Here is a 56,271-nt window from a genome sequence, read left to right as displayed (position 1 = left end):
CCTAGGTCGCCACGACCACTTCAACTTCCTTCAGAATTCGGCATAGTAAACTGCTTCCACGCTAGTTCGGAGCTGATCAGCTCCTCGTGCAATACGGCTGACCTGCCGCCGTCGATCGCGACCTCGTAGGTCTCGCGGGCTTCCTCCTTAGGTGCAGCCACGGCAATGAGCTCCCGGCCATCGATCCGGGCTTTGAGTGAGCAGAGTACCGCGTCGACCGGAACCGGAAAGGTCATCGTCGGCTCGATGTCCTGGCTCTCCTGGTTACGGAACGTGCGCACGGACGTCACCGCTGCGATGCCACCCACCGCGGATTTCCACGGCGAACGCGGTCGAGATCAGCGGCACTGGCTGCTCGTCGCCTCGGACCAGCGCCCGCACACCCTCGCGGAAGGGCTGAAGAGAATCAACGATCTTCGGCTTCCGAGCGGGCATTGCGCCTTCCTTTCAATTTGCCTGATCTGGCCGACTTGACCGACTTACCGTGCTTCACCGTTTCGAGGATGCTGCGAACGCGCGCGAGCACCTCGTCGACATCGACATCTCCCCGAATCAGGGAAGCAGTTACCTTGAGCTTGAGACCCGGAGCCAGCTGGCGCACGACCTCATCGATTCCTTTGATTACCTCGTGCGCGGAGCGACCTTCGATGTGCGCGCGGATCTCCCGCTGGGACATTCCGGCGTCCCGCAAGTGCTGGTACACCCGGATCTGGGCCAGGTGCTCCTCTCCGTAATGCGCGTGCGCCTTCCCGCCCTCGTCAGTGCGCGGCGGATCCACGAAATTCTCGGAAATCAGGTAGCGGACATTTCGGATCGGCATTGCCGCCCGTTGCGCCAGCTCCTTGATGTCCACCTCGCCCTCCCTCTTGCATGCACCTCCCTTTGACAGTTACTGTCTACCACCTTTGACAGTTACTGTCAAGGACGGAGCTTTACGGTTGCGGGTTTGGCCGCCTCGGTGCTGCACGAACTTAACGGTCGCGAATGCGAGGAGCATCCGCTGAATGGCCGCACCGCTGCGTCCTTCGTTGAGATGGTCGGAAAGCTCCGCAATTCCGGATGGCCTGCGGACCCGGAGCTGGCGCGCCTTTGGTATCAAACGCATCTTGGACCTATCCATGCGGAAATTCGGCGCGCTCTGATTCACCTGAACAGAGTGCGAGCGGTCATCCCTCGCGCGAGCCCTTCTTGTCCGAACTACTTACGCTCGTAGGCGAGGTCCTGGCCGATATCGCACGGACATTAATGTTAGCCATTCGACGAATTCGCGCCGGCGTCAAAGGCGATGAAAAGGGCTGAATGGCGCATCAACCCAAGTAAGCTACTTTGTCGGGCGTCTGACCTGTCCTGGATCGCTTTTGGATGCGGCTTGCAGGTTCGGGCGCTCGTTCGCTGGCATGACGAGGCCCGAACCAACGCGCACCTGTGATGTCCGCGCAGGGTCGTCATCTTGATTTTTCCCCGATCCTTCATGAATGGTTACAAGCGGTCTAGCCAAACGCTGCACAATTTCGCGCCCTGAACCTACCCCCTTCCTTTCTCGTGCATTCGCAAGCTGACGCGCGATCTGCGGCGCCGCAACACTGGTGCCGTTCATGCGGACAACCGACCCGCTGCGTGTTCCTGCTGCGAGGATGCCTTGATAGACACTCGACTGGTCGCTGAGTGCCAAAGCATCTGGCCCCGTCCGTTCGAGGGTATCCGACTCCTCGCGGTCAATTGCTTCCGCGGCACCTCTGGCGGGTGATGTCGGGCCACCGGAGGAATACTTTACAGCTCGATTTTCGTTGTACAGATAACCACCAGCAACGATTGTGCGAAAACCAGTCGCAATGGCATTTATTGATCCATCACGCTTAATTGTGCTGTCATTATCTACTTCCACTTCTCTGCCAGAAATCTCGTCAAATCGCTGGTAGCGGTCGTCGATGAAATACGATTGCCTACCGTTCTGCGGATAGCCAAGTGGCCGATCATCCCATTGAATCGAAGCTTCCACGTCTCCAATCTCTTTGTCAGTCAGATTCTTGAGCCCAATCGTCCACGTGCCGAAGGGTGCAAGTTGTCGCGCAGAATCGTGCAAAGCCGTGGGCAGTAGGGCAATCATGTACCTCCCTCTGTTCGTGGGAGGGCCGATAAATTCGTAGTATACCTTGCAAAGAACAACATCGTCATTTGGAGCCCACTCGATCGCACGCTTACGTGCTCCAGCGACTAGAGGCAAACTTCTCTGCCCACCGGGGGGCTCTAGTGTGAGCGCCATCCAGCCGGCACGCGGGGGCTCAGGCAGAGCCGGCAACCAAATCTCCAGATAGCTGCATGTTCTGTCATCCGGTAACACACGGAACTGCAACTTTTTCTCGTGTCCGTTTTTGCCATCACTTGGAGGAAGCGAGATCTTAGCGTGCAGGCAGGACAGACGACTGTTCCCTGACGGTAGCACTACATCGGTTGGCGACTCCCGGCCGTTGATTCGAGCGTCGATTGCAAGCTCGATCGGGTGGGTGCCATCGCGGGGGCCAGCCAAAATACCGGAGCTAAAATTAATCACCACCGGCAACGCATCGAACTGGCGCTGTCGCGCGATATCCTGAGCTCTGCGCAGGATGTAGTCGACGCCATCAAGAACATAATATTCGAGGCCGAGGCCGGACGTGTCCGCAACCGTAACCGTCGGCAATTTCACGCAAACAATCGGCCGCTTTCCGTCGCGGGCCAGCGGCGAAGCCTCATCATACCCGCATGCCAAGTCCATCACATGCGTGCCATGCCCGATACGCCTTGCTGCAGCCTTATGCGCAGATTGGCCAAAATCGACAACGCCGGTTGCACTGTAGAACAGGTCTTCATCCACCTGTCCTGCGCTCATACACTCGCGAAGTGATTTGTCGATGTCGGCTTTTGTCAGCTCTAGGCCATAGGGAACTTCGCCTTTGAATCGACCATCTTGAATCCAGGCGTACTCCACTCGAGATTCGTCCGGGCCTCTCCGAAAACGCTGATTCGCAAATGCAATGCCTTCGTCAATAATCCCCATCACGACGGGGATTTCTTTGCCCTGTTCGGGTTTCCCGATACTATGTTGTGTCTCGGGAAGAGGCCGTTTTGCCTCGCCACGCTGGACTTTGTGGGTGGCGTGACGAGGCAATTTGTGCGCAATTGCGATCCGATGAATGTGTTGGGCAATTGAGGAATCGTCTTCAAGAAGCTTAAGAGCTTCATGAGGCATTACTAATGTAAATTGGCTGTATTCGAGATCAGAACGGACGCCGTTACCCTTAAGCTTGCCGGGGTCTCGAAGTTCGCTCAGAAAATCTCTTGCGGTCTTGCTAAGTTCGGTCTCGCTAAGTTTAGCATACAAGAGATTGAGAAAATCTCCTTCTCTATGGCCCGGCTGCAGACTGACGAGAACGGGGACAGAGATTGCTTCATCCTTTGGGTCTAGCAGCCACTTGGCAGCAACTCGTACCCAATCAATGTACGCGTCAACGAGCACCGGCAAGTCATCTTTCCATTGAAGTGCCTCTTTCGCTGCCATCATTCCCTCCCGGGGCGGACATGAATATTGTTAGGCTACTCGGACCACTCGCTCGTTGCTTTTTCCCAGAGCCATTCTAGTGGTTTCGAGGCTGCTGCGGAGAGAGGTCTCGCCTTAACCGTGGCATAGCGCCCGACGACAGCCTCCTTCAATCTAAGCCTTCGCGCCTCGACGTCATAGAAGTTCTGCCAATTGAAATCGGCAGAAATGCCGCCATCGCCGTGAAGCGGATACCTCGGTCCATTGAAATCACAAAAGTGGCACTCTTCTCGTTTTCCTCTGCAGAGACTCACCAGGTATTCGGCCAGTGTCAGGCCCAAGAGGGTGCCGGCGACGCTGTCGACCGGAAAGTGCACGCCGGCCACCGTGCGGTTGATTGCAATGCGGGCTGCCTGCCGCATAAGCTGATTCGCCCAAACGCTTTGCGATCTTTCCGGGTCGTTGGAGAGAACCGCCAACAGATGCGCGAACATAAAGGCCTCAGTCGCATGGCCGCTGGGCAACGTACCGTGCAGCGGACAAGCTATTATGGGCTGTATTTGAGGCGAGTATTCATGTGGCCGGCGGCAGGCCAGCGCATGCTTAATGCGCATCTCCACCGTGTAGGCGAACCGCAGAGCTGCGAGGATCAGCTCCATCGTCCATCGTGTTCGCTCCGGGTGCAAAAATGTGATGGATCCGAAGAAAGCCTGCGGAACACTCAATTGAGACACGATCTCTACTGCACGATCGGGGCGGAGATCAGCGTAGGATGCGACGAGGGCCAGTTGATCCAGAAAGATTTTCGGGTCGGGACGGCGGAAGCTTGCAAGGAGGCCGTCGCCGCTCACGATAGACATTGTACGACCCTCGCCCTCTCCATCCGCAAGAAATGAGATGCGCGAGATGAGTTCGAAATCAAAAATGCTCGCCCGCTCGCCGGCTCCCAGTCGTGCGAGGTTTACTTCGCGGTCATCCTCAAGTGTGAGTGGCCGAGGTACCCGCTCCGGGCGCGACCATGCCCCCACAATTCCATCGCGGTTGGTAATCAGCGCATCGATGTAAAGCGGGTTATAACCCGGACCACTGAACACAAATCCGCCGATGGCGCCGCCCGCGGCTCCGCTGGCGCCGCTCGCGCCACTCGCGCCGCTGGCGCCACTCGCGCCGCTGGCGCCACTTGCTCCGCTTGCGCCACTAAGTCCAACGGTGAAGCTGCTCATACTTGCCTCCTACGCTTGGGGTGGAGGATTGCACTGGATGCCATAGCGCACCGGCGCAATCCGCGGCCAAAGGAGTCATCCTGGAACACCAGCCTGCCGCAGTGCACTGGACCATTCCTGGCCAGTCCTGCATCCAGCGCTAGGGGTGCGCCTGAGATATCCTGTTATCGTCAACCCGGGCTCCAAGCTCATCAATTCGGCCACGGTTTGACGTGCGTCCAGGTCGTGTCCAAGTTGCCACTGTGCGATTGCCATCGCTCTCAGTGTCGAGGTGTGACGGCGATTGGCTTTGAGCGAGCGGCGGGCATATTTGAGCGCAAGCTCATATTTACGAGCGGCAAGATAAGCGGTCGCTGCCAGAGTGTCGTAGTAATATCGATGGGGATCGAGAGGTGACAATCTGATCGCCCTCTGTGTATCAGCGACGGCATGAGCTCCCTCATCCCTGAATGCATGCAGTGTTCCCTTGAGCAACCAGGCAAGCGAGTTATTTGAGTTCGCGCGCACCGCCAGCGCGTAGCGCTCGGCAGCAATGTCAAGCTCCCTGGTCATATGAGTGTGGACCAACCCACTAACTGCTAGAGCAAGAGAGCTGTCCGGATCTGTGTCGAGCGCACGCTTTGTGCAATCGAGGGCACAACTCCGGTCCTTAGTTGAATCCTCGGTCCATCCTTGCTGGATCCGCAAGACATACCATTGAGCCATCCAGGAATGGGGAACTGCATGACGCGGCGCGCGTTCAATAAGGGCCTGTAGCAGGTGCCGGGCTTCCGAAAAGTCGGCAGCCGACATTCGGTGCATCAACGTAATGGCGCTCATCAGGAGCGAGTAACTCTCCAAGGTTGGGAGGGGGCTGGAGCGCGCTCGCTGCAATTCGCAAAATTGAATTGCGTTCGCGACCTTGGAGACGATCTGGCTAATCAGCTCCTGTTGCCCATTCAGAATGCCTGGAATGCTGTGGGCCAGTTGGTCGGCCCATACGACACGTTGGGACCTGACCTCAGCCAATTCTAAGTTTAGCGTCACACGATGGTCGTCGGCACGATAAGATCCTGACAGCACAAAGTTCGCACCGAGGTGCTGACGGACGTCTTCCATGTTAAATTGACGCCATCGAAATGCCGTCGTCGAAAGGCGCGAGAGCACGGCAATGTCCGGGCATCGGGAAAACGCCCTGATGATTTCCTCGGCTAGCACCTCGCCAAGAAGTTCCTGGTCGATTGCTTGGGGGCGAGGTACGAAGGGAATAATCGCAATCGACGGCCGTAACTCACCCAGTAACGCTGTGCATTTGACTACAGGCCTGGGGCCGGCTGGGCCGATCCGGTAGGCCCGAAGGGGTTGCTGGATGTGCTTGACGTAACATTCGCCAAGGTCTTCGATTTCGGCATCCAGGGTTGGGGTTAACAGGTCCCGAGCCTGCGCCGAGATGACCACCTCGTTTGGGCCGGCGAGGGACGCCAATCGAGCTGCTAAGTTGACGTCTCGTCCATAGATATCGTGATGATCGACAATCACGTCGCCGACCTCTATGCCCATTCGCAGAAACATTTGTTCATCAGCAGGCAATCCGGAACTTGCCTGAGCACTTTCCTGCTGGATTGCAAACGCCGCTGAGGCCGCGAGCCGGACGTCGCCGAATTCGAGCAGCATCCCGTCGCCGAGACTCTTAACAAGACGGCCACCACGGGCAGGAAGCACCTGCGTTACCACCCGATCGACAAGCTTCAGCCAGCGACAGACGACACCTTCCTCGTCTTGCCCTATCAAACGTACCGACTCGACCATGTCCACGACTAAAATCGCCGCGGCTTCCCGTGTCATGACAGGGACGCCCTGGAGCGCTGCACAAATCTGAGATCTTGAACGCATGATCCTGCCTCCAGGTTGAAACACCGAGCGGCATGGTCCTCGTTGAGCTTGATCCTTACGTTCGATGGCTCACCGAAGCACTTCTATGGTTCATGACAATTTTCGTACCGTCGCCGAAGGCTGTCAACAAGAGCGTTCGCCATCCATTCCAGGACCGCGCGCCACATCGACTTCAATATGTCTGTCGAGACCGAAACCTAACGATGAATGCAGCCTTTATCGTAGACTGATGCACCGCGAACGCGTTGTCTTTCCTAAGCAGGACGGACATCCTTGCCCAAGTCTACCAAGTTTGATCTTAGACCCCGTTCGCCAGACCGAATGTGAATGGGATCACACTTCGTAAGGGGCCGAATTTTTTGATGGCAGGTATCGAGGTCCGCGGCGCTGCTGCCGGTGCCGGTCGCCCTCATCCGAAGCGCTGCAGCCCTGAGTCAAAGCGGAGCATCAATAGGCAATTTTGAATAGCCGTCGATCTCTAAACCGCCCGCGCTGCATGCTGCAGCGCTCGCGGCAGTTGGCCGAAAGCCGTCGCATCCTCTCGGGATCGCGGACCTGGCGGCTTCGACCGCGAGCCGCATGCGAGGCAGACAAGGCTGCCTCGACAATGCCCTGACGATGCCGCTGCTGTTAGCCGCTCCGGCACCGCCGGCCATCACATGCGACCTGCTGAGTGTCCCAACCGACGCTTGTCATGCGGCGAGAAACGCCGCCATCTACGCGCTAGTCTAGTCAGTAAGGCGATCAGCAAATGCATCCCGGGGCTCAGTTGGTTGTACTTCAAAATTGTCGGCCATGAGGAGCCGAGCCGTGATCGGGCAGCATTCACCGGCGCTGTTTTCGAGTTCTTGTCAAGATGTTAAGCTTCAGCTTCGCCTTGTTTTCGAGGCGCCTTGAACGATTAGAGGCGATGTCGTCTTGAGGCGCGCCTGCTCCGATTGTGGTCCACAGCTGGGCCGGGCCGTGCGCCTTCCTGCTTTCACCCGGGGAGGCGGCGCATGGAGTTCGTTCATGGGTATGGTCTACTTCGAGGACTTGAATGTTGGAGATAGTTGGACGTCGGCGGAGTACACCGTCGATCACGAGGAAATGCTGGCGTATGGTCGCACAAACGACCTGTGGCCATTTCACGTCGACCCAGAGTCAGCCACCAGATCGCCGTTTGGCGGATTGATCGCCAGTGGCGGCTGCACAATCACTCTGTACCGCATGTCCCATGAAATAGTGAACCAGCCGGATCGAGTGTGGGCCTTCTTGGGGGCTTTGATTGGCACGTCAAATTCGTCGAGCTTGTTCGTTCAGGTGACCGGCCGCACGAACGCATCACAAGCCGGAACGGGGCATCGTCAAGCACCTCATCGAAGTGATCAATGATCGATAACGCGTGGTGTTGTCTATTGAGAGCACCACGCTGATGGCCACTAGCTAGAGCGCGCCGAATTTTTTGAGAAGCCAGTTTAGAGCCCTCGCCGTCCCCCCGTCGACGTCACCGTTGCCTCTGCCGGTATTGGTCGAAATCGGCATGTCTCGCACTATTTCTTTAAGCCATTGAGGGGCCCGGGGCAGGTAGTCAGGCCAGTTCTTCAGCTGATACTGGTATATCCCAACAAGTTCCGCGGTCGCTCTCCCATACGTCCGCGTGCGTAGCTCGGGTCCGAGAAGCCGTCGAAGAGATTCACGGTTGTTGTCCGAAATGCCGGGCTCATGGAATAGAAGAAACAATAAGCCATTCTGCAGGTTGGCTACTTTGGGACCACTGTCGCCCATATGAACCGGCTTAATTTCCTTCATCTGTGGCCTCCCTCTGAATGAACTAAAAGCTATGATCAGCGAATATCGCAGGATAACAAAAGTAAAACTACCCAAGGTTGGGTGCGTCGACAAGCGGGCGCGAGTCGCCACGGTGGCTGAACTGCGGGTTAATACGTCGATCAGACGTCTGGTAGAGCGTATCGCCGTCGTTACCTTTCGACGCTCGAACTCGGCAAATACCCCGCACATCTGAAGTTCGGGGCAGCGACGCTGGATGTTGTTCGCTTGCCGCAGCCTGGTAACGGTCCCCCACCCTTTTCTGATGCGCCCACCGCAGCGATGGCCGACTCAACCGAGCATAGATCTAGCCAAGTGTGGGGCACTTCACATTACAGCTTGGTCGCTCGGTGTACCTTTCTAAGTTACTCGGGGCACGTGTGCAGATGCGAGACGCGCCTCCATGATGCCCCCTCATTAGAAATTGCGCCCTGCCTCGGCGAGGGCAGAGCCAATTATGCAAGCGTCGCCTGCTATGTGGGAGCGCATAACATGGACATCATTCGAGAAATCGTTGCGAAGAGCGAATGGATTATTGCGGTCTCGGCACTCTTTGTAGTCGCCTGGGCCCGCTTCAACTCTCCACCTACCAATCGCTCCGGTACTACGTTCGCACTATTCTTCTGGGGCGTGATATTTTACTACGCCTTGATGATACCGCTGTGGATCGTCGTGATGATTGGACTGGTGCAGGGTAGCATCGGGTTCGACTTCATTGTCAGCACGTTGATACACGTTAATCCCGAAGCGCAAGCGCAGCTCGCTCAATATGCTCCGATTGTAGCCGTGCTCATGATCGTTGTCGCTTCGCACTTCCGGGAGGTGGCACGGATCGATAGGGCCGCGCGGGCATTTTGCGTCAAATTGGCCGCTATTCCGCGAGAAGCCGACCGGCTCGCGATTGAACTCGCGCAAACCGCCGGTTTTGCCCCGCAGGGGCACGTTCGAAGTGAAATCATCAATATCATTTCGGAAAATATCAGTCCGCAGGCACTAAGTTTCAATAGGGATGGTACGCTTCCCGAACGGTTCACAAGGGCAGTCGGCCTATACAACCTGTTCATCGGGCCCAGACACAACGCTACAACACTTGAATTCGCCGGAAATGGATATGGTCGATCGGTCTACGCAAGGATCATGCAAATGGGCGATTCGGTGGCCACGCGTGCAGATGCCCGCTACGAAGAATTGATGCACACCGGTCTTGCCTTTTTCACTTCCGCGCTGCCTACCCCCGAATTGAAAGAAGCGCTGAACCGCAACATTGCGGAGGTCACGAACCTCACTTGCAGCCTCGTTTCTCGTTATGTCCTCTTTTGCGAAAGGACTCACAGCGGTCGGTTGCAGCGCCTTGCGAAGATGGGCTTCGCCTACCGTCCCGGCCCGACGTTTGGACTGGATCAATGGGCGACAACGATCTTCCTCGTCATTGCCTGGAGCATTGGCACGATGGTGTTTATGCCGGGGACGCTCCCGCTCGACGTAGGAAAAGTCCTAACGATTGCAATTACATTTGGGATTTCAATCGGTTTCGCAGTCTCAGGTGCGATCGTCGTGGCACAACGTTTCATTGGACGCAAAGAGGGCGACTCGCCAACATACCCGCCTATTGCCGAGTTGGTAGTCGCAGGTCTCATTGTTGTGGGACTATCGATTGCCCTCCGTATCGGTATTCCGCTCGTGTCCGCCTTGATGCAAGGCGAAGGATATCAGTACGTTCTTAAGCAGTTCATTGAACGGTTATATGGGGTCATTACGCCTTTCATCTGCACGGTCTCGCTTGGGCTTATTTGTTCCTATCTGGGATGCTCGCGTTGGAGCTGGTACCGCGTCGCCGCCCTCGGGGCTCTGGGGAACGGTGTTGCACTGACCTGCGCGGGGTGGCTGGTCGCGCATATGGTCGGCCAGCAAGTGCTGGCTCAGTTCTATGCACATCCGGAGGACGCGGTTCATCTAGTGGCGCTAAGCACGGGCTTAACCGGCCTCATCGTCGGTGGCATGGTTCTCGCGGTCTTCAACGAGTCGGAGCGCATACGCAAGGTTACCGCCGAGCGGGCGGGCAACGACCCGCACAAGGATTGTCCCTTGCATGATGCGCCCCCCATTGCTGACGATCTCGAACATCTAATGCCATCCAGATCCGACGCCGCCTACGATCTCGGCTGCTACGCTCGTGCAAGTGTAGAAGCATTTGAGGGGAATTATGTATGCTTTAGGCCGGCCTTCTCGAACCCCGAGATTATCAATGCTTACCTCATGGCCGTTCATTGGGACGAGACCGAGTCCTGCCTCATGTTCGAGGAACGAGAACGTGTCGATGCTGGGCACACGCAGAAGGGCCGAGTCTACATCCCCGACGGGCGGCCATTCGTGAACTTCGTTACACTCGAAAAGGGAGCGATACGTCTGATCATGGTGTCGCGCCCCGAAACGAGTGACGAGCCCGCGCGCGGTCTGATCACGACGCTCTCAAATCCCGGTGGTGCACAGTTTACGCCAGCGAGCGCTCCGATCGTTCTCCGACGCGTGGTCGATCAGACGCCTCAACTTGGTTTCATTCGGCCCGGTGCGCCCGACTACGAAGCCTACCGCCGAGAACTTGAGATGGTGGTGCCCGTCTTCGGCTTCTTTGCGCTGGCTCCGCGGGCAAATACGAGCACCGAACTCCGCCCCGTCGAATCGCCGCACGACTTTCAGCTATCGGTCGTAAGTTGATCGTCCTTTGCGGTCGGCCCTGCGACCATTGTTTCAACGATTGCCGCTCAGCGGAGTGACTACGAACCGCCAAAACCTCTCAGACGCTCGCGCTGCATGGCCCCCTCGGCTGAGCCTTGCCCCAGCAAGGGATCGCTCCCGCATGTGTGCCCAGACTTCCCTTGTGTGCCTATTCTCGGCATTGGCGGCCATGGGGCGCACGTGGCTTCGTGACTGCCCGAGCAGCCGTCCAGGCAGCCACCGTCGGTCTCCTCTTGTCCCTGCCAGCAGCGAGGCCCGCTTCCGCTGGCACGATTTTTCTGGGGATTGCGTTGGGCCGCCTAGGTCCGGCGCCGGGCGACGTGCGACTCTGATCCCGCTCGGAGCCGCAACATGTCTGACATTGAGCGTACCCTGGCCGGATTGCAGATGGTTATCCGCGAATGCGAACGGCGGACATTGCCGCGGTCGACAACCCGCGTTGACGACATCGTCAGGGCCTGCTTGCCTTTTAAAAGCATGGCGGCGTCGCGGTGCATTTCGCCCTCACCTGCGATGCGTCGTCATCCCGCTTTAAGGACCCGCTGCACGACACTGGTGCCGACGCCGACCGTGCGCCCAATCTTAAGAATGCCCATGCCTTCGGCCTTAAGCTCGCGAATTCGGACCTCAATCGCCGACTTCACCGGACGGCGGCCGAGTTTCGTCCCCTTCGCCCTTGCCCTGGCGAGCCCAGCGTTGACCCGCTCACGGATCATGCCGCGTTCGAATTCGGCGAAGACGCCACACATCTGAAACATGGCCCGTCCCGAAGGCGTGCTTGTGTCTAGCGCCTGCTGGTGCAGATATAGATTACAGCCGAGCGCCCGCAGATCTGTCAGGAAACCAACCAAGTGTTGCAGGCTGCGGCCAAGCCGATCTACTGACCAGGCTGCGATCATGTTGATCTTGCGCGCGGTAGCGTCCTTCAGGAGACGATCGAACCCCGGCCGCTCATCTCGGCCCTTGGCGCCCGAGATTCCGGCATCCTCGTAGATCCCAACAATTTCCCATCCAGAACGCGCCGCGACAGCTTCCAATTCGCGACGCTGATTCTCGGTCGTCTGCCCGTTGGTACTGACTCTGAGATAAATGCCGACGCGCTTCATGATCGAGCCCTCTGCCGAGGCCCTAGATATAATCCTATTCATACCGAAATCAAGTGTTTTCCGTATGGCAGCTCGCCGCGTTGGCGGGTCCTGAAAAACCAGGATCTTTCAAGCGATGGTCGGGAGAGGTTTTCAGTATAGGCCAGATTCAGTACAGATGGCGCTCGTCCGTCGCGAAGATCATGCGCCCTTTCGTCCTCGAGCTGCTAAGAGGATCGAATGAAGGCGGGAGTCCATACGTACAGTCCTCAACCATCCGTCCGGAGGATCTCCTCGGAGACCTACTCCTTAGCGACGGCGTGGAGCCGCACAAATGCGAGAAAAGGCGAGCCGCCGCCGTTAAAAAAATCCTGGACGTATGCTCATATAGTGCCTTGTAAAATGATAGACTAAACTATCATCCCATTTCCCCGTGCGCGGCATTGCAATGCCCAGACTATTGAGATGCTTTGCGATCGCGCTGCATTTTCCGTTGTGCAAATCAGGCCGTGCCAGAATAGCGCCCGATGCCTCGCGAACGAAGCTCCACGCGGATTCGCTGCTTTCGCCGATGTACAAAGCGATACGATGTTCCTTCAGGAAGCCAATTGCAGGAATTTGATCATCTTGAATGACCTGTGAGGACGCAGCCACCCTAGGCCGTAGCCGAAAAGATTTTGATATCTGAGTGGACCACCCCGGAGCCCCGTTGGCTGTATCCCTCGTTGGCGGGGTCTTTTGCTTAAACGAAGAGTGGCGGACAAGCTTCGCGAAATCCGCGACGCTTGTCTTGATGCGCGTCAAGAATCGATTGATGCCCTTATACATCCGTCGGAATCGTCAGTTCCTGGTCGCGTAATTCTACAGTCACGAATTCAACCCACTTTGGCGACTGGCCCCAACTGCATGAGCTCCAAATCGCCGTGGCTGCCAGGTTCTTCGAGAATGAACCGGCGCGCGTTGGCTCTCGTCAGTATCTAAGACAAAGACGCTCTCCACGGAAGCAACCGCGCTCCGTCAGTTTGCTCCAATCACCTTCAAGGCTGCTGTCTTCGGATCTCCGTAGAAGATCGGGTCGACATGCTCCATGATATCGGCGCTCACATCGAGGAAGTTTCGCTTGTTCTCTATCGGGATGAGCGCGCGCTTAGCGCCATTGTCCTTGGCTACCTGAAGGGGCTCTGTGAGTGAGCGGAGCGGCTTGATGTTTCCCTGGACGCTCATGTCTCCGAGGAGGAGCAGCGCGGGACTCACGGGCGCTTTCCGCAGTGCGGAGTAGCAGGCCACGAAGAACGCAACGCCGAGCTCGGCTTCGACACGGTTCGCAAGAAGATCAATTACCTCCACATGAAAGTCCGATACGTCAAGATCACGAGCCACGCTGAGATCGGTCTTCTTTGCCTGCAGGAAGCTGAACGCCCGCTGCACCGATTCTTTCATCGCTCCGGCTACCCCGCCCGCGAGTTTCAGTTTTCCAGTTCCGTTTGAAATGGAAACCTCGACGCGATAGAGGCCAACTGTGCCATCCGACGTGACGCCGGCGCTGTAGACAGTGCCGGGCGCTAGTGGATCAGTCGAAATGAGATCGCGTCCGCCTTGCTCGGGTACCCCGACAAACTTTTCTTCACCAGTCTCCTGAAGCGTGTAGCTGAAGGATGTGTGGTAATATTCGAAGGAGCCCATCTTCTTGAGCTGCTCCTTCACGCGCCGGCGTCCGTCGAGCGCCAGCTCGAGAAGCTCAGCGAGCTCTTCCTGCGTGACCTGGCCGTGCGGAAAAAGGATCTTCATGAGACCCGAGACAGTCTTGCGGACCGCCTTTCGGTCTCGGGCATTCAGGTGGGCACCGAGGGAGAAATAGCGGTCGATGATCTCCGTGAAGTTATGTTTCCTCATCTCGCGGAGAGCCTCGGCAAGGTAATCCACGACAAATCCGTAGTGGTTCGTGAAGAGGTCGTTCCGCATTTTAGGGATCTCCCAACCCGGGAGATAGAAGTGCATGCGATCAATGAACGCCATATCGTCGCGAATTATGTCAGGCATTGGTGCGAACAGGTGGCCTGTCTGCACCATCACGTCGACAGGTTGGTTCGTGTTGCCAAACATGGCGATGCTTGCGTCACCCGAAACGGCCTCCTGCCCGCGTTGGAACGTCCCAGACTCGCAGTAAGTCTTCATTGTCGTGATGACTTCCTTGGGCATTTTTTGGAGGTCCGCGACCTCGTCGAAACCGACAACGTCCCAGATCTGCACCATCCCCTTCTGGCGACCGGACATGTGGCCAAAGAGGTTCGCGACCGTGGTGCCTCCTGTAAGCAGGGCCGAGTACGGTGACACCTCCTGGACAACATAGCTCTTGCCCGTACCTCTCGGTCCGAGTTCGACGAGATTATAGTTGCGCTCGGCGAGCGGGATGAGGCGGATAAGGAACAGCAGCTTCAACCGCCGCGACATCTCCCCCGGTTCGTATCCCATGCTTCGCATGATGAGATCGAGCCACTCGTCCGTCGTGAATTCACTCCGAATTCGACGGTACTCCTCGAGATCAAAAGTCGCGATCTGGATCGGGGTCAGCTTATCGATCCAAAACGGATTCTTCCCCCGCGACTCCTCGTCATACTCGAACCGCATATCCACCTGAGCCCAGACGCCGCCCATTACGAGACGCTCGTACTCACGCACGTAGTGCTCGGGTAAGTGCACGTTCTTGTGGCCAAAGTTTGTAACCTCAGCCCAGTAGTCCGAGTCGACAAGGCGGACTTTCACCTTGTCGATGAAGGTGTGACGGCCGCGATCCTTCACGATCGCCTGCGCCCTCATCGACTCGTCTGGGCGAATGTAATTGTTTGCAAGGGTATCGTTGACGACCTGCAGTCCCATCTGAATCGCCACTTCGTCTGATGACGCGCAATATTTTCCAAGAAGAAACTCCAGGACGAAAACCGGGACGTTTGCACCAACCTTTACTTTCCGAACTAGATCCTTTCGAACGACCTTGCCCGCAAACAGCCGATTAACCTTGTCGTCAAGACCGTCTCGCGAAGGAGCACCGTCGGTCGTCATGGCTTACACTCCAAGTCGAACTGGGATGTCGTTGGGCGATCTGTATAGCTCAGCGTCGGTCGCCGGGTCCTGCACCACTACGCGGACCGAGGGCGCACTCTCGTCGGTGAGCAGGAAGGCGACCGTTACTGGTCTGTTCGGTACGAGCTCCACGCAGCCGGTCGCGCGATCAAACTGCGCATCAACCGCCAACCCAACGGTGCCGACTTGCTTTCCTGCAGCCATCAGCAGCGGCCGGACCTGAATCCCTATCGCGCCGAGTATCATCTGTTTCTCGCCGAACGTGAATGTTACGCTGAAGATACGGTTAGTTACCGCCTCAGGAAGCGCAGTCACCGTAATCGGGCCCGCGGACGGCCGGGCAGACTCCCGGGCCTTCGTTCGGACCGTCAGCACCGGGATCACGAGCTCCTGGAGGGATGGTCCGCCGTGGTGAAACGCCAAGTCCCCGCCGGCCAAAAACACTCCCGATGCCGCCGGGAAGACGAACTCGAGGTCGGACGGATACCCAAGTGCAGAAGCCGCGACGCGCACGCATCCCGGCGGTGTGCTCCCTCCGCGACCAATCCAACAGCGGCGATGCAGCTCAACCGTGTCGCCTCCTGGCGCATCGGTGCGCATCGAGTCGTCCCGGTCGCTCGCGAAGAATAGATGCCCGTGGTCCGCCGTAACCACGGCGTGCTCGATACCGGCGACCGCCAGCTTACGGATCGCTCGGGCGAGGTTGTCGATCACCGTGTCCATGACTTGGCGAGCCTGGAACGAGAACCCTGTCTCGCCCGCGTGGTCGATCTCCTGCGACCGAACGACGACGACGTGAGCCCCATCGAGCTTCTTCGTCAGCCTGGATGGCTGCTGGCTGAGCAGCTCATCGAGCGCGAAATCGACAAGCCCCGGCACGCGCGCAGCCGCGAACTTTTTCCTGCTCGCGAGGTCAGGCAGGAAGCTATCCTCAATACGCCCTCCCAGCTTCTCCCCCTGCGCGACAACGGAGAAGCTCGATGATGCTCCCGGCATCAGAGCCGCCATACCAATGGGCGTTATGCTAGGCAGCGCTCCAACTGCAACGCGGATGGCTACCTCTGACGACTTTGGCAAACGCTCCGCGAGATCGACGCCCATCTCGAAACGCATCGCGTCTACGAGGAAATAGGCTACGGGTTTCGGCCGCTCGGACACAACCTCGCTGAAGACGCGCGTCTGGTGGAGCATCCCTGCGATCGTCCACCCGGCCTTCATTAGCGCCTTCGTGAAGCCGTCCGCCATCGCGTAACAGGCGTCCTCGTAGGCCCGCCGAACGACACCTAGCGGGCGTTCCTCTGGTTCATCTTCGAGATTGGCTACCCAAGCTTCGAGGCGACGCTGCGCCTGGTCGAGCCGGTACCAGCCGTCCTTGCTAACGTAGGCGTTGAGCCAGGCCGTTGCGTCGCCCGACATCTTGTCGACCGCACTTTGTATTTCGATCGCCAGATTGCCGAGCTCAGCCATGCGTCGAGTTGCTTCCCACTGGGCCTTTCTTCCAACGTCTCGGTCAATCCAGAAGCTCTGCTCGCACTTCGCAACGAGCTCGAGGGCATCGCCGAATTTCCTAGCCGCGATGAGGTCACCTGCGTAGCGAAGGAGAGCTCTCTCCTCGAAGCGGAAGGTATCGATCGCGCTGAGCGCGCCAGGAAGTAGCTTTGCCGCCTTGAGGCCGAGCTCTTCCTCGACGCGATCCGCCAGCGCCGCATAAGCGTCCGGGTAGCTGCTGCGCAGTCGTCGCGTGAGTTCGCGAACGGCCGCTTTCTCGTCCCTCGTTGCGGGCTCCGGAATCCCCTCGAGGGACGTGGGTGGCTCACAGGAGAGGTCCTGCCTGAGCTCCCCTGCGAGCACGTATCGGAGCGTCACCGCCCGCAGCTTCGGTAGCGCTACTTCCGTTGGCAGCTCGAGGCCAAGACGAACCTTGATGAGCTTTTCAAGCTCCCGCGTCGCGTCCTTGCTCCCGATCTCCGCGTCGCGGCCGTCGCTCACGATCCACGCTGCCAGGAGCGCGTCGTTCCCGCTGGTGTCGTGGAAGATGCTTTTCAGGATTGAGGGGAGCTCCCCATGCGCGCTGCCCGCCGCCGCGCGCGCAAGGTCGTCGTATGAGACCTTGCGGTCATAGGGGATCATCTCGTCGACGATCCCCAAAGTGTACTGCTGCAGGAGAACATGCTTCGCGAGCTGCTTAAGCTGTGGCTCCCAGGTGGTGCCGGCCTTCTCGAGCTCCATAAGCACAGAAGCCCGTCGGTCGCGCGCGCACCCTGGCATGTACACGATGAGCGCCGTCGCGGTATCGCCGTTTATATGCGGCTCGACAGCCGCACGTAACTCGAACATCGAGCCGGCATACTCCGCAAGCCGCGTAGCTATGCCATTCACCGTGATCGCCACCAGCTCGCCCGTCTCTCGCGCACCGCCGCGCATTTCATTGACGAAGGATTGGAACTCGCTGCGCTCGTCATACCAAACGACGACCCAACGCGACTTCAGCTTGTCGGCGAGCTGCTTTGCTACATAATCGTGAAGCGGATGCATCAGGCATCTCCTCCATCAGCAGTGACAGTGGATCGCCGTCGACTACCCCGCCCGCGCGTCCCGTTTCCTGCTGCGGCGGGTGCCTCTAGCACGCTCTTGAGCGCGGACTTAACCGCAGGCGACGAGCGCTCACGTACGAGCTCATCGATGCTGCGAGCAGGCGTTTTGCGTGCTGTCCACTTGCCACTATCGCCTTCGACCCAAAACACATCGTCAAGACCGTGGGCTATGGCTACGCTTCGGTCTTTCGCAGACTGCGGTACCACCCGCTCAGGCCAGAGGCGCATCGCGAGATGCGACCAGTCGTACTTTCCCTCGCAGAGTGCGTCCCACGTCGATTTCAGCTCCTTCTGCCAGGACTTGTTCTGCGGCACCAGTCGCCACAGCGGCGCGAAGTTGATCATAACGCCGTCATCGAGGTTTGGATTCCAGAGCGGAGCGACACGCTTCACCTCTTCGAGGAAGGCGCGGAGCTCTCCGACCAGGGTCTCCTGGGCGGCCAACTCCTTACGCTGTGTGGCGGTAGCTCTTTCGCGAAGCTCGCTGGTTAGCAATTCCAGGCGGCGCTCTTCATGGGCGAGTTTCGGCGCAGCGTAGTCGTTCTGGACACGGAAAAGTGTATCTCTACTGAAGCTATGGACATATAGCCAGATCGAGTAGCTTGCCGAGGGTGTCGCGAGCTGCCAGTAAATCGGCGCCTTGCGCCGGCTCTTACTGTATCTCTTAACGTGAACGTTGAAAAAGGTTCGAGCGAACCACTCGCTAAGACTCTGCACCCCAAGACACTCAGCGACCTCGTTTAGCCGATCATCCGCACGGTCAAAAATACATTCGAATACTGCCTGAATCGCGCGCCTCACATCACGCTGATGACCGAGGTCGTCCACAAGAATGCCGTCTGCTGGGACAGCAATCGGATAACTTAAGGGCGGATCCAGAACAGGGAGGCCGCTATCTCCAACGAGCACACCAGGGGCGCACGCAGGGAGCTGTTGAAACGCATGTTGGGACTCTTGGGCATCGACCTCTGATGACGCATGTCTGATGTCCCACCGGCCGAATGCAACTCCCATCGACCATTGAAGCAGATCGACACACATCTCCGCATTGCGAGCGGGACTTGGAACGCAGTGCACTTCGCCCCACGCACACAGCGCCTCAGGAGATACACTCCAGGCGTGCGCGACTGACTCGATAGAAGCGGACAGATAGTGCGAGAGCTTATTGGCGAAACGCACGCCGCCAAGCTTCTCGATCGCTTCAGGCGGGGCGGCATCGCTCGGAGAATATCGCGATACATACCCTGCGGCTTCGCTGGGCACTTTGTCTGCCGAGGGCCACGGCCACCCGGTGAACTCAAATCCCTGGCGCACGTCCGTGGGCATCAACTGAACGCTAACGGCGATTCTTTCTTCCGATTCGCGTATCATCGCGTATGCTTGACGGTAGGCGCCATATAGTGATCTTTCGAGCCGCTGACTCCAACCCAAAATGGTGTCCCCTGGCGATACTCTTGGACCGAGAAAGGACGCGTCAGTCTCATCGGTGATACAAGGGCTCAACGTAGCAAAGAGCCTATCCACTCGCTTCTTGAACCAGTCGCAATCCTTGCTATCGGGCTTCGGAATGGCGATGCGCTCAAAATAGCTTGGGTAAAAGTGACGCGCGGCAGATCCCCGAACCGAATGATCACCGGATCCAGACAGCGCCTCGACCAGGTACGTCACAAACCACGAGTTAAGAATGAACAGCAGATACGGAAGACTCTCCGAGAATTCTGGGATGATAGCTGGGCCGGCGTAAGAAAAGCTAGATCTTGCGGCGAGCGCGCGAACGGAGAGATTGGATGTCGTGCGTTCCGTATATGTGACGCCTGGACGACCATAGAGCTCAGCGTTGCCTGGCCTCCGAAAGAGCTCGTGGTTACCCCACCGGATAACCAAGTGTAGATCTGACTTGTATCGGCCAAAATCACCGCCTTTGGCAAACCATCGCCAGCGATCCGAAGCTATTTCGCTCGGAGCCACCTCCCAATGTGCGCGGACAAAGCGCTCGTCATCTCCACTGGCCAATCCGGCCTTGCTGGTAAACCATGATGCCAGCGCATTATTCTGAAAATAATCGAGCCATCGGTCGGACAGAAAGTAGACTATCTTCGAAAGAGGCACACGTTTGAATCGGTCGAGCGCGTGTGCATAGACCGATGCCCCCTCCTCACCCCTGACTCCTGCGCGCAACAGCTCTCCCTTGTCTTTGCCTGCGAGACAAGAGATGAATACACATTCGCCGGGAGGTCGGTTCGCCAGGACAGCCGCGTCCACCTCTACGACCGCGTCAAGCACTCCATATCCCAAGTCTCCAAGACACGTAGCGCTCAGGGTTCCACCGAGAAAAACCTGATTTCTCCACGATTCAAGATTGTCGTGGAAAAGAAGCGCTCGGCTCTTAAGAACTCCAAGCACTCCGCCAGCGCGCAACATTCCGGAAAAGCGGTCAATGAAGGCGGCGCCTAAATCAGCGGTCGCCGCCGGTGACGACTCGTACACGGTCGCCCTGCTAGGCAATGAAGGCTCCCCAAAGGGCGGATTCATCACCACGACGTCGTACTTCTTCTCCGCCACCTCCAAAAGACCAATGCCGTGAGCAGCGTCGTTTGCGAATAGCCTACGCCTCGTGCTCATTCGCTCGCCTTCCTCCTGGATGAACAGGGATAGCGTCTCACGAATCCGCTCTTCGGGCGGCGCGAAGATATCGCTGGACTGCCCCCGCTTCGGAGTACTTGCCAATAGCGTCTCGACGCGCAACAGGAGCCCGAGGTCCCCCGCAAGGCTTAGCGCGTCAACCAGTCCGGTGAACACGCGGCCCAGCTCTGCGTCACCAAGCTTCGCGACAAACTCCTTCGCGATCTGGTCATCGGCTACCAGCGGCTCCGCGACAACGATGTTGGAGCGGCGAACCTGCAAGCGCTCCGCGCGACCAACCCCAAAGTCGCGGTACGCCTTTTGCGCACGCATCCAGAGTGCGAGCTGGGCGATCTGCGCGCAGCGAGGGTCGATGTCGACGCCGTGCAGATTGTGCGCGAGGATAAGGCCCGGAACAGCCCTACGGAGTGCGTCTAGGCTGGGGCAATCCTCTGCCAACGTGCGGCCCGTCTCCTCGCTCTTCGGGCTCTCGAGATCGGCATATGCCTCCTCGTAGATCTCGAGCAGAAGATCGAAAGCATAGAGAAGGAAGTGCCCGCTGCCACAAGCTGGATCGAGCAGTCGCAGGTCCCGCGGATCCTTCTTCGCTCGCGGTTCGAATGCCTCACCAGACTTGCGGACCATGTACTCGCATCGCTCAGCGAGGACCGTGTTCATGCCGCGCATCTCGTACCAGATCCGGCCGAGCGTATTGTCTGTGAGGAATTGGACCACGTAACGAGGCGTGAAGAACTGATTACGTACCGCCAGCTCTCGGCTGTTTCGCGGCGCCTGACTCTCCTCGCGCATCTTCCGCCGCTCGTCCTGGCCGTTGAAGAATTGGTAGACCCACCCGATGGTCTCGTCCTCTCCCCATACGCGAGCGAGCTCGCTGGCATTCAGTATCTCGAGGAGCTGCTCAAAGCTCGCGCGCTTCGGCCAAAGCACACTCGACGGATCGCGCCGGTCGAAGAGAACCTTCACCTCGGTCGCCAGCTCGTCGAACAGCGACTCGACGTAAAGCCGGTAGCCCGCATTGTTGGGCAAGAGTGGCAGGCCCTGGGCCATGCCACAGAACTCGCGGTAGCCGGCGGACTGCTCGCCCTTTGTGATGCATTGCTGCACCAGCTCGCGTGCTTCGAGCATCTTGAGCGCAACGAAACGGTTGAGCGTGGTGAAAGCAGCGTCGCGCAGGTAGTCGCACACGGCGTCCGATGCGTTCATGCCGGCGGCGCGCTTGTGGTCGATAGCGGCGACGATGCGCTCACGCTGGAGGACCTGACGAGCCGAGAGGTGTCCACTGGGCTTCGCAGCCACAACCCCGTCGCGGTGCACATCGAAATCGCCCTCGAGCTGCGAGGCGAAGTCCTCCTCGAGGAGATTTCGTGCCCACTGCGTGGCGCGCTCGATTGCGTTGCGAGTCTCCTTGTCCATCAGCGTTCCTCGTCGTGTGCCGTGGCGATGGTTGCTTCCGACCGTCCCTGTGGGAACCGCTCTGCTAACCATCGAACCCGGACGACTCCGTCTGAAGGAGCATCGGCCAGCGGCGAGACAAGATGCCGGGCAATCTTGGGTAGAAGCAGTACAAGAAGCAGATCTGAGGAGTCCGGCTCTAGAGCGAAACGCGTGTTCCCTTGCGCATGAAGGCGGCAGGCGAAATTCTCTAATGCGTTACGCCCCCCTTCTGTCAGTGGCTCAGGTTGATCGAGAAGGCGCCTAATGCCATCTGGGCTGACGAGCCTGATAGGTCGTAACGATTCAAAGAGAGCTCCAGCGTTGCGACCAAAATCAACACCCGGAAAGGATCCGCGCATCCGGGCAACGAAATCGTAAACATCCGTGAATGCACCTTCCTGCTCCCTCTGTCGGCGCTCAGTTTCGGCGAACAGGCTCGAGATGGTACCGTCGCCCATGCGAACCGACTGGCCGAGCATCATAAGGAAATTGCGCTCCTGCTCTGAGAGCTCGCCGGCAGCCGGCTTGTAACCGAGGTCGTGCTCAATCTCGTTCCAGACATGTGCCATCATGCTGCACACTTGCACCTCGCAAGGCACGTCCATCACATTTGTATAAGTCCCAACCCCATCTCCAGGCGTTAGAAATACCTCAAGGTGGCTAGCACGATAGAAGTTCGTGGGATCGCCTTGATTCTTATCCTTCCGCTCGTGAAATGGTCTTTGACCGCCCGCATCGATGAAACGTTTGCAGACAAGTTGCACAACCTGATCCTCGTGCCTTTGCTCGTACGTTGCAATTCTCACGGCAGCGAGATCACGGATCTGATCGAAGACAGCGTCGACATCGGGGATCGACTTCTTACCCGTGGCCGCGAAACGGCGGAGTTTGCCCTCTAGGCTCTTGGGACTTTTCGCGCGTGACGTGACCTGGGCGCGTATCGCATTTCCCTCGACGATCTCCGAGCGGCATATTTCAGCGATGCGTGCCGAAAGTTTGAGGTAGCGATCGTACTCACGATGATATCGCTGCAGGGCTTTTTTGATGGTGTCGTCAGAGATCGTCACGGCGGTCCCTACTGAACGATGACTTTCTTGCCCGCGCCGATAAGACGCGCACATTCCTCACGAACCCCATCGAGCGCCGCATCAAGTTGCTCTTCGGTCTCTATGCCGCCAGCAAAGTAGCCGCTGACACTCACTGCGACGACGCGCTCGCCGTCGATGATGCGCAGAAGCTCCGCGATGGCTACACGGAGTCGCCCCTCGCATGCATCGCGGTCGGCCCGGAGCTGCGGGATGGGCACGTGCTCCGCATCGCGCTTCTGCCCGCGTTCGAATGGCTCAGCGAGGAGGCGCCGTTCATCCTGGTCGACCTCTGACCAACCCGGGGACTTGACAAGCTCGCCAAAGGCTTTGGTGTACGCCGTGACGCGTGCTTCAAGCGCCTCGTCGAAGCGGCGCGCATACTCCGTCTCGATGGCCTTCGTATGCTGCTCGATCGACGGCAGCTCCTTGAAGAAAGTCTCACGGGCGAGGAGGTCCTCGAGAGCCATCGCCCACCCGCGCAGGTCGTCGGCTATATCTGCCTCCTGGTTCAAGAAGTTCCAGAGGCTCGACTGCGCCTTTCGTGCTCGCTCCAGGTCGTGGAGACGGGGCTCGGACAGCACTTGCTCGAGCTCGACGGCGCGCTTTATGGCGTCCTTGATGGAGCGGTGGCTCGTATTGAAGGTCGCGATGGCGTTATCCTCCGAACCTCGCAGGATCGCCTTCATCTGGCCGATGGCGGAGTCGAGCACCGCTCCACCGGGCAGGCGATGCGCGGTGAGCATCGCGAGAGCGGAGGAGACCGTGTCCTCGTGGCGAGTGACCTCCTTGCGGAGCTCGGCCACTATTGCGCTTGCGTTCAGCTCCTTGACCTCGCTGCCGAACGTGTCGCGGAAGGCCTCCGAGGCCTTCACTAACTCCTCAAACTCGATGCCCTTTCTTGGTCGAAAGGACGCCTGCCGAAACAGATTGTTGTTCGAGAAGGTATCGCGCGCTTCGACGCTGGTCACGGTGTCAAGCGTCTGACCCTTGCTCGTAGCCTCGATCTTGCCGGCGCGAAGTAGCGACAGGACGAGAAGGCGCACGACCTCGAACTCCCAGCCGAAGGGCTCCTTGGCGAACTCATCGGTAAGGTATCGACCACTCGCAGTGTCACCGTAGTTTGCCCGCTCCTCTATGCGAGCAAGGACCTCCTTAAGCGGCCCGCTTTCGGCGCGGAAAACGGTCTTGCCCTTCTCGTCACGGAGTAGGCCCAGGCCCCCGAAGACCGTCGGCAGACCCTGAAGGTTCTCCGCAGTGAAGAGCGCATCTGTGCCCTTCTTGACGTCGGCGGCCTTCGCCGCCGCTTCCCCAAAGCGGTCGAACACCTCTGGCAACACCTGTCCAAGCACTTCTGCCGCGGTCTTTCCCACGTCGGTGGCTCGATCGCCTAGACTGCGGTCGTTACCCCGGAAGTAGATGCGTCCCGAGAGACAGGCCGCACGGAGGAGCCTGCGCAGCTCATCGTTATGGCGTCGCTGACGAACGCGCTCCTCAGCGATGAGCGCAGGAGTGTCTTCGGCCTTTGTTTCCCGCTCCTTGCGTGCGAGCATCTCCTTCGAGCGGAAAAGCTCGACCGTCTCGCGGTCGATAGTGTCGGTCAGTGCGATGGCCCAGAAGATGTGCTTGCGCTCCTGCTGGCTGCGCGTGCGAAGTTCGGCGGCAAGCGAATCGAAGTCTTTCCCATCCTCTGCGAGATGGAGCTGGAAGATAATATCACCGCTCACCAACTCGCGGCCGTGAATGGCGAGGCCTGCCTTGAACGTCTTGGTGTCAAAGAGTATGTGGGAGGGCTGCGGCTGCCAGAACGCGGACAGCACCTCTGAGTACAGGCGGTGCGAGTCACCGGGCTTGGGACTGATACCGTTCCTGAGCCGTTCCCAGTCGTCCTCGGCGGGTGTCGGTATGCGATAGCCATCATCGCCGTGACGAACCTTGTGTGCGGCCTCGAGCTCTCGCAGCGCCTCCTTTACCGCCGCTAGCTGGGAATCGGCTCCCACGTCCGGATGGAGCGCAGCCGCAATGTTCTCGGGGCTGCGGTGAACACTCTTCACGTACTGGAGCAGACAGATCGCTTTCGCTACGGGCTGAGCGAGTGGATGGTTCAGCTCCTTCGCGATTGCCGCGATCTTCGCGCGCACTTCGGAGCTGATATTCCCCTCGACGAGATCATAGACCTGGTCGAGGCGCACGAGCGCGCCGAGCGGTGCGTCGGCGAGATTTACCGCCGGATTGATCAAGAGCTGTTGTGCGAGCTTGATAATAGTACGGTTCGCACCGCCAACGTGCTTGCTGGCGCCGCCCTGCGTCCGCAGACCCGACACGACCTGAATGATGAGTTCGATCTGGTAGGGTAGCAGGGGATAGAGATCGACGAAGTTATCGCGCGTGACCTCCGGGAGCTTGATATCAGCCGTGAGCCGCGTGTGCTCGGTGAGGCGACCACGATGCTCTTCGAAGCGCTTACCGAGGGCGGTCTGAGCCGCGGCGTTCTTCGAGAGAACGCGGCGGCTGGTCACCTCGGAAATGTCGGACGGCTCGAGATGCACTTGCAGCGGAAACCGATCCATCAAGCGCGCAAGCTCAATCTTCTTGTCGTCCAACCCGCTGACCAGTTCGCCAAGCTTCTCTTGCGAGGTCACGACCACCCAGAGCTTGCCACGGCCCTTGACGCCAAGGCTTTGGACGATCGCTTGCAGGTCGAGCATCTTCTGGACGTCACGCGCAACGAACTGACCAACTTCATCGACTACAAACATAAGTGAGCGGCCAGGCTGGCGGCGCTGCATGAGCTCGCCGGCGCGTTCTGCGAGCTTGCCGGGCGTGATGTCCGCCTTATTCTTGACGGCTTTTACCCAGGAGTCCGCCATCGGATATGTCTCGGGATCCAAGCTGTTCAAGACGCGACTCGCCTCCGAGAGGGCGAATGCAACCTTTCCCTTCTCGGCGGCCCAATCTTTCTTGAAGAGCCGTTTGTACTCTTCCTCAAAACGATCGAGTTGACCCTTCTCCTCAAGTCCGATCTCGAGCTCGGATAAGTCCAGATCCTTCGCGTAGCCAAGACTCTGCAAAAAGAGCCCATACATGATTTCCGTGAGAGTCTGGTTACCGCTGCGAATCCCGCGATCCGTCGAGACGTCGAAGATAACAGCGTGGGTAGGGATCTTCTCGTTGATCGCCTTGAGCAGAACGGAAAGCTTGTTGTCACCTGCACGCTCGGCAAAACGCTCGGCGGCGGGTTGGCCTGCGAAGACGCGATTGGCGATCGAGAGCCCGAGCATCTTGGCAAAGCTCGACTTGCCAGAGCCGAAAAAACCGGAAACCCAAATCGCGATGCCCTCGTGAGGCTTGTTTGGCGTTGCTTGATAAGCGTCGAAAATGTTGGTGTAGTGCGAACGGATCGCCTGGGTGACGACGTACTCGTCGATTTCGTCCCGGATGATCTCCTCATCCGTCTGGTCGACCTTGATAACTTCCTCAATACGACGATGGATGTCGTTCGCGAAGAGCGTCTTGATGGGCATCTGAGCAGTCATCGCATTATCCTCGTCAGAAGATCTTTGGCCGGTAATTGTGCTCGGCATCGAGCACCCCCATAAAACGCAGGCCGGCCGCGCCATCGAGATCGCCGGGGTAGAAGAGAACGGTCGGGACACTCACGCGCCCCTTAAGCTGCTCCAGTAGCGAGAAAGTGCGGTAGACCGGAAACAGGGCACCCGTCCGTAGAATGAAGACGACGTCACTCAGGGGGTCTGGTGTCTCCGGCATCCGCGCCGCAACGAGATCGACCAGCGGCGAATACTCAGAGAGCACAGAGTGGACCGTCTCGACGATGGTCTCGACGCCTTGCTCTCGCTCCGCAAGAAACCATTCTTCGAGCGGACGCTGTGATCGCATCGCCTCATCCAGACACTCGGCCAGCGATATGCGTTTGATGCGCTTGCCCTTCTGAGAAAGGCGAGTTTCGAGCAGCGTCACTTCCTTCCGCAGTTCAAATTCTTCCTCGGGATTGTAGCGGAAAAGGGCATAAGGCATATCGTGATACGCGCTGATCCGTTGTCGCGGATCCGGGAGCTCCAGAACGGGCTCGAGGCTCTGTCTGATGCGCTGTTCGAGGTCGCTCATGCAACCATCCTCTCTGCGTATTCGCGGGTGCTTGTGCACGGCAGGGACAGCTGCACGAGACTGCCAGCGACCTGATAATCAAGCTTTCTAAACTGGTGTAGCCTGAGGAGCTCATGCTCGACGTCGAGAGAATTCATGAGGAACAGGTGCCATTCCTTGGAAGCGAGAACCTTGCTAGGGTTGAGCTTCTCGTCGCGCATCGCGTGCAGCAGATACAAGAAGCTTTGCTCCGGCAAGTGATAGGAGGCGAACTCCTTCGCGGTCGATCCGCGCAAAAGCCCGAAGTCGACGGCGATCTTGAGCAGGCCCGCCGCGACCCGCTTTGTCGTCTCCTCGGACCAGGTGTGCTCGACGGTTCCTCCGCGATTGCCGATGCTACCGACGTACGCTTCGACTTCTTCAGATCGCACGCGCAAGGTGCCTGCCTCATAAGCACTAAACAGCCACGTCTCAAGGAAGTCGCGGACCAGGAACTCGTCGCGCGTCATGTGCCAGAGGAGAAGCGGCTTCCACTCATCAAGCGAGACGCCACGCTTGGCCAGCATGACGAGGGGTTGATCGCGTCCGCCTGGATCAAACCTGCGGTTCAGCACTTTGGCGACGTCCCTGAGCCATGTCGCGCTACCAGCACCGATGAAGTTCTCTGCCCTAAGGCGATCAAGGTTCTCGCGCTTAGAGCGATCGAAATCCCAGGCAGAGAAGACAGCGTAGGTTTCCTCAATCATCGCTCCCTTGATTATGGTGAACGACGACACAATGTTCGCCTTGGAGCGCGCAGTCATGCGTCTGGTCTCTTGGCGTACGGAACAGCCACAGCTGCCGGCTCGCTGCGCGCGAAGCCAAGAGCAAGCAATGCAATGTCCGAATCTGTTCCACCAAAGACTGCAGGCAACGGCACCGCGCGCCCTTCCGCAGACCGACGGAGACGCGCATAAGCATCAAGCTCGGCATCAGAAACCAGTTCGAACGTTCGCAGAAGTTCGACTAGATCGGTGCTGCCGAGAGTTTCAACTCGATCGAAGAATGAATTCCACTCGCTTGCCCGATCAAGCCATTGCTCCCATCGCGCGTCGAACTCTTCTTCGATGGCATCAGGCAACTTCCACAGCGTCACGCAGCCTGGCGGGTTAAAGACTTCGTCACATCTCTGCGCAGCAATGGCAAACACCGAACGAGCCTGCGCGAAACGGTAAGTGCGTGGGAAGCCGCGGCGTAACACCACCGCGCCCAGTCGACCCAATTGACCATTGCTGTTCCACCATCGAGCAACGTCAAGCTCACCAAATCGGGCGACTAACGTGCGAAGCTTGAGCATTTTCTCGAAACTAATCTTTGGGCGCTCCATCACCTACGCTCAACTCGTCAACTGCCATCACAATGACGATCGGATGGTAAGGATGGCTCCGACGCGCGGCAAGAGTATTCAGAAGTGCGCTCTTTCCGATGCCCGAATGGCCCAGGAAACAAGCCATAGTCCGATCTGGAGCTAAGCTCCTGATTCGATCGATCTCATTGTCGGGCAGCTGACGATCGGGAATGTGAACTGCAAGGCACGGGCGCCCCTCGTTAACGTACCAGTCGACCAATTCGTGCTCGTCCCGCGGCGCATCTTGCAATGCAAACTGGCCGTCGCCCACGGCCGGAATCTGTTCATTCATTGTCGCCCCTACCAGCGCGAGCTAGGCCTCTTTTCAAACATCTTTCGTCGCGGAATGCAATTCTTGCGTGCAGACTGAGCGGATAGGACCTTAGTCCGATTTGAGCTGCGAGCCCTGCGATGTCATGATGGGCGGCTTCTTATTCTTGGCCACGTTTCTCGCGATTCGTATCGTTGTCTAGACAGTGCTGACTGACATGCTGCTAGATGGAGGTCAACGCGCAAAAAGGCAAAGTCGATCAGCCGAAACCGTATAGTAGTGGTTCAGAGGTTATTATGGAGGAATGGATTGCGGTGTTGAGGGCTGCTGACGCGGCGGCGCGATGGCACGTTCACCAGCGACGAAAGGGCGCAGCGCAGGAGCCCTACATTAACCACTTGCTCGAAGTCGCAAGCCTTGCGGCTGACGCTACACATGGCCGAGATCCTGAGCTGGTCATTGCAGCCCTCTTGCATGATGCCATCGAAGACCAGGAGGTTCCCTCCGAACTCATCGCGCGGGAGTTCGGGACCAGGGTTGCTGCACTCGTTGCGGAAGTGACGGACGACAAATCACTCGACAAGGTGGAGCGGAAACGGCTGCAAGTCGAGCACGCGCCCAATAAGAGTGACGCAGCAAAGATCATCAAGCTCGCAGACAAGACCAGTAACGTGCGCGCGATTGGGTTTGCCCCCTCTCCCGACTGGTCGGTCAAACGCCGGCTCGAATATATCGACTGGGCCAAGAGGTCGTTCAAAGTCTTCGGGGCGTCTGCCCGTGGCTCGAGGAACAGTTCGATCGCGCCGTCGAGGAAGCCGAGCGGTCCTTGGCCGTCCCGAAATCGCGGGCCTGAGGACGCCAGGGGCGGCATGTCACCACATCTCATTCTCCACATCCCCCACAGTTCTCGGCTCATTCCGCCCGAAGAGAGGGTCCAACTTGCTCCGGACGATCGGACGCTGGCGCTGGAGTTGCTCCGCATGACGGATGCGTTCACAGACGACCTGTTCGCGCCCACAGAGTTCGAAGCTGCAAGGGTGGTCTTTCCAGTCAGCCGTCTGGTCTGCGACGTCGAGCGATTTCCCGAGGACGCGGACGAACCGATGGCGTTGCGGGGCATGGGCGCTATTTATGTGAGAACAACCGATGGACGGCCTTTGCGCGAGCACCTGACGCCTGCCGAGCGGGCTCGCCTCATCGAAACCTGGTACCGCCCCCATCATCAGAGGCTCACACAATCGGTGGAGCAGGCGATCGCCGACGGGAAGACCTGTGTCATCGTCGATTGCCACAGCTTTTCGTCGCGACCTCTGCCGCATGAACCCGACCAGGACCCGGTCCGACCTGACATCTGCATCGGGACTGACGACTGGCATACGCCCGTACAACTGCGCGACGCTTTGGTTGCCGCGGCATCCGCTGGCGGGTTCTCGGTCCTCGTCGACCCGACCATTCGCCGGCGCTCTGGTCCCTGCAACACACTACCGGCGGGAGCCGAAGGTCCGGGCCATCATGATCGAGATCAATCGACGGCTTTATATGGATGAACAGACCTGCGAGCGACTGCCGAGTTTCGGCGACGTGAGGCAAGCCGTTTCGGAGATGTTGGCCGTGGCAGGTCCGCTATTCGGCATGATGTGAAGCCGATGCTCATCCATCATGCTTCGAGCCCACGAGCTCATGCGACGGACGCAACCCCCGCTGCGGAGCAAGCGTTGTCAACGCAATCGCGTATTGGAGAAAAGTTGGAGAAGCGCCAAGTGACCAGCGCGAAAACCCGACCAACTAATTGAAATCACTGGCGCTCCCTAGGGGAATCGAACCCCTGTTTCAGCCTTGAGAGAGCACATTCGCTCGCCCGCGGCACTCGCGGAGTGAAGGTGGGCCGCCGGACTGATCGGCTGGTTACCCCCTTTGTTACCCCTGCAGAATGGCCAGCGCCGCGCAATCACTGAAACAAGAAATTGTGAAGTAGAATCAATGGTGGGGGAGGCAGGACTCGAACCTGCGAAGCCATGAGGCGGCTGATTTACAGTCAGCTCCCTTTGCCACTCGGGACACTCCCCCGCTCGACGGCAACACAATCGGACCGGACCTTGCCGGTGGACCGAAAACGGCCATGGAGACGTGAAGACCGCGACGGCCCGAAGGGACACGGGGCGCGGCCGGGCGCGTTTATGGGCGAAGCGGCGGGGCAAAGTCAACCGAGCTAAGCAGCTAAAATCGCCTCTTTGGACACCCAAATTGCCAACTTTCGGAACCCGTGAGACAAGCGAGCCCATGAACGATCGCAAATTTGCTCAAAGACCCCGGCGCGGCGGGGCTAAGCCCTTCAACAAGGGCCCAAAATCGGTGTCCCGCACCTCCTGGCGCGACCGCGACTCGCACCCCGACGGACCGGTCATCCTCTATGGCTGGCACACCGTCACGATGGCGCTCCAAAACCCCGAACGGCGGATCCGCAAGCTCACGCTGACAGAGAATGCGGCCCGCCGTCTCGCCGAGGAGAACATCGAGACCCGCATCGCCCCCGAGATCGTCCGTCCCCAGGAGATCGACCGGCTGCTGTCGCCCGATGCCGTCCACCAGGGCCTGCTGGCGGAGGCCGATGCCCTGCCCTCGCCTGACATCGAGACCCTGGAGCAGCAAGGCATGGTGCTGGTGCTCGACCAGATCACCGACCCTCACAATGTCGGCGCGATCCTGCGCTCGGCCGCGGCCTTTGCCGTGAAGGCGATCGTCACCACCGCGCGCCACAGTCCCGAGGCGACCGGCGTGCTCGCGAAAGCCGCTTCCGGCGCGCTCGAGCTCGTGCCGATCGTGACCGTGCAAAATCTCGCCCGCGCGCTGACCGCGCTCAACGAGCGCGGCTTCCAGACCGTCGGCCTCGACAGCCAAGGCAGCGAGGATCTCTCCGAGGTCGCTTTGCGCGAGCCGCTTGCGCTGGTGCTCGGCGCCGAGGGCAAAGGTCTGCGGCAATTGACGCGCGAGACATGCAGCGTGGTGGCGAGGCTCGACATGCCCGGCGAGATCAAGAGTCTCAACGTCTCCAACGCCGCCGTGCTGTCGCTGTATGTCGGCGCGAGCCGGCTCGGGCTGATGAAGCGCTGAGTTCAAGGCAAGGCAAAACGCCCGTCCGCGTGATGCGAACGGGCGCCTCGAAACTCAACTCAACCGATCGTGCGATCAGTAATAGCGGCGCAGCACGCGGTGGCCGTAGTAGTACGGCGCGGGACGATGTGCGTAGCCGTAGCGCGGGCCATAGCCATAATGCACGCGCGGCAGATAGCCGTAGCGCGGACCGTAGCCGTAGCGATACGGACGGTAATACGGCCGGTGGTGGTAGTAGGAATAGGCGGGCGCTGCGACGGCCGCGCCATAGCCGTAAGACCGTGGGCCGTAATTCACGACAGCGTCTTCCCGATAGGTCGGATACGGCGCGAAAGCGCCGGGGCCGGTGTAGGTCGGGCCTTGGTTGACGTAGTAGTACTGCGCGGTCGGCTCAGCGAGGCGCTCAAAGCCCCAGCCACCGCCGCAGCCGACGTCGCAGCCCGAATAGACCGGTGCGATCGGCGCCGCGCAGGGGCTCCAGCCGCAGGCCATTGCGGGCGCTGCCCCCACCACCATCACGGCTGCCGCCGCGACCAGTCCTGAAATCATCTGACGCATTACTTTCTCCTGTCGATTTTCGGTTTGTTGGATTTTGCTTGGTATTGATCTGCCCGGACTACTTGTGCAGCTCAGGATTGCCGGGTGCCTCCGCGTGAGGCGACGGGCGGACATGACGATGCGGATCGACGTCGATCTGCGGAGCAAGGATCACCGGCGGCGGATTGGCCGGCACATCCACCTGCGGCGGCAGCGGCGCCGATTGCACGCCCCAGCTCCGGTAGTAGCTCTCGGCCGGCTGTGGCGACTTGCGATTCGTGGGCGGCTCGACCTCGAGACGGCCATAGCCGGGCCGCAAGCCCATGCTCGGATAATAATGGCCGACATCGCTCGGCTGCCGCTCGCCGATGTAGCGCCCGCCATAGATCGTGGGCTGCACCTGCACGTTTTTCGCCAGCCCCCATTCGCCTTCGACGACGGTATAGGACGCATCGATGCCATTGATGATGACGGGCACGCCGGGACGGCCAGGAATCACGATGTCGAAGCCGTCACCGGCAAGCGCCGTCGCGGGCAGTCCGGCCAAAAACGCAAGGAGCGCGACAGCGCGCATGAAAGGGGTCCCGGATTAATCGGCCGAGAACCTATCCGATCACCACAGTCAGAGTGTTAAGGCAGGCCGCTGAAATTCTGGTAAGCCTAACGCGTAAGGATTGGCGGGCGCTCAAATGCGCGCACCGGCGCTATCGAAGCGTTAACGGCAACCGCGCGCTCGGCCCGTCGCATGACGCCGCCCGGATGTGGTTGCGCAGCAACAAACTCACACCCTGCACGGGCTCACGTCGATGTGACCCCACCGGCGACAAACGGCGGAACCACGGCCGCACGCCGCACTTACCAAACGTCTCAATCACATGGAGCAAACGCCATGACGAGCCTGAAGCTTCTTGCCGCGGCTGCGATCCTCGCGTCCGCGCTGGCGACACCTGCTTTCGCGCAAATGGCGCCCGACCCGAACCGCTGCGCGGGCCTCTTCAAGGATCCTGCTTGCCAGAACGTCGCCCCCGGCACGGCCACGGGCAGGCACTATCGTCACCAACGCACCGCCTATCGGCAAGCGCGTCCGAATGATCAGACGGGCTTCTGGCCGGCAGACGCGGCAGCTGCGACTGCCGGTGCCGCCGTCGGCACCGCGGCCGCCGTCACCGGCGCTGCCGTTGGCACCGCAGGCGCAATCGCAACCGCCCCGTTCCGCGGCTGGAATAATTCCTACGCCTATTATGACCAGGGCGGTCCCGCCTGGCACGGCGACTGGAACAGCTACGCCGCCCGCAACGGCATCGTTTGCAGGCCTGGCACCTTGTTCAAGGGCGACGACGGCCGCCAGCACCTCTGCCAGTAGACGTTCGCTGTCAGGCTGAATTGTTCAGGCGGCCCTCGGGCCGCCTTTTTTTTGACCGCTTGCGCTTGAACCGGCTCCCGGGAGACAGCGCCCTCGGTTCTGGCACTTTTCAGACAAGTCTGGTATTGCGACCGCACCCAAGCGGACCCGCCGGCCTTGCCGGCTTGTTGTTCCCTGAAAGTGGCCGGCTTAGCTCAGCGGTAGAGCAGCGGTTTTGTAAACCGAAGGTCGGGGGTTCAATCCCCTCAGCCGGCACCAATTGACTATTCACCCGCTTTCGCTAGTCTTCGTTTGAGCGGCATAAGCCGCTGAAACGTCGCTATTTTCCCTTCGTTTGCGTTCGTACCCCTCCGCCAGCCACCGCGCTTTTTGTTGGTATCTCTGTTGGTACGTGTGGTCGCGGGCGGAGGAGATACCAACAGACGTTCGGGAAACGCGAAAAATCGAAGGTGAGCGATGGCACTGACGGACGCAGCCTGTCGAGCCGCCAAGAAATCCGAAAAGCCGTACAAGCTGAGCGATAGCGGCGGGCTCTACTTGCTGGTGGAGACGGGAGGATCACGCCTCTGGCGTCAGGCATACCGGTTCCGCGGCAAGCAGAAGACGATCTCGTTGGGTGTTTATCCCCACGTCGGCCTCGCGGCCGCGCGCGACGCGCGCGACGCCAACAAGAAAATGTTGGCAGCGGGGATCGATCCATCCGAGAAACGGAGGGCCGATAAGCAGGCCGCGGCCGTAGCGCATCTGACAACGTTCGACCGCATCGCTGACGATTGGCTCGAGGATCAGCGCAGCCTCACAGGTGGACTAGACGCGCCTAAAGACCAGCGCAAAAAGTCGCCGGAGACGATCGAAAAATTGGATTGGTTGCTGTCGCTGGTTCGGCCCCAGCTCGGCAAGCTCGATGCGCGCACATTGACCACTGCGCAGATCGTGGACGCGCTAGATCGCATCGGTGCGCGCGGTCAACGTGATACAGCCCACCGATGCCGCGCGACGGTCAGCCGCGTGCTTGCCCGTGCAGCCAGACGTGGCGCTATCCCGGTCAACCCGCTAGGCGATACCAGGAACAGCGACATCACGATTAGGGGCGCCAAGGCCGTGCAGCACCACGCCAGCGTCACGGATGCGCGCGACGGTGACCGCGACGGGGACGCGGCGCGGCGGTTCGGCAAGCTCCTCCGCGACGTGCGCGGCTATCACGGCGCGCCGCAAACCCGCCTAGCGCTCGAATTGCTCGCGCTGACTGGGCTGCGGCCGGGCGAACTGAGGCGACTACGCTGGTCTTGGATCGCCGCTGACAGCGCCGAGCCGGTCGTCACGTTGCCGCCCTCGCTCATGAAGATGCGCAAGAGCCACACGGTTTACCTCAGCCGGCAGGCAGTGGCGTTGCTGCAAGAGCTTCGGCAACTCACCGGGTGGACGGCGGAAAGCGCCGAGCGCGTGGCTGCCGGCGCTGATTTCCTCTTCCCATGCCAGCAACCGCGCCGCACCGTTGGAAAGGACGGGCAGCCGGTGAAGCGATCCCGGTATCGCCCGTTATCGGAAAGCGCGATGAATTCGGCGCTGCGGCGGCTCGGCTACGCAAACAGTGACCACGTGGGTCACGGCTTCCGCAGCGCGTTCTCGACGTTGGCGAACGAAGCTCACGCTGCGCGAGCCGACGTCATCGAGACCGCGTTGAACCATATGGACGAGGATGCTGTGCGCGGCACGTACAACGACGCGGCGTACCACGAGCAGCGGCGCAGACTGTCGCAATGGTGGGCCGACTATCTCGACGAGCTCCGCGGGTTTGGCCGCGTGGTGCAGTTGAGAGCTTGAACATGGTGGTGCTTCATTGGAACGATGCCCCTGCCGTTTTCGGCGATCGCAAAATGCGGTGGTCGCTCGCCAGGATCGAGCGGCGACTTTGGGGAGACGGCGACCTCGACTTCACAGACAGCAGTTTCTCCGCACCACCGGGCTGGGTGCCCTGGAAAGAACCGAAGAGAGCACTTCCAATCGATGAATTTGTAACGGGCCTGATAAAGGGCAACGTGCGCGGCCGGAACAGGGTTATTCAGCTCCGCGACGCCGCGACCTTCGGCGCTCATTGCCCGTATGAGATTGCGCGCCGCGGTGCGAGCTACGCTCTTTCGCGCGCGTGCAGCGAGCAACGAAAAGCCGAAGCTATAGCCAAGACGATCCGGTCACCCCTCACCAGCGCTGCCGCGCGCAGCAGCAAAATCGGGAACATCGCCGACGTGGTCACCAAGCACGCGTCGGACCTTTCGCAGGTCGCCAACTTGGCGTCATTGCGTGTTGCCCACAACCAACTGCTCGAGCCGGACTTCTCCGGCCTAGAAGCAACGAAGCGCGCGTCCGAATTGCTCGCAGAATTGGGCGAGCTTCTCCCATCGGTGCGGGCCGAAGTTAGCGCACATCACCTCGCGCTCTCCCAAGTCGTAAAAAGCGAGGAGGACGCAAAGAACGTCTGGCGCGTCGAGTTTGTGTCCCAGCTAGGGGATACGTGGATTTGGCTCGTTGGGGAGCGACCAACCGCTCAGGGAGCCTTCGTCGGCTTCATCGAAGCGATCTGGAACAGTCTCGAGGAGCCCGCGCCCAAGGAATGGAAATGGGAGCGGCCGATCAAGACCGCCATCAAGCGCAAGGGTGAGGCCTGGCTCCAGACACACCTTAGCCCCTGATAGGCTTGGGTGCGTCCTTATCGAATGTTCCGATCTTCTGTAGGAGCGATCTCGTACACACAACGAACGTGGACGGGGCAATGCGGAAGAACACGAAAAGCGGGGATCGGGCGCAAGACGCGACGAACATCGAACAGCAAACCGAGCCAGCTCACGATCTGGATCTGAGCTACGAGGACTTTGTCAAAGCGCATAGTCTCTCTCCGCTCAACGACATCAAGACAGCCTGCCGCGTGGCGAACGTCGGGATGACGCGCTTCTACGAACTCGTGGCCGAGGGCGTTTTCGTGCTGGTCCCAAATGGCAGCCGGCGAAACGTCGCGGCAAAAAACCTTCACGAATACTACAGGTCGTTGATCGCTGCCGCGCGCTCCCGCGCCGCATGAGATCGACTTGCAGCCGCGCCGAGGCAGTCTCCGGCGCCGGCGCAGCCGCCGCCGGCCGGAAGTACGCCGGCGGCAAACGCCCCCAGGTCCGCTCCGGTGCCTGGGGGCGCCCTTCCCTTCCCCACCATCGAGGATCTGAGGATGCGTGAACGCCATCCGAGCCCCGTTCGCCGCGCAAGCAAACTGATCGGCCTTGCACGCGACCTGTCGTCGTTCTGCCGAGAGCATCAGCATCGCGATCTGGCTGGCGGCATGACGTACGCTGAGCTCTTCGAGATCAAGCGTCAACTCGCGGACGCGCTGCGCTGGCTTCAGCAGCTCGGCGTCCGCACGCCGAAAGCGCGCGCCGCCGAGCCCACGACGGTGGACGACGAAGTTTTCTGAGGAGACGGACGATGATGCTTGCATTCCCCAACTCTCGGAACGCCGGCATGGTGAACCGAGTGGCGGCGCAAATGTCGACGAAGGGCTCGGTTGATGATGCCGAGGATGAACTGGCGTTCGTGCTTGAAGTCATCGCCGGCAGGCTTGAGGACCTAGGCGTCGCTGAAGGCGACATCGACCGAGAATGTCACGATTTGGCGCGGGCAGCCTGGCAGCGCTGGCAGCAACTGCAACTTGAGGCAGGTGCAGCATGACCGAACGGTTCGCCGCCATTGCCGCAAGTCACCGACCTGTAGCAACACCTCCTCCACCTCGGCTCCATGTCGAGATCGCCCAGCGCAAGGCGAAGATCCTCCTACTCCCGGGACGCTTCCGCGGCGCAGATCACGTCAAACGTCACGTCGACTTTGTCCTCACGCTCGACGCCGAACGAGGCGAGCAACATGTTCAAAGAAACCTGAGGGCTCTCCGCCGAACCCTAGATGAGCTGGGTGTCACGCCGGCGACAGCCGAACGCGAGGTGCGCCGCTTCGAGGGCGCGGTGAGAGCCGAGCTCTGGCGGCGGGTCTTGCTCCGGGATGGTGATCAATGAGGAGCACCAACCTCGCCCACGACGTCAACGCGACAGAGAACGCCGATCGACCTGAGAGTGCTGGCCGACCAGGCCGAACAGACGACCATGTTGCGCGGTTTCGCCCACCAGAGCTGCTTCGCCTGATGGCAATCCGTTACGGCCGCAAGATACCCAACGACGAAGCTGGCCCTCGCTTCCGGGACAGAGTGCTCGACACCTATGCGCTCTGCGGGAGCGAAGGGCGACGGCGAGCCGACAACTTCCTGGCCCTGCGCTGCAGCTGGATGACGCCTGACGAGCGGGCGGCAGCGGTCGGAGAGGCTTTCCACAGTCAGCGCTACTGGTCTGCCGAGGCCTTGGGAAACGATCTCGATGTCACCGAGGCTGAGCGCAAGCGGGCTCGCATCCGAACCTTCCGAGCTGCTGGTATGTCTGATGAGGCGATGGAGGTCTTGTCGAGAGCCAACGATCGAGACCGCAAGCGAAGGGAGCGAGCTGAGGCTCGACTGCATCCGGAGCCTAAGGTTAGCGTGGTCGCCCGCCGGCTGGAGGCAATCTTGAGGATCCTTCCGTCCAACTGGGTGAGCATCAAGACCGCCGGCGCAGAGGCTAAGCGCAAGAGCCCCACTCACTTCGCCGGCAAGACCGGGAAGCATCTAGCGGCCGCAGTTCATGATGCCGTGAAACTCGGCCTCGCCCAAGGTCAGCTCGAAAAGAGGGTCATCCCTGGACCGAGATTTCAGGTTGCTAAGATCCGGCGGAGCAACCCGTGAGTGTGGCTCCAACCGCTCCCCTGCTCAGACTGCGGACACAAAATCCTATCGGTAGGATCACGATAGAAAAAGGCTGTCCGCAGTCTGGATTTCAGACTGCGGACGCGGAAATCCTATCGATAGGGAAAGTGCGTCCGCAGTATTCTTATATAACTGATAGCGGACTGCCGGGCTGCACAGCGGTCGAGATTGAGCGCAAGGGTCGGTCGGCTGATCGCCGCCGGCCCTCCAACCAGATCAGCGAGGCCGGCGCGCCCCAGCGCGTCCGGCCGCCGAGCACCGGCGATGGGTTCAATGCTCACCGCGAAACCGCCCGTCTTCACCACCAGCACGCCAAGACGATAGAAAGAACGCGCGTGCGCGAGCGAGCGCAGGGTGCTGGCGAGCTGGCTCGGCGTGGAGTTGTGGAGACGCGGACCGGACGGAGAGCCACCAGTGCCTCTCTCATCAGCGGCATTGCCTCTCCTGCGCCGCTCACTGGCGGCGGTGCGCCGCGTGCTCAGTGTTTCGACGCCAGGACCGGTGAACCCGCACCAGCGCCGCTGCCAGCCGCGCTGCGCCCGCGAATGCCGCGGAATTTCGGTAAGTATCTTTCACCGCGCCGCCGCCATGCGAGCGCGATGGGCCCGGTAAATCACCGTATCTGGGATTTTAAAAACCGAGGTTTTGTTTCCTTCCCGGTGGTCCATGCCTGAGGGCCCGAACCGCTCCCGGCGATGTTTTTCGGGTCGTCCGCTCGCCTTGCGACGGGAGCTAATCCGCGTTCTCGAACGGGTCGACCGCCTCTCGGTCCGAGAGATCGCCGGCTTCGCATTCGCTGGCCGCATCTGCCGATCGCGACCGCCGTCCTGCACGCGGTCGCAGCTGAATTCGGCCCGCCGCGCGCTCAGTCACCTGGTCGCCAGAGGACGGGTGGTCGTCGTCGGTCGTCACCGGCGACGCTTGCTATTCGCGCTCGCGGATCGCCCTTTCCCGCCGCTCGATCTCGGACCCATTGATGGCTGATCGAGGCGACACTGGCGACCTCCAACGCATCCTTGGAGCGGTCGAAGCCGGCGAGGAGCTGACCGCGTCGAAGCGCCGCGTCGCGGCGGCGCTGCGCAAGGCGATGCTGTCAGCAGCGATGTACGTAAAGCGGGATGCGCTGATCGTGGAGTGCCGGGGGCGATTTTATGCGGATCGCTCGGATCATGATGCGGCACACGAAATCGCCTCTCAGTGGGGCCGCTATGTTGACACAGCATGGCGACGCGATCGCTCGTCGACAACCTGTCCCGTACGACACATTGGGACGATCCGCGGCGCGCTCTGGGAGATCACACGGATATTCCCACGCGCTCTAAGCGCCGGACAAATCAGGCGAATACTTGCGCATTCGCGATGAGCAATGCAACTCGTCAGGATGACCTCCAACGTCATGTTGGAGAACCACGTTGTGACAGACCTGCTCGATACACTGACCATCCCGCACGCTGTGCGGGAGCGGCTCCAGACCTTTCGAGATATCGCCGCGCAGCGCCATGCGGCGGTGCTCGAGACTTCCGCCCAGATGCGCGAGGCAATAACCAAGCTACAAACTGACCGGGAGCGGCTTCGTGAATTGGAGCGTGGAAAACGCGACAAGGCTCAGCTGGCGCGCCAACAGGCGGACATTGACCGCAGCGAAAAGGTCCGCCATGAGCTCGTCGCCCGGGTCGAGAAGCTGGGTCCGATTTGGAATGCAGCGCACAGGCTGAGCGAGCAACTCGAACGCTACGTTCGCGCCAATGCCCCCATCGGGATCAGGATGTACGAGGGCGGCGCTCCGCAGTTGAGGAACGGTGAAACTGCCCTTGCCGGCATCGAGCGCGCCGCCCGCCGCACGCGCTCGCTCCGGGCGGACCGTCAAGAAGTTTTGGCAGCGCCTTTTCCGAGCGCGATGGCAAAGGACTTTGCTTGGCGGCAGATGCAGGCCCGGGTCGAAGCAGCGAAGCCGGACGTTACCAATCTGGTCGACAGGCTTGAGCCGATTTACTTTCCGAAAAACCGCGCGTGCCTTGAGCAACAGGGCAGCTCCGACGTGTTCGCCGTCGACGTCGTGGGACTATTGGCCTGGATCTTTCCGACAGAACTGCGCGCCGCGATCGAGCGAGAGATTGACGCGACGGCAGACGACGCGATCGCCCTTTCGCCTGCCCAGCGGCTCGAAAAGCTCAAGGAGATCGACGGAGATATTCTCGCCAGCGAGCGCGAGGAAGCCGCCTTCGCCGATCTGGCCGGTCTCTTGCCGCCGTCGGACATCGACCCGCGAGCCTCGCTCGGGCTTGCGGACGTGATGCAGGCGCCAGAAAGGAACTGACGATGGAGATCCTCGCCCGCGTCGCGGCGGAATTGTTCGGGGTGCCGCTGTTTCTCGAACCACGAAAGGCCGCGACTATCGCGGCTGTCCTGGCCAACCGGGTCGGGCTGGATGGCGACCTCGCGGCCTTCGTGCGGTCCGCTGGTCCGCCGTTGGCCACCCGCGCGCCGGTTCGCAGTAGACCAGCGAACGGCTACGCCAAGATTGGCGGCGGCATCGCGATGGTCCCGGTGATTGGATCACTCGTGACCCGCGCCGGTGGTCTCGACGCCGAGAGTGGGCTCGTCTCCTACGACGCCGTTTCTGGCGCGGTTCGAGCTGCGGACGCCGATCCGGATGTAACGTCTATCCTGCTTGACATCCACTCGCCCGGCGGCGCGGCGACGGGCGCAATCGAATGCGCCGACGTCATCCATGCGGTCGCACGAAAGCGACCTGTCGTCGCAGTATCGAACTCGCTTTGCGCCTCTGCCGCCTACATGATTGCGGCAGCGGCCAGCCAGATCGTAGTGACCAAGACGGCTGTTACCGGAAGCATCGGCGTCGTGATGCTTCACCTCGATCGGTCACAGCAGCTCGCCGACCACGGCTTGGTGCCGACCTTCATCTTCGCTGGCAAGCACAAGGTTGACGGCAACGAACTCCAACCGTTGTCGACGGAGGTTAAGTCTGACCTCCAAAGGGAAGTCGACACGCACTACAAGATGTTCGTCGATAGCGTCGCATCGCACCGTCCAAGGCTCTCAGTCGAGGCACTCCGCTCCACCGAAGCGCGCACCTATCTCGGCGCAGAAGCCGTTGAGGTCGGGCTCGCCGACGAAGTCGGTACCGTGGAAACGGTGATGCAAGATCTGGCAGGTTTTCATAAACAGGCCGGGAGCACTTGGACGAAGTACGACCTGATAGAGCGCACGCGCGGAAAGATTGACGCCTCGATCGAGCGTCTTAAGGATGCGCACGCTGCCGGCGTACGCGCCGGCGCAGCGGCAGCTCTCGCGGAACGCAAATCATGAGCGCTGATGAGACAACCATCGCCAATGTGCGCTGCGCCGTGATGAATGCCGTCTTTGACGACCGCGAGAGATCGCTCGAAAGCGCCGTTGAACGCGCGATCCTGGCGGGCATCGAGTTCGAGCGCGCTAGGGTCGCCTCCATCCTCGAGAAAGTCACGCCTCGTCCTGGTCTCGAAAAGGCTTTGATCATCTTGGCGTTTCAACCCTCGACAACCGTCGAGAGCGCTGCGCAGTTCATGGAGACCTATTCGCCCGAAGAGGCCGACTGCCAGGCCTTGCGCAGGTCGCTTCGAGTGGTGGTCGATAACAGCGAGCAAGTGAAGGCAAACACGCAATGTGCAAGGTCTTCGAGGCAAGCGGATGGCCTTCCAACCAAATGATAATTGTACGTGTGTCGGCAGTTTTATACACCTCGTTTGGTGACTTTTGTGGGGGGGACACGATGGATTGGGAGTGGTGGGCGTCGCACGCGCCGATAGCAACGGCGAGTATCGCGTTGATAGCTAGTTTCGTGGCAATGCGAGCGATCCGAGTGCAGCGCAGTATTGCGAAGAACAGAGCGGCCGTCGACTTTTTCATCAAGACCGAGATGGATCAGCCGATGCTTACCGCGCATGCGAGGTATGAAGCGGCTGCGCTGATTTTGGCCAAGCATACCGATAACTCAACGCTGATGGCGAGGTTTGAGGCTAGCGACGACTACGCTCACGTAAGATCGTATTTAAATATCCACGAGCTTCTCGCCGTCGGCATCAGGAAGGGCGTCATCGACGAGGACGTTGCCTACCACTTCTGGGCCGATACTCTGATCCGCCATTGCAACGAGTGCGAGCCTCTGATCAAGCGTCTAAGGCAACGGCCTAGTCACGGGGCGGCATATCTTGAGCTGACGAGCTTGTACGAGAGGTGGAGCGCAAGAGTAAACGAATGGCACAGTAAAAATCGGGTAGTTGCGATGCACTAGGTGAGGCCGGGCAATGCCGCGCGCAGGGGTCGCGACGATGTCGAGCGGCTAGGCGGCGTTCGCGGTGCCCTCAAAAGCAGACATCAACGGTGTCCGCGTGAACGTCCAACTAAGGGCCAGATCCCGACGTCCATTCCGAACTTCACTCCAGCGCGTGAGCCCAGACATCTGCGTCAGGCTGGGTCGGTCGGAGCAGGTGTTGGCCCGGCCAGTCTGTGGCGCCGACGCTGTCTTGGGCAGCAAGCCGGACGTATCTTCGCACTAAGATAATTCGGAACGAAGTGTCTCGGCGCGACTTGGCACGGTGAGACCGTCGCTCGCCGTCAACTAAACGGCGCATGTCGCGGATAGCCAAAGGTTCTACGCAAGACCCGCTGCAACTACAAAGCGCTCGCGCAGATAGCCAAAAGCGGCGGTCTCCAGTTTCACGGAATGCTCGGAGGCGGAAAAGCTGCGGTAGGCAGGCGCTGATTTCTAAATCTCCGCGCCCTTTTGTCGAAGGAGACGTCGCTATGCCATATCGCGACGACATAGACCACAAACACAGCCAAGCAATTATGAAAGTGATTGGCCAGAACCTGCGCGTGTCGCTGAAGCCTACGCCGGAGCAACCGGACAGCCTTAGAGACCAAATCGAACGGCTTCGGGAATTGGAGGAACGCTCACCATCAATAGTCCCCGCTGACGAGCGTGAGGGAAGAGACGGCTAAATCCTCTCCAAACACATCGCATCGGCTCGCCTCCGTGTGCACTTACTTTTGCGAGGCGACATCTTCCGCGAGCATCTCCAATTGGTGCGCTAAACTGCTAAGGCTATGCGCGATGTTTCTAAGCAGAGTGGCCCGCCTCGGGGAGATCCCATCTATTCTCGACTGGGTATTATAGCTGCTGGCTAGCTCGCGGCATTCGGAGACGCTGGGCATGCTCCGCTCCTCTGTTGGCCAAGAAAGAGGCCACCAATTGAGGGGGTCTCTTTTTTATGCTTCGGCGCTTCGTTTTTACTTATTGCGCGGATCGTCGCCTGGATCGATGAACTCGATGCCACCCGGCCCGGTGAACACAATTTGGACCATCGTTTCTTCGTTTGTCGTCCAAACATAATGGGGGTGCTTTGCCGGCAGCGCGAAGACGGAGCCCGGCTTCAATATCTCGCCTTTCGCGGGATCAAACTTTTCCCCCATGGCGTTCCCAAAGCTGCCACTCATCACGGTGACGACCTCGGCATAAGGATGGGTGTGTGGCGGCACTTTATAATTCGGCGGGAATTTCACCCGCTGAACGATCGTCTCGGCCTTTGTTGGGTTACCGATCAGGATGGCGGTATGCGCGCCCCTAAAGACCGGATGTTCTATCCACGTCAGCCCATCGGGCTTGACCACCTGCATCGCATCTTGAGCCATCGCAGAACTTGCCAACACGATCAAAGTGGCGGCGACAAAGGACTTTTTCATCCTAGCCTCCTCCCTAATGTTGTTGCGGAGCTGGAACGCCCATAGCATACAGCGAAAACTAAGACTGAGGGCGGTTAATTTTCGGATCGGCTTGTGTCGTTTATCGCGAACCAAGTCCGAATTGGGTCACAAGCGGCGATTTCCTCTAAGCTTTGGGTGCGTCCGGTATTCCCCGACAGACCGACGTGAAAAACGAAACCCGAGAACGAGCGGCGGTCGCGCACGTGAATGCTCGGCTGACGGCGATGAAGTCCAAGGGCGAGCTGCGGGAGTTGAACCAGTCATTCAAAGAGGCGCGTGCGGTCGACCCGTCGCTGCGTTACTCGGAGTTCATGGAGGCGAAGAAGGCGGCGCTATTGGAGGCGCTGGCGAGCAGAAGCAGCTAGGTACCAGCCCTGTTGGCAGATCCGGCATCGTGCGGTAGCAAGCCGCTGCAGGACTTGCATGGTCAATCGGAGGGCATCCAGTGGACGACTATCCCGAGCATCTCGCCCCTGAGTTCGAGAACAGCGGTGCCGTCAAGACCCCCTTTGACGAATGGTGGCCAAAAGTTAGATTACACTTCCCGAACGTGCCGGAGAACGTCGCGAGGTATTGGCTACATGAGCATTGGAGCCATTCACCCTACGCCTTTCTGAAATCGGCCGACTACAAGTTCACCTTGGTACGCTGGTCAGGGCAGAAGCTATTTGAGGTTCTCTCGACTTGGAGCAACTTCGACCCGAACAACCTGACATGCGTAAGGAAGGGCAAGGAATTAGTAGAAGATTGGCCCTTCAATGAGCCCTACCGCACGGTAGCTTACATGCTGGAGCATCGCGACTTCCCGGCGCCGCTCATCATTCTCGACAATCGGGATGGGCATGTGAATGCGGAGACCGCGAGATTTGCGTCAGACGCTCTGCCGAAAGGCTACGTTCTTATTGAAGGCCACCGCCGGTTCAACATCGGTCTCTATCTGCAGTCGACGGGCAGGATGAAGCCTGAATTCGAGGTCTGGCTGATGGAGCGCCGTTGATTGCGACCATCCTCAGCATTGCGCGTGTCGAGTGGAGGCTGCACTCCAACGTTGCGTATTTTGCTGTTGAACAGCGGCTTTTCCGTTGGCTTTGCGAGGTCAGCCGATAGTCTGATCGGGGCATGAAGATCATCTCCATACGCCAGCCCTGGGCGGCTTTAATCATCACCGGCGGCAAAGACGTCGAGACCGGAGCAGTCGAGCTCAAGGACGTCGAGAACCGCTCCTGGGCGACCAACTATCGCGGTCCGGTCCTGATCCACGCAAGCCAGCGTCCGGACGCGATCCGGCCGGACAAGATCGAGAGGCGCTTCGGAGTGCGTCTCACAGACGAGCAGCAGCTGGGTGGCGTGATCGGCATCACCGAGATCGTCGATTGCGTCCGGCCACACCCAAGCCGCTGGTACGCACCCGAGCACTTCGCGTTCGTGCTCGCCAACTCGCGGCCGCTGCCGTTCGTCCGCTGGAAGGGGGCGCTCTCGCTGCGCGACGCGCCGCCCGAGCTACTGGACCGGTGCGGGTGCGAAATATAAAGCGATCACATCAGTCTAGTTTGCATTCCGCCGCGATCCGTGCGAGCGCCTTCGCATTTCCTTTGGTCTGAAAGATGATGGTTCGCGACACGCCATCGCTGTTCTCCAAGCGTATCGCTGTCTCTCGCCCTTTTCGTATCGTGCGAACCATGTCGGCTTGAGTTTCAACCTGAATTAGGCGCTCGTTGATCGCTTTGCCGACCGTAGTCATGACTGGTTCGGTATCGGTACGTAGCTTCACGACGTATGCCGTGCCAATTTTCAAAGGTTTCGGATCAATCTGCGCGCTATCGAGCAGGGCAATAGAAAGATCCTTTTCGATGCAGCGAACTACGAGAGCTGTGCCAGAATTGGCGCTAGCACTCACATCTGGCACCGCAGCGATGAACGTCCCACCATTCCCAAATCGATCTTCTTTGTTGTCAATCAGCCACGATCCGACGACTTGGCGTTCATCCTTCGCGTGAGCGCAGACGGTTGCAGCGAGCAGCATCGTCGCTAGAACCGAAACTTCAATCGCCCTCATGTAGCCACCCCCAAGCATCTTTAGCGCCCATCATCGTCTTAGACGAAAACGGGTTGGCTTCGCTATACTACGAAATGTGTGCTCGGCTACAGATTGTAGTATTCCACACCTACAGTTTGTAGCAGGCTTTTCCCTTGGCATTGTGAGGCACGCCGTTACGCTTCTTCTCGTGAACAACAGCGCGCTCAGCGCGAGAGGAGAAACGACTTGCAACAGCAGACCTGCCCTGTCCTGACCCTGGCTTTGAAGTACGACGCGCTTGCCAAGCACTGGCTCGAACATGAAGACGACCGCACCTACGAGAGGCTCCACTACCTCGTTCTGACGGCCGACCATCTCTCGCCGCAAAGCATCACGGGTGCGGCGTTTCAGATCGCGTGTGCGTTGTCCGAGATGAACGCGACCATGGGTGAAAAAGCATCGCCGGTGCGGTTAGCGTCCGAAAGGCGTGTGATGAGGTTGTTGCGCAGTGCGCTCATCTTGCTGGAGCAACGCAGTGCTGATCTTCCTTCGCTGTGGAAGTTCGTCGTGCCTTCGGGCGAAACGGCGCTTCTTCGCAAGTACGGCACGAACTGACAACGTTACGCGAAAAGGAGATCGGACAATGGAGCGGCGGCGCGAGCCGCCGCTCCTCGCGCTAGGGAGCCGCCCATGAGAGCGAGCGACCGCCAAGCGAGATTGACGCGAGCGAAACAGCTCGGGCGGCTGGCGTATGACGTGCTTCGCTTTGAGGATCTCGTCGGCATCATCGAGATCGAAGGCGAGGACAAGTACCTGCGCGAGTTCGCGCACCAAGGGTTGTCCGGATCGCTCCTGACGCCGCGAAGCCCGATGCGACCGGATGAGTTTTCACGGATACAGATCCGGCACCTGGGTCGGAAAGTGCTGGAGCTGCGCTGGTCCAAGGCTGGCGACTTTCGCCTCGTGACGTACGAGCCCGGCGAGTGGGAAGAGCTCCTCGACCAGCTCGCGAACGTGTTCTGAGGCGCCCCAACTTTACCGACCTTCCGACGAAACCAAATATTCACCAACTCCCGCGAGATCGAAAGTATCGAACCCAAGCAGGAAAAGCCCGGCGTTCCTGGTCGACGGCGGCGTTGGAGTGATCGGCTCCATATTCGAGACAATTTGAAAACCACCCGCCGTAGCCCACGCCTGCTGGATAGTCCCACCCACTTTCTCGTCTTCGTTATCCGCGATCAATCGGCGGAGCACCCGCTTTGGAGCATCATAGGCAACGATCGGATGCGTTTCGCCACGCTCCCTGCATGATGCAAGTTCGTCCTCGATCGCCTGCTCGAACAGTCCCGGCGAACTGCCAATGACAATCACGGACTGCGATGCAGGACGTTCTAGGCTTATTTCCAGTAACTCCTTCTCATGAAAATCGACCGACAAGGGCGTTGTTGTGCGGGGGGCCAACTTGAACACACGCAAGCGGTTCTCGCGGTGACACCATCCGAAAACGACTGCGGCGAAGAATGCGCCTTGTTGGGCGATGCTTCCGACTTCGCGCATGTACTCTGCCCCGGCTCCAGCAACAAATCGGGCTATGTCCGCCATCGAGGGCGGAGGTGCGCCGGGAGATCCAATCAGCTTTCCCAAAAAAGTGTTCGAGAGAGCGTGGGTCGCAAGTGCGCTAAGCGTCGCGCCGCTATATGCGAAGCCCACGTCGGCTCTGAAAACCTCCCGGTCAAAAGAACCGCTCTCACTTGGCTGCTTGCAGCTTATTGTGATCGGCAGGAGCTTTGGACCGTGCTCAGTAAGGACGCCATGATTACCAACGATGCGGCTATCCGAGATCGCCATCAGGCGATCGCCCTGGACCTTCCAAACGGCAACCAGCGTCAAGATTGTCTCTCCCGCTCGTGGGTAGAACGCAGCGCCTCCATGGCGATATTGCCCCGCTCCCCAGGTTTAGAGGGCTGGCGGCTTGTCGACCGTGCCGACGCCTTCGCAATTTTGGCAAACGCCGCGCAAGCGTTCGTGCTTGTTCGGATCGCCGCAGCAGACCGGACAGGGCACGCCTTCGTCTGTGCCAATCTTGGTGATTTCCATCTGGCCGTTGCAGACTATGCACACGCATTTGCCGTTGCAGACGGGGCACAGGGTATTTCCGCCGGGCATTCTCAGTCCTAACGGTTGTGATCAACCTGGCCCGTATTACACCGATCGGACGGCCGGCAGGCGGGCTCTGCTGGCGTTGTCCCCGGCAAAACTTCGCCCAAGTTCGCGATCTGTTGGTATCTGCGTTGGTATCGGCCCAAGCTGTACACAAAATTCGTTTTTTAAATCAGTATGTTACACTGAGATCGCAATCCCCTCAGCCGGCACCAGCTACTTGGCGCTGACATGCACGCCTCATCCATCCGCCTTACCTGGACGGGCCGCGCGATCGCGCACTAGGTCGGCTTCGAGATCGATGACGATGTGGTGCAACAGACGCGCGGCGAGCGGGTCCGTCACCTCCTGCGCCAAGATCCTGTAGCGGGCGATCTCGCTTTCACGCTCGTCGAAACCTGCATCTGTGACCATCGCTGCACCTCCAGCAAACTTGACGCGAAGGGCCCGCACTTCGTTTCGCTAAAATTTGCCGATCATTTTTCATGGTTCACAGCTTGTAAATAATGTCGATTGGCGTTCGTCCCGCAGCAGGACAGTCTGGAGACGAGCATAAAAGACGGCCTCAGCATCTGGGGGCCCTGGTGGAGGCTTAATGCTGAGGCCGCAAGCCCACGCCGGTGTTGAGACGGCACGTCGGCAAGCTGCTGTGCTCTGCTTCGCGGGTTCCCGCACTTGCTTATGTGAATCCGGCTGCGCCCCGCTCATATGTCGCAGGCCTTCCGCGCATCATTTCCCCACCTCGAACGCCAGCAGCACGCAAAGGCGCGCGTCGCGCCGGGAAACGCATATGCCCGTTTCAATGTCAGGCGCGGCACCTGCTCCGCCGTCAGCCCGGCCATCCCGGCCGGCTGGAAACGGCTGTTGTTGAGATCGGCGCCCCGGCCATTCCAGCGCGGCCCGTCGATGCTTTGCGGAAAGGCGGCGACACCCGGCTCTGTGGATCGCCGCTATCGTGGCACTGCGCGCAATGCGTGGCATAGAGTGTCGCGCCATCCTGCCGCGCAATCGCAGGAGCGCCGCAAGAGATCAGCAACAAGAATACGATCGCGTTCAGCTTCATAGTTCCCATTCCGGCAAGAACAGCGAAGCGAAATCCCGGCCGGAGGACGATCGGGGATCATCGGGCAAGACCTCGAGAAAAATGTACGGTCAAATTTCTGTCGCAGGCACACTATACCAGGCGACGCTCCCCGATCGGTATCCTGCTTGAAGAAGGCTGCTTGATGATCACGCGACGAACCACGCTTGCAGGTCTCGCCCTGCTCTCGCTGTCGCCTGCCGCGCGCTCCGAGCCCGGTCATGATGTCGTGACGCGTCACGCTGCGGACGCATCCGGAAAACGGCCCGCCGTGATTCTGCTGCACGGCTCGCGCGGCATCGAGCTCAGGCGACGCGCCTATGAACGATACGCCGACGCGCTTTTGGCCAAGGGCATCGATGCCTATCTCCTCCGCTACATGACCGAGACCGATATGGCGATGCTGCATTCGAAGACGAGCACGAAGGAAAGTCGCGAGGCCTATGACGCGACGCGGTTCGACGGCTGGTCAGACACGGTCTCCGCGACCGTCACGAGCATCCTCGGCCGGCCGGACAGTTCGGGGCGCGTCGGCCTGCTGGGCTTCTCGCTCGGCGGCTTCATCGCCGCCAACACGGCCGCCCGCGACGAGCGCATCGCCGCGCTCGCCGTGCTCTATGGCGGCATGCCCGATGCAATGGCCGGCAAGCTCAAACATCTGCCGCCGATGATCGAGCTGCACGGCGAAGCCGATCAGAACGTCTCCATCGCGAGCGGCAAGAAACTGATCGAGCTCGCCAAATCCGTCGGCGCCGAAGCCGAGTTCGTGCCCTATCCCGGCAAGCCGCACGGCTTTGATTTTTCCGATACCGATCCGATGACTGCGGATGCGATCGACCGCGTCAGCCAGTTCTTTCAGGCGCGGCTCGCCAGCTGACCACACATTGGATCAAAGCTCAACATGAGGTAGAGTGCGCAATCCATATTCCAGCCAGGAGGGAGCCAAGATCACCGCTGGTGCGATCGCGGCCGTCGTCGCGACGGGCATGCTGTTCGCGGTCGCGTTCGCCCTTCTGATCGCGCCATGAGGTCTGCAGCGCCGGCGGCGCAAGGCCGCCGGGTCTGCCGTCCCAGCCTAACCGGCGCGCACCGTTGACAGGAATTTGCCGACTTCGAGCTTCAGCCGATTGCTGTCGGTCGCCAGCATCTTCGCGGTCGACAGCACCTGCGAGGAGGCCGAGCCGGTCTCGGCGGCGCCGCGCTGCACGTCGCCGATGTTCGAGGAGACCTGCTGGGTGCCGCGGGCGGCCTGCTGAACATTGCGGGCGATCTCCTGCGTCGCCGCACCCTGCTCCTCGACGGCGGCTGCGATCGTGGAGGCGACTTCCGACAGCCGCTCGATCGTCGCCGAGATCTCGCGGATCGCCGTCACCGAATCCTGGGTGGCGCTCTGGATGCCGGTAATCTGCTGGCTTATCTCGCCGGTTGCCTTCGCGGTCTGCTCGGCCAGCGATTTGACCTCGGAGGCGACGACGGCAAAGCCGCGGCCGGCCTCGCCTGCGCGCGCCGCCTCGATGGTGGCGTTCAGTGCGAGCAGATTGGTCTGGCCCGCAATCGTGTTGATCAGCTCGACGACGTCGCCGATACGGCTCGCTGCGGCCGACAACTCGCTCACCCGCTCGGTCGTCGAGCGCGCCTGACCCACCGCATCGATCGCCATCCGCGCGGATTCCTGCACCTGGCGACTGATCTCGTTGACCGACGACGACAGTTCCTCGGTCGCGCTTGCGACCGACTGGACGTTGCCGGTGGCTTCGCCCGAGGCCACCGCGACGACCGACGTCAGTTGCTGGGCGCGCTGCGCGGTGGTGGCAAGCGTCGAGGACGATGCCTCGAGCTCGGTGGAGGCGGAGCCGACGGTGTCGATGATTTCGCCGACCGCGCGCTCGAACCCATCGGCGAGATCGACCATGTCGCGCCGGCGCTGCGCGGCGGCCTGCCGCTCGGCGTCCTCCTGCGCCTTCTTGAGCCGCTCCACCTCGAGCGCGTTGGTCTTGAAGATTTCGACTGTCTTCGCCATCTCGCCGATCTCGTCGCGGCGATCCTTCTCGGGCACTTCGGTGGCGAGATCGTTCCGCGCCAGCCCCTCCATCGCGAGCTTGAGCCGGGCAATCGGCTGCGACATCGCCTTGAGGCCGAGGAAGAGCGCAATCGCGACGCCGATCAACAGGCCGACCGCGCTGACGCCAATCATCGTGCGGATCGAGGCGCTGGCCTGCGCGCCGAGCGATTGCCTGCGCTTGGTCGCCTGTTCGACCGTGACTGTCACAAAGCTGGCGATATCGGCGAGCGTTGCATCCATCGCCGGATCGCACTCCTTGTGGGCGCGGTCGGCAGCCTTGGCGTTTTCCTCCGCCGTGCTCGCCTTGGCGCCGGCCTCGAGCACCGGGTCGCAGGCGGCAAACACGCCCTTCAACTTGTCGCCGATGGCGCGGATTTCGCCGGCGCGGGCTGCATCCCCCTTGATCGCGGCATCGAGGAGGCCGGCGATCTCATCGCGGTTGTCGCTCGCGATCTTGAGGCGCCTGGCGTTGCCCTGCTCGGTGGTCTCCGTCAGCGTGGCATAGAGCGCGGCGTGATAGGATTCCGCCCGCCGCAGCGCACGCGTCAGGCCCAGCGCCGCAGCTTGGGCGCCTGTCAAATCCGAAAAGCTATCAACCGTCGAAGAGAGCTGGACGGCACTGAACGCCGCCACGCCCAGGAGCGCGCAGCCCAGCACGGCCACGATCAGGCCGACTTTCAAGACTATCTTCAGGTTATTCAAAAAGCGCATGGCAACTCGTCCGGTTGGGGCCAACTCGAGGACCCGGCAGCGACCCGGCCAATGGAACCCACAGACGTTAAGATTTGATACAATTTGCTGCGCGTAAGATTACGGAAGAATGGCTTTTCATGCCCGTTCTGTAAGCTTCGCGTAAGGTTTCTATGACCGCTGCGACATTGACTGGATCGTGCGCGACATGAAGGCGGTTTTGCCAAACCCCTTCCAGTCGGTGTGCTCGACGAGGTCCCAGCCGAGTCGCTGATAGAACGGGGCGGCGCTGATCGTGTAGAGGAAAATCCGCGCAAAGCCGCGCCGGCGGGCATGCTCCTCGATCGCACGCACCAGCACGGCGCCGGCCCCAAGCCGCCGAGCCGAGGTCGCACCAGCGTGCAAGCTGTGCACGGAAACGCTACAGCTAGCCTGAGTGCGGGCGCCGTCGCTGTTCAGGTCGGCGACGCTTCCGTCTTCTCCTCGTGGCGGTCCTGCGCACGTACCAGCTCATCGGCGAATTTGAGCACGAGACGCCGCTTGTCGGGCGGCAGCGACAGGAAGGCGCGCACCAGGAGCAAGCCCTCGGCCTCGTCGGGCCATTCGTTGTTCGGTTTCATTGCCGTAGTTTCGGGCGATCGGGAAGAATATGCAATCCCCTGCAAGCGCCTTGATTCGGCGCGGCCGGTTTGCTGGAATGGGACGCGCTCAGAGGTGGACCATGAAGTGGATCAGGGAACGCGATGCGCTGATTGCGCAGACACTGGCCTTTGTTCAATCCGTGACGGGGCGGAAGGAGGAGTCACTCCTGACGGGGCCGCCTTCCATGCCCCCTCCGGCAGCCGTGGAGGTCGCCTCCGGGGTGGTGATCGAAGAGGTCCGTGAGCTCGACCAGCCGCCGCTGGCGGCGCCTTCGCCACAGCCCTTCCGGGTCTCTCCGCCCCGGAGATCGGGCGATTTCCGCAGCGAAGTACAAGCCAGGGTTGCCAACTTCCGCAAGCATCAGGAGCGATTCGAGCGCGAGCGCGAGGAGTTTTGCCAGTCGACCCTCGCCAAGGTCAGGGACGCCATCCACAATCCCCCGCCCCGGCCTCCGGCCGCGACATAAGCTCAGGCCATCAGAGCCACGACCAGACCAGCAGCAGATTAGCCGCACAGGCGCCGAACAGCGCCAGCGTGAGCGGCAGGAGCATGTGCTCGCAGGAGGTTTTCAGGTCGGTCGTCATGGCCAGAAACATCCGCTGATTCCAGCCTGGGAGTCCCAGGGATTCTTTTTCTCGGGATTCAGGACTCGTTTACGACTCAAGCCTCGATCGTCCGGATCACGGATCCGTGATGACGCGCTCTCCGGCGGCTGAAACCCTCAATCCGCTTAAGCGTTGAGGGCGTTCGGGAGGCAGGACCCATGCCCTACGCGCTATTTTGCAACGACGCCCAACTCAGCAAGGCCTACCCAAGCGAGGCCGATGTTTGGAAAATTGCGCAGCAGAGCGGGTTGGTCGTGGACGTCGCGACCGACGAGGACAGGCCGGGGCCGCGCCGCATCCTGGACAATGACTATGAGATCAAGCCGTGCCGCGTTGGTCCCGGCGAGGATCCAGCCAAAAACAAGGCGGACGCGGAGCGGCAATCCAGGATGGAGCCGCAGTTCAATTCGTGAAGACGCGCTTCAGGGCGTTGCGATCGCCAGCGATGCCTGCTCGCCCGACAGCACCACGCAGGCCTTGCGCCGATGCAGCCCGCGGATCGCACCGGTGACCTTCAGCACCCGGCCCGGTCCGCAGGAAAAATCCTGTACCAAGGCCACTTCATAGGGTGCCAACACCAACGGTTCGGATTTGAGGATCGTCTGTGCCGAGCACGGCAGCGTGACGAATAACGAGATCACCACCGACGCCAAGATACGCATGTTCGCCATCTCACCCAGCCCGGCAATTCCATAATAACGCGTCCCGGCATGCGCGTTCCGTAAGCAGCAAAAATTATTTTTGCTTTACCGCAGGCCCGTGACGCTGACCGGCCATGCAAAACAAAGGCCGGCGAAGCCGGCCCTTGCAGTCTGTCGTTGCTGTCGAGGATCAGTAGCGCGAGCCGGCCGGGCCGCCCCAGCCGAAGCGGTAGTTCACGCCGACCTTGACGGTATGGTCGTCCTCCCGGCCGCGGACGCCGACGACGTCGGCCGGGCCGGCGGTGACGGTGGTGTTGCCGAAATTATAGTACTGGTACTCGGCCTTGGCCGACCAGTTCGGCGCGAACATGTATTCGAGGCCGGCACCGACGGTGTAGCCGTCCTTGTTGTTGCCGGTGGTGGCGACCGCGGTGGGCACACCGCCGACGCTGGCGCCGAAATTGTTGTTGCGCCAGGCGTAGCCGCCCTTGGCGTAGACCAGCGCCGGGCCCCAGGTGTAGCCGAGGCGGCCCGTCACCGAGCCGAGCTGGTTGCTATTGGAGGTCACCAGCGTGCCGGCCGGAAACAGGACGCCATTGTTGTTGGATGGCAGCCAGGAATACTGGGCCTCAATGCCCGCTACCCAGTTGGGTGCGAACTGATAGTCGAAGCCGCCCTGCACGCCGCCAAGGAAGCGGGCGCTGCTCGACTGGAAGGTGTTGTCGCCGGCAAACGCACCGCCGACATGGCCGCCGACGTAGAAGCCCGTCCAGTTATAGACGACCTGCGGAGCCGTGTAGGCCGGGGCCTTGGTATAGGGACGCGCCGGTATGTCGGCCGCGGCGGCTGGCGCTGCCAGCGCGAGCACAGCGGCTGCGCCGAGCAAAAACGTCTTCATGGATGATCCCCGTTATCTCGAATTCACCCTCAGCAAACAACGTGGCCTGAATTTGGTTGCTTCGCGGCGATGCCGGAGCCTTGATCGTTCGGTGCAGTGACGAGGCCGCAATAACGACTTTTCGTTCCCCGGCGTTCCCTCGTCACGACAGATTTTTTCGCTCGCGCGCACACTGCCGTTATCATTTGTCGCCAGGCCCACGGCCTTGTTCAGAGCTCCCCGAAATGTGATCAGCGGCTTCCAGGCGCTCCTCTGCTAGCACCTGCCGGTGAAGATGCGCTTTGCGCTACCGCGTCATCTTTTCCAGTTCTGGAAACGGTGCGTAAACCGCACCCGCGCACAGTTCGCCAGCCCGATCGGTGACCCGGTCGGCGCGTCCACTGACGTAGACGATCGCCCGCTCGCGCATGCCCCGGTAGCTGCCGTCGCTCTCGCGCGGGGTGAAGTGCAGGCAGCTCACATAGAACGGCCGACCGCCGACGGTGCGCAGCACCGGATCCGCCATCGCGGCATCGCGTACGCCGACCGGATCGCTCAGATAGATGTGCATGATGGCAAGCGCCTCGCTGCGGAAATTATCCGGAAACGGCTGCAGCGCTGGACTTTGCGCATCGTCCACCAGGGACGGCCGGCCGCCGTCGCTGCCGAAGCATGCCGCCAGCATCAGCGGCAGCATCAGGACGCTCGCACGTTTTGCCAATCTCCCCACGATTCCCCTCTCACCGACCGGACGCAAAGCCGTTCTAGACGCAAGGTCGGGCCGAGGGAATTCGCTTCTCGCTACTGAAACGGCTTAACCGGCCCGCCGCCATCGCTCACGCTTTCGCGAGGGCAATGGCAGTCGGGCCGGGCCTGAATCCTGCGCGATGGCAGGGCAATGTGGGTCGCCACCGCGCGGGATCAGTTGCTAGCTGCGCTTTTCGGTCGTCACCGGCGCGCCCGGCTTGGTGACGTCGGGCTGGGCCTTCGGCTGCTTCTTGGCCGAAAGCATCTTGTGGTGATGACGATGCTTGTGGACCGACTTGTGCT

At 60.2% G+C, this 56,271-nt stretch carries 56 protein-coding genes and 2 tRNA genes (1 of these 58 only partly in view); 26 read left to right on the top strand and 32 right to left on the bottom strand.

The window, feature by feature from the left end:
* Positions 1-20: 20 nt before the first annotated feature.
* From QA640_RS17840 to QA640_RS17820, 5 genes are all read right to left on the bottom strand, one after another.
* Positions 21-308 carry a VIT domain-containing protein gene (locus QA640_RS17840; RefSeq protein ID WP_283041888.1) on the bottom strand — a complete coding sequence of 96 codons (288 nt, stop codon included), beginning with the start codon at positions 306-308 and terminating at the stop codon, positions 21-23.
* Between the two features lie 98 nt (positions 309-406).
* Positions 407-853 (bottom strand): MerR family transcriptional regulator, encoded by a 447-nt coding sequence (locus tag QA640_RS17835; protein ID WP_283041887.1) that lies wholly within the window; start codon positions 851-853, stop codon positions 407-409.
* 468 nt (positions 854-1,321) lie between these two features.
* The gene (locus tag QA640_RS17830) at positions 1,322-3,538 is read right to left on the bottom strand and encodes a hypothetical protein (protein WP_283041886.1); all 2,217 of its coding nucleotides are present in this window, start codon (positions 3,536-3,538) and stop codon (positions 1,322-1,324) included.
* 35 nt (positions 3,539-3,573) lie between these two features.
* Positions 3,574-4,740, bottom strand: coding sequence for a phosphatase PAP2 family protein (locus tag QA640_RS17825; protein WP_283041885.1), 1,167 nt, complete (start codon positions 4,738-4,740; stop codon positions 3,574-3,576).
* A 75-nt stretch (positions 4,741-4,815) separates the two neighbouring features.
* Positions 4,816-6,564, bottom strand: a complete 1,749-nt coding sequence (locus tag QA640_RS17820) for an adenylate/guanylate cyclase domain-containing protein (protein ID WP_283041884.1) — start codon at positions 6,562-6,564, stop codon at positions 4,816-4,818.
* A 1,059-nt stretch (positions 6,565-7,623) separates the two neighbouring features.
* Between QA640_RS17820 and QA640_RS17815 the strand changes: the two genes are divergently transcribed.
* Complete coding sequence (locus QA640_RS17815; protein ID WP_283041883.1) at positions 7,624-7,986, top strand: MaoC/PaaZ C-terminal domain-containing protein; 363 nt, start codon at positions 7,624-7,626, stop codon at positions 7,984-7,986.
* A 51-nt stretch (positions 7,987-8,037) separates the two neighbouring features.
* Here the strand turns inward: QA640_RS17815 and QA640_RS17810 are convergent, their stop codons facing one another.
* Positions 8,038-8,403, bottom strand: a complete 366-nt coding sequence (locus QA640_RS17810; protein WP_283041882.1) for a hypothetical protein — start codon at positions 8,401-8,403, stop codon at positions 8,038-8,040.
* Positions 8,404-8,913: 510 nt separating this feature from the next.
* Here QA640_RS17810 and QA640_RS17805 point away from each other — a divergent pair.
* Positions 8,914-11,136 carry a hypothetical protein gene (locus QA640_RS17805; RefSeq protein ID WP_283041881.1) on the top strand — a complete coding sequence of 741 codons (2,223 nt, stop codon included), beginning with the start codon at positions 8,914-8,916 and terminating at the stop codon, positions 11,134-11,136.
* Between the two features lie 542 nt (positions 11,137-11,678).
* On the opposite strand, the gene QA640_RS17800 is transcribed toward QA640_RS17805, so the two are convergent.
* From QA640_RS17800 to QA640_RS17750, 11 genes are all read right to left on the bottom strand, one after another.
* Positions 11,679-12,263 (bottom strand): recombinase family protein, encoded by a 585-nt coding sequence (locus QA640_RS17800; protein ID WP_283041880.1) that lies wholly within the window; start codon positions 12,261-12,263, stop codon positions 11,679-11,681.
* Between the two features lie 339 nt (positions 12,264-12,602).
* Positions 12,603-13,070, bottom strand: coding sequence for a hypothetical protein (locus QA640_RS17795; RefSeq protein ID WP_283041879.1), 468 nt, complete (start codon positions 13,068-13,070; stop codon positions 12,603-12,605).
* Positions 13,071-13,259: 189 nt separating this feature from the next.
* Positions 13,260-15,302 carry a protease Lon-related BREX system protein BrxL gene (brxL, locus tag QA640_RS17790; protein WP_283041878.1) on the bottom strand — a complete coding sequence of 681 codons (2,043 nt, stop codon included), beginning with the start codon at positions 15,300-15,302 and terminating at the stop codon, positions 13,260-13,262.
* A gap of 3 nt (positions 15,303-15,305) precedes the next feature.
* Positions 15,306-17,858 (bottom strand): PglZ domain-containing protein, encoded by a 2,553-nt coding sequence (locus QA640_RS17785; protein WP_283041877.1) that lies wholly within the window; start codon positions 17,856-17,858, stop codon positions 15,306-15,308.
* Positions 17,858-21,973, bottom strand: coding sequence for a DNA methyltransferase (locus tag QA640_RS17780; protein ID WP_283041876.1), 4,116 nt, complete (start codon positions 21,971-21,973; stop codon positions 17,858-17,860). The genes QA640_RS17785 and QA640_RS17780 overlap by 1 nt, the downstream gene beginning before the upstream one ends.
* Entirely contained in the window at positions 21,973-23,061 is a 1,089-nt protein-coding gene (locus QA640_RS17775; RefSeq protein WP_283041875.1) for a hypothetical protein, read from the bottom strand. The genes QA640_RS17780 and QA640_RS17775 overlap by 1 nt, the downstream gene beginning before the upstream one ends.
* 8 nt (positions 23,062-23,069) lie before the next feature.
* Complete coding sequence (brxC, locus tag QA640_RS17770; protein WP_283041874.1) at positions 23,070-26,615, bottom strand: BREX system P-loop protein BrxC; 3,546 nt, start codon at positions 26,613-26,615, stop codon at positions 23,070-23,072.
* 13 nt (positions 26,616-26,628) lie between these two features.
* A complete protein-coding gene (locus QA640_RS17765; RefSeq protein WP_283041873.1) occupies positions 26,629-27,204 on the bottom strand; it encodes a BREX protein BrxB domain-containing protein in 576 nt (191 codons plus the stop codon).
* Positions 27,201-27,986 carry a BrxA family protein gene (locus QA640_RS17760; RefSeq protein WP_283041872.1) on the bottom strand — a complete coding sequence of 262 codons (786 nt, stop codon included), beginning with the start codon at positions 27,984-27,986 and terminating at the stop codon, positions 27,201-27,203. The genes QA640_RS17765 and QA640_RS17760 overlap by 4 nt, the downstream gene beginning before the upstream one ends.
* On the bottom strand, positions 27,983-28,549 hold the full coding sequence (locus tag QA640_RS17755; protein ID WP_283041871.1) for a BrxE family protein: 567 nt from the start codon (positions 28,547-28,549) through the stop codon (positions 27,983-27,985). The genes QA640_RS17760 and QA640_RS17755 overlap by 4 nt, the downstream gene beginning before the upstream one ends.
* The gene (locus QA640_RS17750) at positions 28,530-28,862 is read right to left on the bottom strand and encodes a hypothetical protein (protein ID WP_283041870.1); all 333 of its coding nucleotides are present in this window, start codon (positions 28,860-28,862) and stop codon (positions 28,530-28,532) included. Before QA640_RS17750 ends, QA640_RS17755 begins: the two co-directional genes overlap by 20 nt.
* A gap of 206 nt (positions 28,863-29,068) precedes the next feature.
* Here QA640_RS17750 and QA640_RS17745 point away from each other — a divergent pair, with 206 nt between their 5' ends.
* On the top strand, positions 29,069-30,388 hold the full coding sequence (locus QA640_RS17745) for an N-formylglutamate amidohydrolase (RefSeq protein WP_283041869.1): 1,320 nt from the start codon (positions 29,069-29,071) through the stop codon (positions 30,386-30,388).
* A 434-nt stretch (positions 30,389-30,822) separates the two neighbouring features.
* On the opposite strand, the gene QA640_RS17740 is transcribed toward QA640_RS17745, so the two are convergent.
* Positions 30,823-30,908: transfer RNA gene (locus QA640_RS17740), tRNA-Tyr, on the bottom strand.
* A gap of 213 nt (positions 30,909-31,121) precedes the next feature.
* Here QA640_RS17740 and rlmB point away from each other — a divergent pair.
* A complete protein-coding gene (gene rlmB, locus QA640_RS17735; protein WP_283041868.1) occupies positions 31,122-31,952 on the top strand; it encodes a 23S rRNA (guanosine(2251)-2'-O)-methyltransferase RlmB in 831 nt (276 codons plus the stop codon).
* A gap of 75 nt (positions 31,953-32,027) precedes the next feature.
* Here the strand turns inward: rlmB and QA640_RS17730 are convergent, their stop codons facing one another.
* Together QA640_RS17730 and QA640_RS17725 are read right to left on the bottom strand one after the other, a co-directional pair.
* Positions 32,028-32,510: a hypothetical protein gene (locus tag QA640_RS17730; protein ID WP_283041867.1), complete on the bottom strand. Its 483-nt coding sequence runs from the start codon at positions 32,508-32,510 to the stop codon at positions 32,028-32,030.
* Between the two features lie 58 nt (positions 32,511-32,568).
* The gene (locus tag QA640_RS17725; protein ID WP_283041866.1) at positions 32,569-33,063 is read right to left on the bottom strand and encodes a hypothetical protein; all 495 of its coding nucleotides are present in this window, start codon (positions 33,061-33,063) and stop codon (positions 32,569-32,571) included.
* Positions 33,064-33,378: 315 nt separating this feature from the next.
* Here QA640_RS17725 and QA640_RS17720 point away from each other — a divergent pair, with 315 nt between their 5' ends.
* The 13 genes from QA640_RS17720 to QA640_RS17660 all read left to right on the top strand — a co-directional run bounded on the left by QA640_RS17720 (position 33,379) and on the right by QA640_RS17660 (position 42,974).
* Positions 33,379-33,852: a hypothetical protein gene (locus tag QA640_RS17720; RefSeq protein WP_283041865.1), complete on the top strand. Its 474-nt coding sequence runs from the start codon at positions 33,379-33,381 to the stop codon at positions 33,850-33,852.
* Positions 33,853-34,035: 183 nt separating this feature from the next.
* A tRNA-Thr gene (locus QA640_RS17715) sits at positions 34,036-34,110 on the top strand.
* Positions 34,111-34,308: 198 nt separating this feature from the next.
* Positions 34,309-35,676, top strand: a complete 1,368-nt coding sequence (locus tag QA640_RS17710; protein ID WP_283041864.1) for an integrase arm-type DNA-binding domain-containing protein — start codon at positions 34,309-34,311, stop codon at positions 35,674-35,676.
* Positions 35,677-35,678: 2 nt separating this feature from the next.
* Positions 35,679-36,542 carry a hypothetical protein gene (locus QA640_RS17705; RefSeq protein WP_283041863.1) on the top strand — a complete coding sequence of 288 codons (864 nt, stop codon included), beginning with the start codon at positions 35,679-35,681 and terminating at the stop codon, positions 36,540-36,542.
* Positions 36,543-36,622: 80 nt separating this feature from the next.
* The gene (locus QA640_RS17700) at positions 36,623-36,928 is read left to right on the top strand and encodes a hypothetical protein (RefSeq protein ID WP_283041862.1); all 306 of its coding nucleotides are present in this window, start codon (positions 36,623-36,625) and stop codon (positions 36,926-36,928) included.
* Positions 36,929-37,069: 141 nt separating this feature from the next.
* Entirely contained in the window at positions 37,070-37,312 is a 243-nt protein-coding gene (locus tag QA640_RS17695; protein ID WP_283041861.1) for a hypothetical protein, read from the top strand.
* Positions 37,313-37,323: 11 nt separating this feature from the next.
* Positions 37,324-37,566, top strand: coding sequence for a DUF6074 family protein (locus QA640_RS17690; protein WP_283041860.1), 243 nt, complete (start codon positions 37,324-37,326; stop codon positions 37,564-37,566).
* The gene (locus tag QA640_RS17685; RefSeq protein ID WP_283041859.1) at positions 37,563-37,904 is read left to right on the top strand and encodes a DUF6074 family protein; all 342 of its coding nucleotides are present in this window, start codon (positions 37,563-37,565) and stop codon (positions 37,902-37,904) included. The genes QA640_RS17690 and QA640_RS17685 overlap by 4 nt, the downstream gene beginning before the upstream one ends.
* Before the next feature lie 125 nt (positions 37,905-38,029).
* Positions 38,030-38,659: a hypothetical protein gene (locus tag QA640_RS17680; protein ID WP_283041858.1), complete on the top strand. Its 630-nt coding sequence runs from the start codon at positions 38,030-38,032 to the stop codon at positions 38,657-38,659.
* A 1,435-nt stretch (positions 38,660-40,094) separates the two neighbouring features.
* Positions 40,095-40,997, top strand: coding sequence for a hypothetical protein (locus tag QA640_RS17675; protein WP_283041857.1), 903 nt, complete (start codon positions 40,095-40,097; stop codon positions 40,995-40,997).
* A gap of 2 nt (positions 40,998-40,999) precedes the next feature.
* Positions 41,000-42,010, top strand: coding sequence for a S49 family peptidase (locus tag QA640_RS17670; protein WP_283041856.1), 1,011 nt, complete (start codon positions 41,000-41,002; stop codon positions 42,008-42,010).
* Positions 42,007-42,390, top strand: a complete 384-nt coding sequence (locus QA640_RS17665) for a hypothetical protein (RefSeq protein ID WP_283041855.1) — start codon at positions 42,007-42,009, stop codon at positions 42,388-42,390. The genes QA640_RS17670 and QA640_RS17665 overlap by 4 nt, the downstream gene beginning before the upstream one ends.
* Positions 42,391-42,542: 152 nt before the next feature.
* The gene (locus QA640_RS17660; RefSeq protein ID WP_283041854.1) at positions 42,543-42,974 is read left to right on the top strand and encodes a DUF4760 domain-containing protein; all 432 of its coding nucleotides are present in this window, start codon (positions 42,543-42,545) and stop codon (positions 42,972-42,974) included.
* A 998-nt stretch (positions 42,975-43,972) separates the two neighbouring features.
* Here QA640_RS17660 and QA640_RS17655 read toward each other — a convergent pair.
* A complete protein-coding gene (locus QA640_RS17655) occupies positions 43,973-44,425 on the bottom strand; it encodes a cupin domain-containing protein (RefSeq protein ID WP_283041853.1) in 453 nt (150 codons plus the stop codon).
* A 185-nt stretch (positions 44,426-44,610) separates the two neighbouring features.
* Between QA640_RS17655 and QA640_RS17650 the strand changes: the two genes are divergently transcribed.
* The 3 genes from QA640_RS17650 to QA640_RS17640 all read left to right on the top strand — a co-directional run bounded on the left by QA640_RS17650 (position 44,611) and on the right by QA640_RS17640 (position 45,976).
* On the top strand, positions 44,611-44,811 hold the full coding sequence (locus QA640_RS17650) for a hypothetical protein (protein ID WP_283041852.1): 201 nt from the start codon (positions 44,611-44,613) through the stop codon (positions 44,809-44,811).
* Positions 44,812-44,891: 80 nt separating this feature from the next.
* Complete coding sequence (locus QA640_RS17645; protein ID WP_283041851.1) at positions 44,892-45,443, top strand: hypothetical protein; 552 nt, start codon at positions 44,892-44,894, stop codon at positions 45,441-45,443.
* Between the two features lie 122 nt (positions 45,444-45,565).
* A complete protein-coding gene (locus QA640_RS17640) occupies positions 45,566-45,976 on the top strand; it encodes an ASCH domain-containing protein (protein WP_283041850.1) in 411 nt (136 codons plus the stop codon).
* A 10-nt stretch (positions 45,977-45,986) separates the two neighbouring features.
* Here QA640_RS17640 and QA640_RS17635 read toward each other — a convergent pair whose 3' ends face one another.
* Complete coding sequence (locus QA640_RS17635) at positions 45,987-46,502, bottom strand: hypothetical protein (protein ID WP_283041849.1); 516 nt, start codon at positions 46,500-46,502, stop codon at positions 45,987-45,989.
* 207 nt (positions 46,503-46,709) lie between these two features.
* On the opposite strand from QA640_RS17635, the gene QA640_RS17630 reads away from it, so the two are divergent.
* Together QA640_RS17630 and QA640_RS17625 are read left to right on the top strand one after the other, a co-directional pair.
* Positions 46,710-47,078 carry a hypothetical protein gene (locus tag QA640_RS17630; RefSeq protein WP_283041848.1) on the top strand — a complete coding sequence of 123 codons (369 nt, stop codon included), beginning with the start codon at positions 46,710-46,712 and terminating at the stop codon, positions 47,076-47,078.
* 75 nt (positions 47,079-47,153) lie between these two features.
* Positions 47,154-47,486: a hypothetical protein gene (locus tag QA640_RS17625; RefSeq protein WP_283041847.1), complete on the top strand. Its 333-nt coding sequence runs from the start codon at positions 47,154-47,156 to the stop codon at positions 47,484-47,486.
* Positions 47,487-47,498: 12 nt separating this feature from the next.
* On the opposite strand, the gene QA640_RS17620 is transcribed toward QA640_RS17625, so the two are convergent.
* Positions 47,499-48,353, bottom strand: coding sequence for a hypothetical protein (locus tag QA640_RS17620; RefSeq protein ID WP_283041846.1), 855 nt, complete (start codon positions 48,351-48,353; stop codon positions 47,499-47,501).
* A 39-nt stretch (positions 48,354-48,392) separates the two neighbouring features.
* Here QA640_RS17620 and QA640_RS17615 point away from each other — a divergent pair, with 39 nt between their 5' ends.
* Positions 48,393-48,641 carry a hypothetical protein gene (locus tag QA640_RS17615; protein ID WP_283041845.1) on the top strand — a complete coding sequence of 83 codons (249 nt, stop codon included), beginning with the start codon at positions 48,393-48,395 and terminating at the stop codon, positions 48,639-48,641.
* 222 nt (positions 48,642-48,863) lie between these two features.
* Here QA640_RS17615 and QA640_RS17610 read toward each other — a convergent pair whose 3' ends face one another.
* Positions 48,864-49,037: a hypothetical protein gene (locus tag QA640_RS17610; protein ID WP_283041844.1), complete on the bottom strand. Its 174-nt coding sequence runs from the start codon at positions 49,035-49,037 to the stop codon at positions 48,864-48,866.
* Positions 49,038-49,452: 415 nt separating this feature from the next.
* Entirely contained in the window at positions 49,453-49,686 is a 234-nt protein-coding gene (locus QA640_RS48325) for a c-type cytochrome (protein WP_349253727.1), read from the bottom strand.
* Between the two features lie 163 nt (positions 49,687-49,849).
* On the opposite strand from QA640_RS48325, the gene QA640_RS17605 reads away from it, so the two are divergent.
* Complete coding sequence (locus QA640_RS17605; RefSeq protein ID WP_283041843.1) at positions 49,850-50,581, top strand: dienelactone hydrolase family protein; 732 nt, start codon at positions 49,850-49,852, stop codon at positions 50,579-50,581.
* A 198-nt stretch (positions 50,582-50,779) separates the two neighbouring features.
* On the opposite strand, the gene QA640_RS17600 is transcribed toward QA640_RS17605, so the two are convergent.
* From QA640_RS17600 to QA640_RS17590, 3 genes are all read right to left on the bottom strand, one after another.
* A complete protein-coding gene (locus QA640_RS17600) occupies positions 50,780-52,477 on the bottom strand; it encodes a HAMP domain-containing methyl-accepting chemotaxis protein (RefSeq protein WP_283041842.1) in 1,698 nt (565 codons plus the stop codon).
* Between the two features lie 150 nt (positions 52,478-52,627).
* The gene (locus QA640_RS17595) at positions 52,628-52,870 is read right to left on the bottom strand and encodes a GNAT family N-acetyltransferase (protein ID WP_283041841.1); all 243 of its coding nucleotides are present in this window, start codon (positions 52,868-52,870) and stop codon (positions 52,628-52,630) included.
* 41 nt (positions 52,871-52,911) lie between these two features.
* Entirely contained in the window at positions 52,912-53,076 is a 165-nt protein-coding gene (locus QA640_RS17590; RefSeq protein WP_283041840.1) for a hypothetical protein, read from the bottom strand.
* Positions 53,077-53,177: 101 nt separating this feature from the next.
* Between QA640_RS17590 and QA640_RS17585 the strand changes: the two genes are divergently transcribed.
* A complete protein-coding gene (locus QA640_RS17585) occupies positions 53,178-53,564 on the top strand; it encodes a hypothetical protein (protein WP_283041839.1) in 387 nt (128 codons plus the stop codon).
* A gap of 297 nt (positions 53,565-53,861) precedes the next feature.
* On the top strand, positions 53,862-54,116 hold the full coding sequence (locus QA640_RS17580) for a hypothetical protein (RefSeq protein WP_283041838.1): 255 nt from the start codon (positions 53,862-53,864) through the stop codon (positions 54,114-54,116).
* Positions 54,117-54,125: 9 nt separating this feature from the next.
* On the opposite strand, the gene QA640_RS17575 is transcribed toward QA640_RS17580, so the two are convergent.
* The 4 genes from QA640_RS17575 to QA640_RS17560 form a co-directional block, all read right to left on the bottom strand.
* Entirely contained in the window at positions 54,126-54,374 is a 249-nt protein-coding gene (locus QA640_RS17575) for a hypothetical protein (RefSeq protein ID WP_283041837.1), read from the bottom strand.
* Positions 54,375-54,534: 160 nt separating this feature from the next.
* Complete coding sequence (locus tag QA640_RS17570; RefSeq protein WP_283041836.1) at positions 54,535-55,242, bottom strand: outer membrane protein; 708 nt, start codon at positions 55,240-55,242, stop codon at positions 54,535-54,537.
* Between the two features lie 286 nt (positions 55,243-55,528).
* Positions 55,529-55,918: a hypothetical protein gene (locus QA640_RS17565; protein ID WP_283041835.1), complete on the bottom strand. Its 390-nt coding sequence runs from the start codon at positions 55,916-55,918 to the stop codon at positions 55,529-55,531.
* A 231-nt stretch (positions 55,919-56,149) separates the two neighbouring features.
* Positions 56,150-56,271: the final stretch of a hypothetical protein gene (locus tag QA640_RS17560; protein WP_283041834.1), read on the bottom strand. The gene runs 235 nt beyond the window's last position; only the last 122 of its 357 coding nucleotides appear in the window; its start codon lies beyond the right edge, outside the window; its stop codon occupies positions 56,150-56,152.

Origin of the sequence: Bradyrhizobium sp. CB82 (assembly GCF_029714405.1) — a bacterium.
Lineage (GTDB): Bacteria > Pseudomonadota > Alphaproteobacteria > Rhizobiales > Xanthobacteraceae > Bradyrhizobium.
The sequence above is the reverse complement of the archived record's forward strand: the minus strand, read 5'-3'. Positions and strand labels throughout refer to the sequence as shown.

Excerpts from the sequence above, each read along its gene's own strand:
- QA640_RS17830 (WP_283041886.1), bottom strand. The coding sequence starts at position 3,538 with ATGGCAGCGAAAGAGGCACTTCAATGGAAAGATGACTTGCCGGTGCTC.
- QA640_RS17825 (WP_283041885.1), bottom strand. The coding sequence starts at position 4,740 with ATGAGCAGCTTCACCGTTGGACTTAGTGGCGCAAGCGGAGCAAGTGGC.
- QA640_RS17820 (WP_283041884.1), bottom strand. The coding sequence starts at position 6,564 with ATGACACGGGAAGCCGCGGCGATTTTAGTCGTGGACATGGTCGAGTCG.
- QA640_RS17815 (WP_283041883.1), top strand. The coding sequence starts at position 7,624 with ATGGGTATGGTCTACTTCGAGGACTTGAATGTTGGAGATAGTTGGACG.
- QA640_RS17810 (WP_283041882.1), bottom strand. The coding sequence starts at position 8,403 with ATGAAGGAAATTAAGCCGGTTCATATGGGCGACAGTGGTCCCAAAGTA.
- QA640_RS17805 (WP_283041881.1), top strand. The coding sequence starts at position 8,914 with ATGGACATCATTCGAGAAATCGTTGCGAAGAGCGAATGGATTATTGCG.
- QA640_RS17800 (WP_283041880.1), bottom strand. The coding sequence starts at position 12,263 with ATGAAGCGCGTCGGCATTTATCTCAGAGTCAGTACCAACGGGCAGACG.
- QA640_RS17795 (WP_283041879.1), bottom strand. The coding sequence starts at position 13,070 with ATGTATAAGGGCATCAATCGATTCTTGACGCGCATCAAGACAAGCGTC.
- brxL (WP_283041878.1), bottom strand. The coding sequence starts at position 15,302 with ATGACGACCGACGGTGCTCCTTCGCGAGACGGTCTTGACGACAAGGTT.
- QA640_RS17785 (WP_283041877.1), bottom strand. The coding sequence starts at position 17,858 with ATGCATCCGCTTCACGATTATGTAGCAAAGCAGCTCGCCGACAAGCTG.
- QA640_RS17780 (WP_283041876.1), bottom strand. The coding sequence starts at position 21,973 with ATGGACAAGGAGACTCGCAACGCAATCGAGCGCGCCACGCAGTGGGCA.
- brxC (WP_283041874.1), bottom strand. The coding sequence starts at position 26,615 with ATGACTGCTCAGATGCCCATCAAGACGCTCTTCGCGAACGACATCCAT.
- QA640_RS17765 (WP_283041873.1), bottom strand. The coding sequence starts at position 27,204 with ATGAGCGACCTCGAACAGCGCATCAGACAGAGCCTCGAGCCCGTTCTG.
- QA640_RS17760 (WP_283041872.1), bottom strand. The coding sequence starts at position 27,986 with ATGACTGCGCGCTCCAAGGCGAACATTGTGTCGTCGTTCACCATAATC.
- QA640_RS17755 (WP_283041871.1), bottom strand. The coding sequence starts at position 28,549 with ATGGAGCGCCCAAAGATTAGTTTCGAGAAAATGCTCAAGCTTCGCACG.
- QA640_RS17750 (WP_283041870.1), bottom strand. The coding sequence starts at position 28,862 with ATGAATGAACAGATTCCGGCCGTGGGCGACGGCCAGTTTGCATTGCAA.
- QA640_RS17745 (WP_283041869.1), top strand. The coding sequence starts at position 29,069 with ATGGAGGTCAACGCGCAAAAAGGCAAAGTCGATCAGCCGAAACCGTAT.
- rlmB (WP_283041868.1), top strand. The coding sequence starts at position 31,122 with ATGAACGATCGCAAATTTGCTCAAAGACCCCGGCGCGGCGGGGCTAAG.
- QA640_RS17730 (WP_283041867.1), bottom strand. The coding sequence starts at position 32,510 with ATGCGTCAGATGATTTCAGGACTGGTCGCGGCGGCAGCCGTGATGGTG.
- QA640_RS17725 (WP_283041866.1), bottom strand. The coding sequence starts at position 33,063 with ATGCGCGCTGTCGCGCTCCTTGCGTTTTTGGCCGGACTGCCCGCGACG.
- QA640_RS17720 (WP_283041865.1), top strand. The coding sequence starts at position 33,379 with ATGACGAGCCTGAAGCTTCTTGCCGCGGCTGCGATCCTCGCGTCCGCG.
- QA640_RS17710 (WP_283041864.1), top strand. The coding sequence starts at position 34,309 with ATGGCACTGACGGACGCAGCCTGTCGAGCCGCCAAGAAATCCGAAAAG.
- QA640_RS17705 (WP_283041863.1), top strand. The coding sequence starts at position 35,679 with ATGGTGGTGCTTCATTGGAACGATGCCCCTGCCGTTTTCGGCGATCGC.
- QA640_RS17700 (WP_283041862.1), top strand. The coding sequence starts at position 36,623 with ATGCGGAAGAACACGAAAAGCGGGGATCGGGCGCAAGACGCGACGAAC.
- QA640_RS17695 (WP_283041861.1), top strand. The coding sequence starts at position 37,070 with ATGCGTGAACGCCATCCGAGCCCCGTTCGCCGCGCAAGCAAACTGATC.
- QA640_RS17690 (WP_283041860.1), top strand. The coding sequence starts at position 37,324 with ATGATGCTTGCATTCCCCAACTCTCGGAACGCCGGCATGGTGAACCGA.
- QA640_RS17685 (WP_283041859.1), top strand. The coding sequence starts at position 37,563 with ATGACCGAACGGTTCGCCGCCATTGCCGCAAGTCACCGACCTGTAGCA.
- QA640_RS17680 (WP_283041858.1), top strand. The coding sequence starts at position 38,030 with ATGGCAATCCGTTACGGCCGCAAGATACCCAACGACGAAGCTGGCCCT.
- QA640_RS17670 (WP_283041856.1), top strand. The coding sequence starts at position 41,000 with ATGGAGATCCTCGCCCGCGTCGCGGCGGAATTGTTCGGGGTGCCGCTG.
- QA640_RS17665 (WP_283041855.1), top strand. The coding sequence starts at position 42,007 with ATGAGCGCTGATGAGACAACCATCGCCAATGTGCGCTGCGCCGTGATG.
- QA640_RS17655 (WP_283041853.1), bottom strand. The coding sequence starts at position 44,425 with ATGAAAAAGTCCTTTGTCGCCGCCACTTTGATCGTGTTGGCAAGTTCT.
- QA640_RS17640 (WP_283041850.1), top strand. The coding sequence starts at position 45,566 with ATGAAGATCATCTCCATACGCCAGCCCTGGGCGGCTTTAATCATCACC.
- QA640_RS17635 (WP_283041849.1), bottom strand. The coding sequence starts at position 46,502 with ATGAGGGCGATTGAAGTTTCGGTTCTAGCGACGATGCTGCTCGCTGCA.
- QA640_RS17625 (WP_283041847.1), top strand. The coding sequence starts at position 47,154 with ATGAGAGCGAGCGACCGCCAAGCGAGATTGACGCGAGCGAAACAGCTC.
- QA640_RS17615 (WP_283041845.1), top strand. The coding sequence starts at position 48,393 with ATGGCGATATTGCCCCGCTCCCCAGGTTTAGAGGGCTGGCGGCTTGTC.
- QA640_RS17610 (WP_283041844.1), bottom strand. The coding sequence starts at position 49,037 with ATGGTCACAGATGCAGGTTTCGACGAGCGTGAAAGCGAGATCGCCCGC.
- QA640_RS48325 (WP_349253727.1), bottom strand. The coding sequence starts at position 49,686 with ATGAAGCTGAACGCGATCGTATTCTTGTTGCTGATCTCTTGCGGCGCT.
- QA640_RS17605 (WP_283041843.1), top strand. The coding sequence starts at position 49,850 with ATGATCACGCGACGAACCACGCTTGCAGGTCTCGCCCTGCTCTCGCTG.
- QA640_RS17600 (WP_283041842.1), bottom strand. The coding sequence starts at position 52,477 with ATGCGCTTTTTGAATAACCTGAAGATAGTCTTGAAAGTCGGCCTGATC.
- QA640_RS17590 (WP_283041840.1), bottom strand. The coding sequence starts at position 53,076 with ATGAAACCGAACAACGAATGGCCCGACGAGGCCGAGGGCTTGCTCCTG.
- QA640_RS17585 (WP_283041839.1), top strand. The coding sequence starts at position 53,178 with ATGAAGTGGATCAGGGAACGCGATGCGCTGATTGCGCAGACACTGGCC.
- QA640_RS17580 (WP_283041838.1), top strand. The coding sequence starts at position 53,862 with ATGCCCTACGCGCTATTTTGCAACGACGCCCAACTCAGCAAGGCCTAC.
- QA640_RS17575 (WP_283041837.1), bottom strand. The coding sequence starts at position 54,374 with ATGGCGAACATGCGTATCTTGGCGTCGGTGGTGATCTCGTTATTCGTC.
- QA640_RS17570 (WP_283041836.1), bottom strand. The coding sequence starts at position 55,242 with ATGAAGACGTTTTTGCTCGGCGCAGCCGCTGTGCTCGCGCTGGCAGCG.
- QA640_RS17565 (WP_283041835.1), bottom strand. The coding sequence starts at position 55,918 with ATGCTGCCGCTGATGCTGGCGGCATGCTTCGGCAGCGACGGCGGCCGG.